This window comes from Rhodococcus sp. IEGM 1406 (assembly GCF_030056745.1).
Lineage (GTDB): Bacteria > Actinomycetota > Actinomycetes > Mycobacteriales > Mycobacteriaceae > Rhodococcus_F > Rhodococcus_F erythropolis.
Genome location: NZ_JASHKO010000008.1, coordinates 1 through 57671 on the forward strand (window position 1 = coordinate 1; position 57671 = coordinate 57671).

The window sequence follows — 57671 nt, forward strand, 5'->3', positions numbered from 1 at the left end:
CAACCTCGTGTCACTCACCCTCGCAGGTGGGAGTCGGTGTCCGTGTCGCTCTGACTTGGAATAATTTACGCGAACCTTCAATCAATTCACAAATCGCCTGGTCACAACACCGATTCACTAACCAAGGCCAGGTCAGACAGTTGAGCCTTTCCGCCAATCGCGAATAGGCCCGAGTGTGACGCCGAGCACCGAACCTATTCGGAGCTCACCCTCTCGATCACTCCCCCGAGTCCACGGAGATTCTCGACGAATCGCGGGTACCCACGGTCGATGTGGAAGATGTCGTGGACTTCGGTGGTTCCGTCCGCGACCAACCCGGCAAGCACGAGTCCGGCGCCTGCCCGAATGTCCGAAGACCACACCGGCGCACTCGACAGCACTGGAACTCCGCGGATCACAGCATGGTGACCGTCGGTACGAGCGTCGGCGCCGAGTCGGATCATTTCCTCGACAAATCGGAAACGCGATTCGAATACGTTCTCGGTGATCATCGACGTGCCCTCGGCAACCGCCGCCAAACCGATTGCCATCGGCTGCAGGTCGGTCGGGAATCCGGGGTAAGGCAATGTCGCGAAATTGACTGCTTTGGGCCGTTCACGCTGGATGACACGGAAACCGTCTACCTCGGGAGTCACCTCCGCGCCGGCTGTCCGAAGCTTGTCGAGGACCAACCCGAGATGCTTGTGGTTCACCCCGCGAACTCGGACGTCACCCCTGGTCATGGAGGCAGCGACACCCCATGTTGCGGCAACGATCCGGTCACCGATGACGCGGTGCGTAGTCGGTTCCAACTTGCGGACGCCTTGAATGGTGAGCGTCGAACTTCCGCCGCCCGATACCTTGGCGCCCATTTCGTTGAGCATGTTGCAGAGATCCACGATCTCGGGCTCACGTGCAGCGTTGTCGATCACCGTTTCACCTCGGGCGAGCACTGCTGCCATCAAGATGTTCTCGGTTGCACCCACAGACGGGAAGACCAGGCGAATGTTCGCGCCGTGAAGGTCGTCTGCCTCGGCAACGACACATCCGTGTTCGATTTCGCTACGCGCGCCCAACAGGCGGAGCCCGGATTGGTGCATGTCGAGTGGCCTCGAACCGATCGCATCGCCGCCAGGAAGTGCGACAACAGCGCGTCGACAACGCGCGACCAGCGGACCAAGCACACACACCGACGCCCGAAACTGCTTGACCGCGTCAAAATCAGCGTGATATTTCGGCTCGGCCGGCGTCGTGATCCGCACTTCGGAGTCTTCGAGTTCGACCTCGCAGCCCAGCCCTCGCAAGACGTCCGCCATCAGCGGCACGTCGAGAATGTCCGGGCAGTTGGTCACCACAGTGGTGCCTTCGGCCAACAGCGCAGCGGCCATCAGCTTCAACACACTGTTCTTGGCCCCTCCCACCAGTACTTCACCTTCGAGGCGGTTACCCCCGGTCACAAGAAAGTGCTCACTCACGGTTCACAGCCTAGAGCCACAACCTCGTCGGCACCGCGCCGGTACCGTAGCCCTATGTCTGTTCACCTGACGAAGATCTACACCCGGACCGGCGACGACGGGACCACCGGCCTCAGTGATTTTTCGCGAGTCTCCAAGAACGATCCGCGTCTGGTCGCCTACGCGGATTGCGACGAGACCAACGCGGCGATCGGTGTGGCCGTTGCCCTCGGCACACCCCCGGAGAATCTGCTCGCGATGCTGCGCCAGATCCAGAACGACCTCTTCGACGCGGGGGCCGACCTGTCCACCCCTGTCGTCGAGAACCCGAAGTACCCACCGCTGCGAGTGACTCAGGCCTATATCGATCGACTCGAAGGATGGTGCGATGAGCTCAATGAGCAACTGGCACCGTTGAATTCGTTCATTCTGCCCGGCGGAACTGCCCTGGGCGCCCTGCTTCACGTAGCAAGAACCGTCTCGCGGCGTGCGGAGCGTGCGGCCTGGTCCGCCATCGATGCGAACCCGGAAGACACCAGCGTCCTCCCCGCGAAATATCTCAACAGATTGTCGGATCTGCTCTTCATCATGGGAAGAGTGGCAAATCCTGAAGGCGATGTGCTCTGGAAGCCCGGCGCCGGGGCTTGAGCGGGACCGGTCAGGCGGTGCGTCGCCTACGGGCGCGCCCGTCCGGCCGTGATTCGACCCAGGACAGGAAAGCTGTCAATGCTCCACTGTCCAAGGCGATTTCGTAGGCCGACGATCCGTCGTTGACCTTGACCACGACGATGTCGTCGCTCATGATGTCGAATTCGGTACCCGAGGGAGAGCGACGGCTCTCGACCTCGATTCCTTGACGATCAATCCTGGAGTCCGGGCCCGGCCGCAGACTCGACAGTTTGAAAAAGACGAAGGTGCTTTCGCCGTAGCGAATGATTCCGTGACGCCACCCGCTGTCCCCCGGGGATGGCAGAACACGAAGCAGTGCAGCGGTACCGCCGCGACGTAGAACCAGCAGACGATACAGAAAAGCCGCGACGAGAACCGCGAGCAGCACAACCAGAATGATCAACACAGTCATTCCGAATGTCACTGTTCGTCGGCTCCCGTCGCGGCTTTACTCGAGTAACTTACGCGCGCTCGACGGCCCGGAGCTGACCCTTGGCGACCGCAATCGCTTCGAGGTCGCCCGAGTTCTCGGCCAAGACAGCCTTGGCTGCCTCGACGTCGATGTCCTGTGCCATGTCCGCGGACTCGGCAAGAATCGTCACCGTCGTCGCAGTGACGGAGAGGAACCCTCCGTGTACTGCAGCAACGATACGCTCGCCGTCGACCGGGGTGATCGACACGGTTCCGCCCTCGATCAGCTGGCCGAGGACCGGCTCATGCCCGGGCATGATGCCGATTTCGCCCTCAGTGGTCTGAGCGCTGACCAGCGTCGCCGAACCAGACCACAAGCGCTGCTCGACGGCAACGAGTTCTACGGTCATCTCAGCCATCGTGGACTACTTCCCGGCCATCTTCTTGGCTGCAGCTTCGACGTCGTCGAGTCCACCGCAGCTGTTGAATGCCTGCTCGGGCAGGTGATCGAACTCGCCCTTGCAGACGCGGTCGAAGGCTTCGATCGTGTCGCGGAGCGGCACGACGGAGCCGGGCTCACCGGTGAACTTCTCGGCAACGATGAAGTTCTGGCCGAGGAACTTCTGGATACGACGGGCGCGGCCGACGAGGACCTTGTCCTCTTCCTGAAGCTCGTCCATACCGAGGATGGCGATGATGTCCTGCAGTTCCTTGTACTTCTGCAGGATGCGCTTGACCTCGTTGGCAACGCGGAAGTGCTCGGCACCGACGATGCCGGGCTCCAGGATGCGGGAGGTCGAGCTCAGCGGATCCACAGCGGGGTAGATACCCATCTGCGAAATCGGGCGCGAGAGCTCGGTGGTGGCATCGAGGTGCGCGAACGTCGTAGCCGGCGCGGGGTCGGTGTAGTCGTCGGCGGGCACGTAAATAGCCTGCAGCGAGGTGATCGAGCGACCGCGGGTCGAGGTGATGCGCTCCTGGAGCTCACCCATCTCGTCCGCCAGCGTGGGCTGGTAGCCCACTGCCGAAGGCATACGGCCGAGGAGGGTGGAAACCTCGGAACCTGCCTGCGTGAAGCGGAAGATGTTGTCGATGAACAGCAGAACGTCCTGGCCCTGAACGTCGCGGAAGTACTCCGCCATCGTCAGTGCGGACAGGGCGACGCGCATACGCGTTCCGGGCGGCTCGTCCATCTGGCCGAAGACAAGGGCGGTGTCCTGGAGGACGCCCATCTCTTCCATTTCCAGGTGGAGGTCGGTGCCCTCACGGGTACGCTCACCGACGCCTGCGAACACCGAGGTGCCCGAGAACTCGCGAGCGATACGCGTGATCATTTCCTGGATCAGAACGGTCTTGCCGACGCCGGCGCCACCGAACAGGCCGATCTTTCCACCCTTGACGTACGGGGTGAGAAGGTCGATGACCTTGATGCCGGTCTCGAGGATCTCGGTCTTACCTTCGAGCTGATCGAAGGCTGGTGGCTTGCGGTGGATGCCCCACTGCTCGCCGTCGCGGCCGAGGCCGGGGGTGTCGAGGCAATCGCCCAGGGCGTTGAACACGTGGCCCTTGACGACGTCACCGACGGGAACCGAGATCGGCTTGCCCGAGTCGGTCACTGCAGTGCCGCGGACGAGGCCGTCGGTGGGCTGCATGGAGACGGTGCGGACCAGGTTGTCACCGAGGTGCTGTGCAACCTCGAGCGTCAGCGTCTTGGCGACCGAGGGAAGCGTGATCTCGGCGTTCAGGGCGTTGAACAGTTCAGGAACAGCGCCACGCGGGAATTCAACGTCCACGACGGGACCGATGACCCGCACGACGCGGCCGGCTACGGCCGAAGCCGAACCTGCCCCGTTGTTTTCGGTTACTGCTGCGGTCATGTGCTAGTCACTTCCTGCGCTCGAGGCGAGCGCGTTGGCGCCGCCGACGATCTCGCTGATTTCCTGGGTGATCTGGGCCTGGCGAGCCTGGTTGGCCTGACGGCTCAACGTGTTCACCAGTTCGTTTGCGTTGTCCGTCGCGGCCTTCATGGCGGTACGACGGGCTGCCGACTCCGATGCCGCAGCATCGAGAAGCGACGAGAAGATACGAGTGCTGACGTACTTCGGGAGAAGAGCACCGAGAAGCTTCTCGGGCTCGGGCTCGAAGCTGAAGTCCGCGACGGGGCCATTGTCATGGTCGTCGTCGTGGCCGTTGGTCAGCATGTCGTCACCGAGTTCGATGCGCTCTTCCGACACGAAGACCTCGAGAGGAGCCATACGGCGAACCTCGGGAGTCTGCGTCAGCATCGACACGAAGCGGGTGTAGACGATATGGAGTTCGTCGACGCCCTCGATCGTGCCTTCACCGTTCGGTGCGGCAACCTGGTTACCCGAACCAGCCATGAACAGCTCCACCAGGTGGCGGCTGGCCTTCGCTGCATCCGAGTAACCCGGATCCTGCGAGAAGCCCGTCCACGCAGCACCGATGTCGCGGCCGCGGAACGTGTAGTAGCCGAGTCCCTTGGAACCGAGCACGTACACGACCGGCTCCTTGCCCTCGCTGCGGAGGAGAGCCATGAGCTCTTCTGCCTGCTTGAGGACATTGGAGTTGTAGCCACCACACATGCCCCGGTCACTGGTGACAACGAGGACCGCAGCCCGCTTGGGCTCCGGGCGCTCGTTGAGCAACGGGTGATCGAGCGAAGCAGACGCACTCGCCAATTCGGTGAGTACCTTCGTGATCTCCTCGGCATACGGCTTGGACGCGGCGACGCGAATCTGAGCCTTGGTGATTCGCGAAGTCGCGATCAGTTCCTGTGCCTTGGTGATCTTCTTGGTCGAGTTGACCGACTTGATACGAGACCGCAATTCGAGAATGCTCGCCATCGATCAATCACTCTCCCTTCGGAATTCGCAGTGTCATGGGCGCGTACGTCACTTGCTGACGGTCTTGCGCTTGACGTTGATCTGCTCGTTCTCGACCTCGTCGGCGCCCAAAGCGTCAGCCTCGGCCTCGTTCACGACCCGGCTTCCGTCGGATGCGATGAAGCCTTCCTTGAACTTGTTCGTTGCAGCGATCAGCGCAGCAGCGTTGTCGGCATCGAGTGCCTTACCGCCGTTGATGCTGGAGTAGACGCCAGCAGCCGAGTGCTTGAGGTCTTCGAGCAGTTCCTTCTCGAAGCGACGGACGTCACCGATCGGAACGCTGTCGAAGATGCCTTCGCCGGCGAGGTAGATCGAGACGATCTGGTCCTCGACAGGGATCGGGCTGTACTGATCCTGCTTGAGCAGCTCGACCAGACGGGCACCGCGCTCGAGCTGAGCCTTGGAGGCAGCGTCGAGGTCGGATGCGAAAGCGGAGAACGCTTCGAGCTCACGGAACTGAGCCAGTTCCAGACGCAGCGAACCGGAAACCTTCTTCATGCCCTTGGTCTGTGCAGCGCCACCGACGCGGGAGACCGAGATACCGACGTTGATCGCGGGGCGAACGCCCTTGTTGAACAGGTCGGACTCGAGGAACACCTGACCGTCGGTGATGGAGATGACGTTGGTCGGGATGTACGCCGAGACGTCATTCGCCTTGGTCTCGATGATCGGCAGAGCCGTCAGCGAGCCGCCGCCGAGTGCGTCGGACAGCTTCGCCGAACGCTCCAGCAGACGGGAGTGCAAGTAGAAGACGTCACCGGGGTATGCCTCGCGTCCCGGCGGGCGACGCAGCAGCAGCGAGATGGCGCGGTACGCCTCTGCCTGCTTGGTCAGGTCGTCGAACACGACCAGAACGTGCTTGCCCTGGTACATCCAGTGCTGGCCGATGGCCGAGCCGGTGTACGGTGCGAGCCACTTGAAGCCTGCGGAATCAGAGGCCGGAGCAGCAACGATGGTGGTGTACTCCATCGCGCCCTTCTCCTCGAGGGCAGCCTTGACGCCCGCGATGGTGGAACCCTTCTGACCGATGGCAACGTAGATGCAGCGCACCTGCTTGTTGACATCGCCGGAATCCCAGTTGGCCTTCTGGTTCAGGATGGCGTCGATGCAGACCGCGGTCTTGCCGGTCTTGCGGTCGCCGATGATGAGCTGGCGCTGGCCGCGGCCGATCGGGGTCATGGCGTCGATAGCCTTGATACCGGTCTGGAGCGGCTCTTCGACCGGCTGGCGCTCGAGCACCGAAGCGGCCTGGAGCTCGAGTGCACGGTTCTCGGTGCTCTCGATCTCGCCGAGGCCGTCGATGGGCGCACCCAGCGGGTCGATGACGCGGCCGAGGAAAGCATCGCCGACGGGAACCGACAGAACGTCGCCCGTGCGCTTTACTTCCTGGCCTTCTTGAATGTTCTGGTAATCGCCAAGGATGACGGCACCGATTTCGGTGGCATCCAGGTTGAGCGCGACGCCGACGATTCCACCGGGGAACTCCAACAGCTCGTTGGACATAGCCGAAGGCAGGCCAGAGACGTGCGCAATGCCGTCACTGGTGTCGGTCACTGTGCCGACCTCCTCACGGGAGGCCTCCGGGGAGTAGCTCGCGGTGTAGTTGTCGATCGCGCTACGGATCTCGTCGGAGGAGATCGTCAGCTCCGCCATGTTTTTCCTGCTCTCGGTGTCTGGTCTTCGAAAAGATCTGGAGTATGTGTTCGGCTGAAGGACTACTTGAGGTTCTTCCGCAGTGCTGCGAGTCGACCCGCTGCGCTGCCGTCGATAACCTCGTCGCCCACCCGGACGACCAAGCCGCTGAGGAGTTCTGGATCAACCTCGACGTGTACTGCTACCGGCTTCCCGTAGGTGCGGGTAAGAGTGCTGGCCAAGCGATCCGACTGCTCCGAGCTCAACGCCGAGGCGCTGCGAACGTGAGCAACGGTGGTATCGCGCTGCGCTGCGGCAAGATTCGACAGCTGATCGAAAGTGTCTGCGGGTGCAGACTTCAACCGGCCGACGGCCTGTCCGGCGAGTGCCTCGGTGACCGCGGTGACCTTGCCGTAGAGCAAGCGGGAGAGGAACTCACGCTTGCGGGCTGCGGGAACCGACAGATCCGAGAGCGTCTGCTCCAGGCTGGGATCCCCTGCCACGATGCGACCGAGACGGAAGAGCTCGTCCTCAACGGTGTCCAACTGGCTCTGATCGGCTGCGGCGCGGAGCAGAGCTTCGCGTCCGAGCAGTTCGAGCGAGTTGACCAAGTCGCGGGCCGCAGACCAGTCCTGGCCTGCAGCTGCCTTCACGGTGGCGAGCGCCTCGGCGCCGACCTTTCCGGAGAACAACTGCTCTGCCAAAGCCTGGCGACCAGCGGCCGGTGCCGAAGCGTCAGCCAGCGCGCTGCGAAGAGCGCGCTGGCCGTCGAGTACCTCGACCACCGAGAAGAGCTCGGACCCAGCCTGAGCAGAAGCAGCAGTTGCCGCTCCTGCAGAGACGGCGCCCAGGGCACTGCTCAGCGCAGAACGAGTCTGCGCCAAGGCTTCACGGCTCGCTGCGTACATGTTGCTCACTTCCTGGCTGAATCAGCGCTGACGGTGTCGAGCTCGTTGAGGAAACGATCAACCGTTCCGGCGCGCTTCACGTCGTCGGCGAGGGACTCCCCGATGACCTTCTCGGCCAGGTCTACAGCGGTCTTGCCGAGATCCGAGCGGAGCTCAGCGACGATCTGCTGACGCTGGGCGACGAGCTGGCTGTGGCCTGCGGCCACGATGCGGTCGCTCTCGTCCTGCGCCTGAACCTTCATGTCAGCGATGATCTGCTGACCCTGGGTACGCGCTTCCTCACGGATCTGCGCTGCCTCGGTACGAGCTTCGGCGAGCTGCGCGCGGTACTGCTTGAGCGCGGCCGCTGCCTCTGCCTGTGCGTCTTCGGCCTTCTTAATGCCGCCCTCGATCTGCTCGGTGCGTTCGGCCAAGACCTTCTGGAACTTCGGAAGAACGAGCTTCCAGAAGACAAAACCGACTACGACGAGCGCAACCGCGGACCACACGATGTCGTATGTCTCGGGCAAGAGAGGATTGTGTGTCTCCTCTGTTGCCGCGAGCACTGCGAAGGTGGCTCCCATGTCTGTCTTAGAAAATGAAACCGGCGACAAGGCCGATCAATGCGAGGGCCTCGGTGAATGCAATACCGAGGAACATGGTGGTACGAACCTGGCCGGCCATCTCGGGCTGGCGGACCATGCCTTCGATTGCCTTGCCCACAACGATGCCCACGCCGATGCCGGGGCCGATTGCTGCGAGGCCGTAGCCGATGGCTCCGTAGCCGCGCGACTTGGTCTCGACAACTTCCTGAGCGAGGTAAGCGATGCTCATGGTGTTCCATTCCCTTTCTGTTGACCTCTGCCGGATTCGGCAAGAGGCTCAGTTCTTGGTGTAGCTGGTGAGGAGGTAAAAGGTCAGTGCTCGTCGGCGTGGAGCGCCAATTCGATGTACACCGCGGTCAGCAACGCGAACACGTAAGCCTGCAGGAAGATGACCAGCAGCTCGAAGAACGTGAATGCGATACCGGCGATGATCGACGGAACGCCGAAGATCGCCTGGAATCCGCCGGACACGAAGAAGAAGTAGTTCGTCGCGCTGAAGAACAGCACCAGCAGGATGTGGCCGGCCAACATGTTGGCCATGAGACGAACCATCAGCGTGAACGGGCGCAGGATGAAGGTCGAGATGAACTCGATGGGCACCAACAAGAAGTGCAGGGGCAGCGGAACGCCGGGAACGACGATGCTGCTCTTGACGTACTTGAAGAAGCCGTACTTCTTGATTCCGACGTAGTTGAACACGATGTAGGCGAGCGCCGCGAGTACCAGGGGCATACCGATTCGTGCGTTCGGCGAGATGTTCAGGAAAGGAATGATGCTGGCCATGTTGCTGGCGACCACGATGAAGAAGATCGTCGTGATGACCGGCAGGAAGCGCTTGCCCTGTTCCTTGCCCAGGATCTCCTCGGCGATGTTGATACGAACGAAGTCGAGCGCAAGCTCAGCGGCGTTCTGCATCCCACGGGGAACCAATCGAGGGCTGCGCATCGCGATCACGAAGAAGGCTGCGACCAGCACCGACATCAGCAGACGAATCAGCATCAGACGGTCGAGCTCGAAGGGGCCCGCGTGAATCAACACGGAGGGCGGGAAAAAATCGTCTAGTGACGGCGCATGGAATTCATCCGCGGCCAGGGTGGTGACGCTCAGCGTTCTCTCCCGTAGTCGGTCCGCAGCCATCATTGACTGCGGTTCGATCGGACATTGACGATCTACAAGTCGACAAGTTCGACTCGCGCATTCGTCAGCAGCTGGAGAACCCTAGAGGGGCCTGGCGTCTGTCGGTGTCGGCGACTCTCGTCGACTCAGTGGTCAGAATTTCGACCACCTGCGAGCACATGGCATCGTCGGCTGAGTGTTACTCGGCCCACCATTGCTCTCGCTTGAACCGAACCTTATCAAGTCATCTACGACATTGTGTAGATGGGGTACCTGGAAGTCCGATTAGTTACCTCTTGTAGTACTACTCGTCGTCGTCGACGTTGCTGCTGGGAGTGGGATCGACGTACGGAGTTTTGGTTCCGAGAACGCCGTATGTCTCCGCACCGAGCACGACGACCAGCGACATGATGATGACCAGGACGAGAGCGGTCTTGTTGTAGAAATCCATGTCCGAGAGGACAAAGAGAACAACCATCGCGAGAATCATCTTCAGCAGCCACGTGCCGAGAAGAACTGCACCGGCCGTGAGCGCAGGCAACTTCGCTGTGAGCAGCACGCCCAGCGCCGTGAACAGGATGAACCCGCCGCCGACGGCTGCGCCGATCAAAGCGCCGTAGACGCCTTCCTTGCCGGCGAAGAGCCCGCCCAGGAGCGCGCCGACCACGGCCAGCGCGATCAGCCCCATCACACCCCACTTCACGGCCGACTTCATGGCGGCGGTCGAATCAGGGATGGGTTGCGAGGCAGGTACAGGCTGCGGCGTGTTCGTCACGATGCCCAAGGGTAATGGATCGGGAAACTTGGCTAGCGACGCTGTTGCTTGCGATCGATCAGGGACGGCACCGCGGTGAAGAACAAGGCGATGACCAACCCGGCCGCAACCAGAACGACAACCAGCTGTCGATTAAGCAGCGAGGATCCGACGGCACCGAAAGCCAGAACGCTGACCCACAGGTAGATGACCAGCACAACCCGTCGGTGCGTGTGTCCGATTTGCAGGAGGCGATGATGCAGGTGCATCTTGTCCGGACTGAACGGACTGACGCCCGCTTTCGTCCGGCGGATCACGGCCAGGAGCATGTCCAGCATCGGGATGAACATCACAGCACCGACCAGCAACAACGGCGCGAGGAGGCCGACCAGGTCGCGGGTTCCGTAAGCAGTGAGCGGAATACGACCGGATGCACTGGTGGAGATCGCGGCAAGCATGAGACCGATCAACATCGACCCGGAATCGCCCATGAAAATGCGCGCTGGATTGAAGTTGTGCGGAAGAAAACCGAGACAAGCGCCTGCCAAGGCCGCCGCGATCATCGCCGGCGGGTAGACACTCGCGTCGCCGCCCTGATCGTGGAGCAGACCGATCGAGAAGATGAGGATCGCCAAGGCCGCGATGAGGCCCAAACCGGCGGCCAATCCGTCGAGACCGTCGACGAAGTTCATCGCGTTGATGGTCGCCACGGCGATAGCCACCGTGAACAGTCCCGATTGAATCTGATCGAGGATGATCGTGGACCCACCGTCACCACCGAACGGGTTGTAGATGATGAACCAACTGACGCCCATCACCACAAGAACTCCGGCAGCAGTCACCTGACCCACGAACTTGGTGAGAGCGTCGAGACCCCACCTGTCGTCGATCACGCCCACGAGGACGATGACGGCGCCCGCGACGAGCGCAGCGTGCACATCCGGACTACCGAAGCCGAAACCTCTTGTGAGCGCCGGTAATTGCTGCGCGAACAGCAGACCGACAACCATGCCGATATACATTCCGACGCCACCGAGGCGCGGAATCGGCTCGACGTGAACGTCCCGATCACGCGGTATGGCGACGGCGCCGAACCGCAGCGCCAACAACCGGACTGCGCCAGTCGCCAGGTATGTCACTACCGCCGCCGTACACAGCACGAGCAAAAGTTCACGGATGGGCACACCCGCTCCCCCGCCACCCTGTGCCAGATATGTGGTCGCCTCGTACGAAGTGATCACTGCGCGAGGTCACCCGTCCGGCGGGGATAGGCAGGTTTTGCCCGTACCAGTTCGCGAACGCCGTCGGCAACGGATGCCAACTCGACCTCCCCTGACGTGGTGGCTGGATCCGCTACGACTGCACGCGCGATCAACTCCCCCACGACGCTCATGTCGGACGTGTTGAATCCCTGTGTCGTCACGGCCGCGGATCCGACGCGGATTCCGGACGTGACGGCCGGCGACTGCGGATCGAACGGAATCGCGTTCTTGTTGAGCGTGATCGAAGCCAGTCCGCACCTACGCTCGGCGTCGACGCCGGTGACACCGCTTGCGCGCAGATCGAGAAGCGCCAGATGCGTGTCGGTTCCACCGGACACGGTGCGCAGGCCGCGAGCTTCCAACGACTGCGCGAGCGCCGACGCATTGGCAACCACTTCCTGTGCATACCAACGATATTCCGGCGTCGACGCTTCTTTGAAGGCAACCGCCTTCGCAGCGATCGCATGCATCATCGGGCCGCCTTGAATGAAGGGGAACACCGCGCGATCGACAGCCGAGGCATGCTCGCTGCGGCACAAGATCATTCCGCCGCGCGGGCCTCTGAGGACCTTGTGCGTCGTCGCGGAGACCACGTCGGCATACGGAACACACGACGGTATCGCCCGGCCTGCCACGAGTCCGATGAAGTGGGCGGCATCGACCCACAGGATCGCACCGACCTCGTCCGCGATCGACCGGAAGGCTGCGAAGTCGATGGTTCGGGAGTACGCGGTCGCGCCGGCGACGATGATTTTCGGCTTGTGCGCCAGAGCCAGGGTGCGAACCTCGTCGTAGTCGATCAATTCGGTGGCCGAATCGACGTGATAGGGAACGGTGGTGAACCACTGCCCCGAAAAGCTGACCCGAGACCCGTGAGTCAGATGCCCACCGTGCGGCAAACTCATCGCCAATACGGTGTCGCCTGGCTTGGCGAATGCGGCGTACACCGCGAGATTCGCGGTGGCCCCCGAATGCGGCTGGACGTTGACGTGCTCGGCGCCGAACAGTGCCTTTGCCCGGTCGATCGCCAGATTCTCGGCTACGTCGACGTACTCGCACCCGCCGTAGTAACGCCGACCCGGATAGCCCTCGGCGTACTTGTTGCTCAGGGTCGAACCCAAGGCAGCCAGTACCGAGGGGCTGGTGAAGTTCTCGCTCGCGATGAGTTGAAGCCCGCCGCGCTGACGCTCGAGTTCGGCCAGCGCGACAGCCGCGATCTCGGGGTCCGCCGTGGCAAGCTCACCGAAATCCGGTCCCCAATACGTGGATTCCCCCGCGCGCTCGCCGCCGGCGCCGACCATCGTTACGAAACTCCCTCTACGAGGCTTTCCGGACTGGTGCCCAATACCTCGGCGATGGATTCTGCCGAGACGGCACCCACTCGCAAGATACGCGGTGAATTGCCGGTCAGGTCGACGATCGTGGAAGCAACGGCGTGTTCGGCCTTGCCCCCGTCGAGGTACACGCTGGCAGATCCGCCGAGCTGATCTCGGGCTTCCTCGACGGTAGTTGCCGGCGGACGCCCCGAAATGTTGGCGCTCGAGACGGCAAGCGGTCCGACATCGCGCAACAGTTCGAGGGCAACCGGGTGCAGCGGCATGCGGAGCATGACGGTTCCGCGGGTATCACCGAGGTCCCAGGCAAGTGAAGGCGCCTGCTCGACGACCAAGCTCAGTCCGCCGGGCCAAAACGCGCGGATCAGATCCCGGGCCTGGGGGCGCACGCTGTAGACGAGCCCGTCGATGGTGTTCCACGATCCGACCAGTACCGGGACGGGCATGTCTCGCCCGCGTCCCTTGGCACGCAACAGACTCGTGACAGCTTCGCTGTCGAACGCGTCCGCGGCGAGTCCGTAAAGGGTGTCGGTAGGGAGAACTACGAGTCGGCCGGCCTTGAGCGCGTTCTTCGCGGCGGCCAAGCCTGCGGTTCGGGAATCTGTCTGACTGCAGTCGTACACGGTGCTCACTCAGCCATCCTTTCACTCTGCACTTCGGGCGTTCGATTCCGCTGCGCTTCGACGTCGGTGGCGACACGTCTGGCGACGACGAAACGCGGACGACCGGCGAGATCGGGATGCTGTGCAACGTCGCCGAATACCCGGCGCGCCGAGAACAGCGCAGCGACGCCGTCGCCGTTGGTGTCGTCGTGCTCGATGCCTGCCGCGCCGCCGATTCGAAGCCATCGCGCGATGTTGCTGATCATGGGTTTGATGACGGACAGACCGTCGGCGCCACCGAACAACGCGGTGTGCGGGTCGTAATCCATGACCTCAGGCTGCAATAGCGCGCCTTCGGGGATGTACGGCGGATTGGACACGACCAGATCGACGCCGCCCTCGAGCCCTGGCAACAGGTTCCGATCGGTGACATCACCCTGATGCAGATGGATCGGTGTATCACCGGCGGCCTCGCGGTCGGCAGCGTTACGACGCGCCCACGCCAACGCGGCGGGCTCCTTCTCCACGGCGTGAACGACGGCGTCTGGACGGGCCTCGGCGATGGACAGCGCGAGTACACCCGATCCCGTGCACAGGTCCAGAACTACCGGCGGCTTGCTTCCGCAACCTTCGAGGAACGAGAGCGCCCAACCCATGAGCAATTCGGTTTCGGGCCGCGGAATGAAGACACCCGGACCGACAGCGACGTCGATGTTGCCCATCGATGCGACTCCGATGATGTGCTGCAACGGAATCCGCTTCACGCGTTGCGCAACCAACTCGTCGAACGCGGCGATGACCTCGGGATCGACCAACGGAATCAGACCGAGACGCGTGCGTTCGACGCCGAGCAGGTGGGATGCCAACAACTCGGCGTCGGTGCGTGGGCTGGGCACACCTGCGGCGTCGAGCTGTTTTGCAGCTTCGATCAGCGCCAAACGAAGTGGAAGTCGACTCACGGGTACAGCCTGCCACGCTCGACCGACACGCGGTTCACCGAGTTCCCGGCGGGATGGAGGTCAGTCATGGTCTGCATCTACTCGGCCGCGAGACGCGCCTCTCGGTCCGCCTTGCCCAATGCGTCGAGAAGTGCGTCGAGCTCACCGTCGAGCACTGCGTCGAGGTTGTGCGACTTGAATCCGATGCGGTGATCGGTGATGCGGTTCTCGGGGAAGTTGTAGGTGCGGATGCGCTCCGAACGGTCCACCGTCCGAACCTGACTCTGGCGACCTGCCGACGCTTCTGCGTCCGCGGCTTCCTCGGCGACTACCTGCAAACGGGCTGCAAGCACCTGCATGGCACGCGCCTTGTTCTGGAGCTGCGAGCGCTCGTTCTGGCAGGTGACGACGATGCCGGTCGGAAGATGCGTGATTCGAACCGCGGAGTCGGTGGTGTTGACGCCCTGACCGCCCTTGCCGGACGAACGGTAGACGTCGATACGCAGGTCACTCTCGTCGATCTGGACCTGCTCGACCTCTTCGGGCTCCGGATAGACCAGAACGCCGGCGGCCGAAGTGTGTACGCGTCCCTGGGATTCGGTGACGGGCACTCGCTGGACGCGGTGAACCCCGCCCTCGAACTTCAGCCTCGCCCACACTCCGTCCGGGGTGTCTGACTTGCTCTTGATCGACAGCGTGGCTTCCTTGTATCCGCCGAGATCGGAGACCGTCGCGTCGAGGATCTCGACGCGCCAGCCGTGCCGTTCCGCGTAGCGGACGTACATGCGGGCCAGGTCCGAGGCGAAGAGCGCGGATTCTTCGCCGCCCTCACCGGACTTCACTTCGAGGACGATGTCGTCGCCGTCATGCGGATCACGCGGCGCCAACTGATCGGTCAGCGTCTGCTCGAGCTGCGCGACCTCGGCTTCGAGATCGGGGATCTCGGCGGCGAAGCTGGAATCGTCGGCGGCGAGTTCGCGCGCAGCTTCCAGATCGTCCTGCGCAGCCGTGAGCTTGTTGTACGTCGACATGATCGGCGAGAGCTCGGAGAACCGCTTACCGACGCGCCTGGCAGCGGCAGGGTCGTTGTGCAGCGCCGGATCGGACATCTGTGCTTCGAGACCGGCGTGCTCCGCCAAGATGTCGTCGATGGCCGAGGGCTGGGTTGCGCCTGCCATGGTTCGCTCCGCTCTGAGTTTCGATTCCTACGGTGCGCGCTTGAAGGTATTTCGACGCCGGGACCCGGGAAACGCGCAAACCGAGTGCAGGCACAAAAAAAGCCGACGCCCGATCTGCGCATGGCAGATCGGGCGTCGGCGGAACAGCTAGGACTCGGTGGCCGGGACCTTGCTGTCTGCGCGCTTGCCGTAGCGAGCCTCGAAGCGAGCGACGCGTCCACCGGTGTCGAGAATCTTCTGCTTGCCCGTGTAGAACGGGTGGCACTGCGAGCAAACCTCGACGTTGATGCGTCCGGACTCCTTGGTGCTGTGGGTCTCGAACGTGTTACCGCAACCACAGACGACGGTGGTCGCTACGTAGGTTGGGTGGATTCCTGCCTTCATGGTGTCCCTTTCAATGGTCGCCGGGTCGACGTCGCCAATCGACATCGTGAACCGGAACCGGACTCGGCCGTTCAGTATGCCAGATGCGGTACCTCACCAGATAATCCGCGTCTCGCACGCCTCGGGGTGGCTGTACGAAGTTGTCAACGCACTGCCCCTCGGTTTTGTTCCGCCCACGCAAAAGGCCCACAACCAGCTGGTTGTGGGCCTTTGACGTCGAGTCGATCAGTCGTCGATCGCACCCGGCGCGGTCTTGGAGACCTGCATCAGGAACTCGAGGTTGTTCTTGCTCTTCTTCAGTCGATCGATCAGCAGATCGATGGCCTGATGCGAGTCCAGACCGGACAGGACGCGGCGGAGCTTGTGCAGCACCGCAGCTTCGTCCGGGCTCAGAAGCAGCTCGTCCTTACGCGTGCTGGACGGGTTGACGTCCACGGCCGGGAACACGCGGCGTTCGGCGATCTTGCGATCGAGCTTGAGCTCGGCGTTGCCGGTGCCCTTGAACTCTTCGAAGATCACGGTGTCGCCGGTGGATCCGGTCTCGACCATCGCGGTGGCGATGATGGTGAGCGATCCGCCGTTCTCGATGTTGCGGGCAGCGCCGAGGAAACGCTTCGGCGGGTAGAGCGCCGTCGAGTCGACACCACCGGAGAGGATGCGTCCGGACGCAGGCGAGGAGTTGTTGTACGCACGACCCAGACGCGTGATGGAGTCGAGCAGTACGACGACGTCCTTACCCATCTCGACCAGGCGCTTCGCACGCTCGATTGCCAGCTCGGCAACTGCGGTGTGATCTCCCGGCGGACGGTCGAAGGTGGAGGAAATGACCTCACCCTTCACGCTGCGCTGCATGTCGGTCACTTCCTCGGGACGCTCGTCCACGAGGATGACCATCAGGTAGCACTCAGGATTGTTGGTGGCGACGGCATTCGCGATCGCCTGCAACACGCTGGTCTTACCGGCCTTGGGCGGGCTCACGATGAGGGCGCGCTGGCCCTTACCGATGGGCATCACCAGGTCGATGACACGCGTGGTGAGAATGTGCTGCTCGGTCTCGAGGCGCAGTCGCTGGTTCGGGTACAGCGGCGTGAGCTTGTTGAACTCGGGGCGCTTCTTCGCGGCCTCGACGTCGCCGCCGTTGACCGTGTCGATGCGGACCAGCGGGTTGAACTTCTGACGCTGGCTGCCCTGCTCACCGTCACGCGAGACGCGGACGGCACCGGTGATGGCGTCACCACGGCGAAGGCCGTTCTTGCGGATCAGATTCATGGAGACGTAGACGTCGTTGGGACCGGCGAGGTACCCGGAAGTACGCACGAATGCGTAATTGTCGAGCACGTCGAGGATGCCGGCGACCGGCTGAAGGACGTCGTCCTCGCGGATTTCGGTCTCACGCGAATCGTTGGGTGCGCCACCCTCACCGCGGTCGCGACCACGGCCACGGCGCTCGCGGAAACGGCGTCCGCGGCGTCCGCGTCCACCCTCTTCGTCGTCGTCCGGTCCGTTGTTGCGGTTGTCCGTACGCGGACCGGCGTTGTTCTGGCCGGCGTTGTTCTGATTGCCGCGATCCTGACGGTCCTGGCGATCCTGGTTGCCCCGGTTGCCCTGGTTCTCGCGCTGGCCCTGGTTGTCGCGCTGGCCCTGATTGTCCCGGTTGCGCTCGCGGCGGGGACGCTCGTTGCCCTGCTCGGCGGGAGCCTGATCAGCGTCGGACTTGCCCTCGGTGCGCGCAGGACGCTCGGCCGGGGCCTCAGCCTTGGCGGTCTCGGCGACCTTCGAGGTATCGGCGGCCTTCGAGGTGTCCGCGTCGGACTTTGCCGAAGGAGTGTCCTGCTCGATGCTCAGTTCACCCTGGTCGGGTGAACCTGCACGACGAGCGGCGCCGCGACGCTGACGTCCACGACGGGGTGCGCTCTGATCGGAATCCTCGGCGGATTCGGTACGCGCAGGCGCTGCCTCGGCAGGAGCGGATTCTGCCGCGGGAGCCGTTTCGGCTGCGGGGGTTTCGGTGCGTGCGGCGCGGGTGCTCTTGGCACGAGTGCGCGCAACGGGTGCGTCGTCGAGAGTGAGTTCGCTCTGTGCGGGTGCAGCCTTTGCGCTGCCGCCCTGGCGCTCCTTGATGGCTGCGATCAGGTCGCCCTTGCGCATGCCGGAAGTGCCTTTGATGCCCAGTTCACCCGCAAGAGTGCGGAGTTCGGTGAGCACCATGCCGGAGAGTCCGGCACCACGGCGCGTCTCGGCACGCTTCGTGGAGGTCGCCACCGCACCGTTCGATGCTGAAGATGACGCCTGAGAATTGTCGCCTGATTCCGACCCGGCGGGTGCAGAAGTGGCGATGAGGTCCGTATCGGTCACGGAGGTCCTTTCCTTCCCTCACTCGCACTGCGCAAAGTCGAGGGTTCGTCCCGCAGTTCGATTGAATACCGAACTCGGTGGTGCCGTACGTGGTTGCTGTCCAGAACTGCCGGCTTGTCCGCCGTCACATGATTGTCGGAAACTCTCGCCTCAAACTTTTCATGCGCTCGCAAACCTGCCCAACGCGCCTTCGTCGACGATTCACTCCCCCGTGTGTTGAACCCCAGAGATATGGAACCTCTGAGTGTTCGATCCGCGGAGGATTCAAACCTTCGGAGAAGGTACAAGCGTGAGAATCATGCCTGCGAGAATCATGCCAAGGACTGTGGACCCCGATTGGGAAGGAGTTTTGCCCCCTGGTGATGCACCGGCGACTGACGCGCACGATGTACGGACATAGCCCAGGATAGCGTCCAAACCTGAGTCCGGCAAGAATTTGGACGACTGGGTGTGTCAGTTCACTACCGATCGGTAGTGGGCGATCACCAGGACCAAGGCAGGGATCAGACCGTCGACGTGGATACTTCGACGCCGTCGGCGATGTCCAATTCGAGCACACGTAGTCCGTCTGCCCGCGCCGCTTCGGCGAGCTCGACGGGGAAAGGTTCTGTGCTGAGCGCCAACACGGTGGGGCCTGCTCCCGAAACGGTCGCAGCAATGCCCGCCTCGCGCAAGATCCCGATCCATCGCGTCGTGAGCGGAAGTGCGGGTGCGCGCTGTGCCTGATGCAGGCGATCCTCGGTGGCTGCCATCAACAGATCGGGCCGAGCAGTGAGCGCAACGACGGCCAGCGCGCTGCGGCTCGCGTTGAACGAGGCATCCTGGTGCGGAACCAATTCGGGCAGGAGGCCGCGAGTGTGTGCGGTGGACGACCGCTCCTCGGGAACCAGTGCCACAGCACGGATGTCGGGATGGACATCGAGTTTCGCCGCGGAGTAGATCGGCTCGTCGCCTTCGACGGCCGGTGGGCAACTCCACGAGACGACTGCGCCACCGAGAACACTGGCAGACGCATTGTCCGGGTGACCTTCGAACTCGGACGAGAGTTGAACCAACTGCTCTTCCGTCAAGCCGATCTCGGCATCGAGTGCGCGCGCCAGACCGTTGGCTGCTGCCAGTCCGCCGACAGCCGCAGAAGCCGAGGATCCCAACCCGCGCGAGTGCGGGATCGCGTTGCGGCACAACACGTCCAGGCCACTGGCCCACACCCCGGCCGCTTCGAGACCGCGCTCGATAGCGCGAACTACGAGATGCGAAGGACCCCAAGGTACGTCGGCAGCGCCTTCACCTTCGACGCGAATCTGAAGGCCCGAATCCGTTGTGGTGACCACGATTTCGTCGTACAACCCCAACGCCAGACCGAGGGTGTCGAACCCCGGCCCCAAGTTTGCACTCGAGGCCGGGACGCGAGCAGTCACCGAAAGGCCGATAGGCAGGGTTATAGTCATGTCAGACACCGGATTCCGCGGAGTGGTCGATGAATCCACGGACACTATGCAAGCTCGAGGGCAGCCGCGACGGCAACGGGATCGACACCGATCGGCTCGACGTTCGGCATACCCTTCAAAGCCGTGTCAGGATCCTTGAGACCGTTACCGGTCACCGTGCACACGACGGTCAGGCCCGGCTCGAGCCAGCCCTCTGCACGTGCGGCGAGCAGGCCGGCGACACTGGCTGCCGACGCCGGTTCGACGAAGACGCCCTCGGTGGCGGCTATCAGACGGTAAGCCTCGAGGATCTTCTCGTCGGTGGCGGCACGGAATGCACCGTTCGACTCTTCCTTCGCGGCGACAGCGCCGTTCCAGGAAGCGGGGGAACCGATTCGGATTGCGGTAGCGATGGTTTCGGGGTCCTTGACGGGTGCGCCGTTGACCAGCGGAGCCGCACCGGCTGCCTGGACGCCGAGCATGCGGGGCTTGACCGTGGTCAGACCATCCGCGTAGTACTCGGAGTATCCGCGCCAGTACGCGGTGATGTTTCCTGCGTTTCCGACCGGGAGAGCGTGCACGTCGGGAGCCTTGCCGAGCACGTCCATGATCTCGAATGCCGCGGTCTTCTGACCCTCGATGCGCACCGGGTTGACGGAGTTGACGAGACCGATGGTGGGGAATTCCGCCGTGGTCTTGCGTGCCAGCTCGAGGCAGTCGTCGAAGTTGCCCTGGACCTGAATGATCTTGGCGCCGTGCATGACTGCCTGCGCAAGCTTGCCCATGGCGATCTTGCCCTGCGGGATGAGCACGGCGCAGGTCATGCCTGCCTTGGCTGCATACGCAGCGGCCGAGGCGGAGGTGTTGCCGGTGGACGCGCACAGAACTGCGCGCTGGCCGCGGGCCAAGGCGTCGGTGACGGCCATCGTCATGCCGCGGTCCTTGAAGGAACCGGTGGGGTTGAGACCCTCGACCTTGAGGTAGACGTCGCAGCCGGTGATCTCGGAGAGGTGGCCGGCCGGCAGGAGCGGGGTGCCGCCTTCGCGCAGGGTGACGGTCTTCCAGTTGTCACCGATCGCGAGACGGTCCCGGTATGCCTCGATGAGACCCGGCCATGCCTTGTGGACGGGGTTGACGATGCCGGTCATTGTTCAGTGCCTTCCAGTCGCAGCACGCTGGTCACAGCGGTGACGAATTCGAGTTCGTTGAGGGCCGCCACGGTCTCGGAGAGAGCCGCGTCGGTTGCTACATGAGTGACGACCACCAGACGCGCGCCGGCGCCGGCGCCCTCCTGGCGGACGACGGAGATGCTCACGCCGTGCTTGGCGAACTCGGCGGCGACTGCGGACAGCACACCTTCCTTGTCCGCGACCTCCATGTTCACGTAGTAGCGCGTGAGGATGTCGCCCATCGGGGCGACCTTGAGCTTGGCGTACTTGGACTCGCGGGGGCCGCGGCCGCCGTGAACCTTGTTGCGCGCCGCCATCACCAGGTCACCCATCACCGCGGAAGCGGTGGGGGCGCCGCCTGCGCCCTGGCCGTAGAACATGAGCCGGCCGGCGTTCTCTGCTTCCACGACAACGGCGTTGAACGCGCCGTTGACCGAGGCCAGCGGATGGCTGAGCGGAACCAGCGCCGGGTACACGCGAGCGGAAATCCGCTCCTTGCCCTTGGGCGTGACGATGCGCTCGCAGATCGAGAGCAACTTGATCGTGCAGTCGAGTGCCTTCGCCGACGCCAGGTCGGCGGAGGTGATCGTGGAGATTCCTTCGCGGTACACGTCCGCGGCAGTGACGCGGGTGTGGAACGCGATCGACGCGAGGATCGCAGCCTTCGCCGCGGCGTCGTAGCCTTCGACGTCCGCGGTCGGGTCGGCTTCCGCGTATCCGAGGCGTCCGGCTTCGGCGAGGGTCTCCTCGTAGTCGGCGCCGGTCTCGTCCATCGCGGAGAGGATGAAGTTGGTGGTGCCGTTCACGATTCCGGCGACCTTGTTGACACGGTCTCCGGCCAACGACTGTGTGAGCGGGCGGATCACGGGGATCGCACCGGCAACAGCGGCCTCGAAGTACAGGTCAACAGAGTTGGCCTCTGCAGCCTCCGCCAATTCACCGGTGTGGTCCGCGAGCAGCGCCTTGTTGGCGGTCACGACCGACTTACCGGAGTTGAGGGAAGAGAGAATCAGCTTGCGAGGGAGCTCGATTCCGCCGATCACCTCGACCACGATGTCGACGTCGTCACGACCGACCAGGGACTCGGCGTCCGTCGTCTGCAGTTCCTCGGGAATTCCGCGGTCCGAGCCGATACGGCGGACGGCAACTCCCCGCAGTTCCAACGGGGCGCCGACGCGAGCTTCGAGTTCCTCGGCCTGCTCACGAATGATCCGGACGACCTCGCTCCCGACGTTGCCGAGGCCGAGAACGGCCACACCGATAGCGCGATGCGCCGATTCGCTCGTCACTGCGATACCTCCAAGCTGAGCAGATCTTCCACTGTTTCCCTCCGCAGAATCACGCGTGAGACTCCGTCACGCACCGCCACCACGGCTGGGCGGGTGAGCAGGTTGTACCTGCTCGACATCGAATAGCAGTATGCACCGGTCGCTGCTACCGCTAGTAAATCACCGGGCCCGACGTCCTCGGGCATCCAGGTGTCCCGAATGACCACGTCACCGGACTCGCAGTGCTTACCGACGATACGTGCAACGACGGGATCAGCCTCGGAAGTTCGCGAAACCAACTTGGCTTCGTACTCCGCACCGTAGAGGGACGTGCGGATGTTGTCGCTCATCCCGCCGTCGACGCTGATGTAGCGGCGTGTCAGCGAGCTACCCACCGTGACGTCCTTGATGGTGCCGACCTCGTAGAGCGTCACCGTGCCAGGTCCGGCGATGGCGCGGCCGGGTTCGACGGCAAGCGTCGGCTCCGGCAATCCGGCCAGTGCGGACTCGTTGCGCACGATGTGGCCGAGCTTTGCTGCCAGTTCGTCGACGGGCGGCGGGTCGTCGGAGGGGATGTACGAGATCCCCATGCCGCCGCCGAGGTCGATGATCGAAATCTGCTTGGTCTTCTCGACTCCGAACTCGGTGACGACGTCGCGGAGCAAACCGATCACGCGGTGCGCTGCCACCTCGAAACCGTCGACGTCGAAGATCTGCGAACCGATGTGGCTGTGCAGGCCGACCAGTCGCAAGTTGTCGGCAGCGAAGACGCGACGGACCGCGTCGATCGCCGCTCCCCCGGCCAGCGAGAAACCGAACTTCTGGTCCTCGTGTGCGGTGGAGATGAATTCGTGGGTATGCGCTTCGACGCCGACGGTCAGTCGGATCAACACGTCCTGAACGACACCGGCCTCACCGGCGACACGATCGAGTCGGTCGATCTCGATCGCCGAGTCGAGCACGACGTGTCCGACGCCCGCGGCGACACCAGCGGCCAGTTCGGCGACTGACTTGTTGTTGCCGTGCATGGCAATTCGCTCGGCCGGGAAGTCCGCGTGCAACGCGATCGCCAGTTCGCCGCCGGAGCAGACGTCGAGCGAGAGGCCTTCGTCGGCGACCCAGCGTGCGATCTCGCCACAGAGGAATGCCTTGGATGCGTAGTGCACCTTGGCATCCGGGCCGAAGGCGCGGGCCATGTCGCGGCAACGCGAGCGGAAGTCGTCCTCGTCGATGACGAACAGCGGGGTGCCGTACTTCTCGGCAAGTTCACCGACCTTGACACCCGCGAGGGTCACTTCACCGTCGTCGCCGCGAGAAGCGTTGCGCGGCCACACCTGCGGTGAGAGTTCACCGAAGGCTTCGGGGCTGGCAGGACGGTCGGGCAAGCCGGGGGCCTGCAACTGCTCGGCATGCTTGGGGCCGGCGGGGTGCGCGTTCACATTTGCTCCGGTGCGGTGACGCCGAGCAGTTCGAGGCCGTTGGCCAGGACCTGTCGGGTGGCGGCGCAGAGAGCCAGACGCGCGCGGTGCACGTCGGTGGCGTCTTCGTCGCCTTGCGGAAGGATGCGGCACGCGCCGTAGAAGCGGTGGTACGCACCCGCGAGTTCTTCGAGGTAGCGGGCAATACGGTGCGGCTCACGCAGATTCGCCGCGCTCGACACGACGCGTGGGTACTCGCCGATCGTGCGGATGAGGTCACCCTCCTGCTCGACGGTGAGCAGGGCGAGGTTGCTCGCGTCGGCGGACAGACCGAGGTCCGCGGCGTTGCGAGCGATCGCCGAGAGGCGTGCATGCGCGTACTGGACGTAGTAGACGGGGTTCTCGCTGCTGGTCTTGGTCCACAGGTCGAGATCGATGTCGATGCTCGAGTCGACCGACGAGCGGATCATGACGTAACGCGAGGCGTCGACGCCGATTGCCTCGACCAGGTCGTCGAGGGTGATGACGGTGCCTGCGCGCTTGCTCATCTTGACGGCAGTGCCGTCCTTGACGAGGTTGACCATCTGGCCGATCAGCACCTCGACGGTGTCCGGATCGTCGCCGAATGCGGCCGCGGCAGCCTTGAGACGGCCGATGTATCCGTGATGGTCGGCGCCGAGCATGTAGATGCAGAGGTCGAACCCGCGGGCGCGCTTGTTCTGGAAGTAGGCGATGTCACCGGCGATGTAGGCGGCGTTGCCGTCGCTCTTGATGACGACGCGGTCCTTGTCGTCGCCGTAGTCGGTGCTCTTGAGCCACCACGCACCGTCTTCGTGGAAGAGGTTGCCCGAACCCTTGAGGGATTCGACGGCCTTCTCGACCGCACCGGATTCGAAGAGCGAGTTCTCGTGGAAGTAGACGTCGAAGTCGACGCCGAAGTCGTGGAGCGTCTGCTTGATGTGCGTGAACATCAATTCGACGCCGATGGCGCGGAAGGTTTCCTGCTGCTCGTCGGCGGGCAGCTCCATGACGTCGGGACGCTGCTTCAGAACCGAGGCGGCGATGTCGGCGATGTATGCACCGGCGTAACCGTCTTCCGGAGCAGGTTCACCCTTCGCTGCAGCGATCAGTGAACGCGAGAAGCGGTCGATCTGGGCACCGTGATCGTTGAAGTAGTACTCACGTGTGACCAATCCACCCTGCGCGGACAGAATGCGTCCGAGCGCGTCTCCGACTGCAGCCCAACGGGTTCCACCGAGGTGAATCGGTCCGGTGGGGTTGGCCGAGACGAACTCGAGGTTGATCTTCTTGCCGGCGAGGGAGTCACCCGAGCCGTACGACGCACCGGCTTCGAGAACCGACACGACGATCGCGCCCTGGGCGTCCTTGTCCAGCCGGATGTTGAGGAAGCCGGGTCCGGCGATCTCGGCGGATTCGATTCCGTCGGCAGCGGTGAGGGCTTCGGCGATCCAGCCCGCCAGCTCGCGGGGATTGGTGCCGACCTTCTTGGCTACCTGCATGGCAATGTTGGTGGCGTAATCGCCGTGCTCGGGGTTGCGTGGTCGCTCGACGGTAAGGGTTTCGGGCAGCACGGATACGTCGAGGCCGCGATCGGCAAGGACGCTCGCTGCGGTTCCGCGGAGCAGTTCGGCAAGGTCAGCTGGAGTCACAGGTATTCATCCTATTGCCTGCACACCGGAAGTGGAGACTCGCCTCACGCCTCGCTCTCCGTGAACGTGCGCGGGGCCGCTGTGGCGTGTCGCACGCCACTCTCAAAGTTTGCCCTCAGACTCGGAAAGTACAGTGGTAATGCCCGAGCTACCACCGCGTACCTTCATGCGCGGGCGCGCCACACCTCAAGCCCACACACCGAAAGAGCCCAATCGATGCCAAGCGGTTCCGATAGTCGCGGTCCCAACAAGAACTCCGGGGCCAAATCAGCCAAGGCCATCAAGGCCGCCAACAAGAACAGTCGGCCGGCCAAGAAGGGCAAGGGCGGCGTCCCCGCTCCCCGCCAGATCCCCTGGCTGTCGATCGGCGCCGGTGTGGCTGTGCTCGCACTCATCGCCGTGCTCGGTATCAATCTGTGGCCCAAGGTCGAGGAGCGGCAGGCCCTCGAGCCGTACAAGTACAGCTCCGAGAACAAGGATCCGTCCGACAAGATCGACGGCGTCCTCAAGATCGAGTACCCGGCCGGCCAGCACGTCGATTCCACTCAGCGCGTGGCGTACGACCAGACCCCGCCGTTCGGTGGCCCGCACGACGCCACCTGGGCGAACTGCACCGGAACCGTGTACGCCGACCCGATTCGCACCGAGAACGCCGTCCACTCGCTCGAGCACGGCGCCATCTGGATCACGTACAACCCCGATCTCGTCGACCAGGACCAGATCGACAGCCTCGCCGGACGCGTCAACGGCAAGTCCTACATGCTGATGTCGCCGTACCCCGGCCAGAGCAGCCCCATTTCTCTGCAGTCGTGGGGCCATCGCCTCGAGATCGACAAGGCCGACGACGATCGCATCGATCAGTTCATCACCGCCCTGAACCAGAACCCGAACGTCTACCCCGAGGTCGGAGCGAGCTGCACCAACCCGCTGTTCACCCCGTCGACGTCGCCGTTCGATCCGACGCCTCCGGGCGCCGACGCCATCCAGATGGACGGCACGGGCGCTACCCCGGCCACCGACGAGCAGATTCCCGCCGGTGGATAGTCCGGTGAATAGTTCAGAGACCACCGATCAGCCTTCGAAGCCGAGTCAGCGCACCGCACTGCTGATCATCGGTCTGATCGGCGCGATCGCCGTCGGTTTTGCCCTCGGCGCACTGACCAACCTCCTCGGACCCGATGCGAAGTCGTCACTGACCGTTCCGGCATCGGATTCGGTGGACGTGGGCTTCGCGCAGGACATGAGCGTGCATCACAGCCAGGCCGTGGACATGGCGTCCATCGCCCTGACGAAGTCCACGGACAACGACGTACGCACGCTGGCGTTCGACATCTTGACCACGCAGCAGAACCAGCTCGGTCAGATGCAGGCGTGGCTGACCATGTGGGATCAGCCGCTGTCCAAGGTGGGTCCGTACATGGAGTGGATGTCGTCGGATTCGGGCTCCGGCCACGGATCGCACGGGACTTCGGCCACGATGGACATGGCTCATTCCGGCCCGGTCGACACGATGCCCGGCATGGCGTCCCCCGAGGACCTCGCGGCTCTCCGCGCGGCGGAAGGCCTGCAACTCGACACCTTGTTCCTGCAGTTGATGCTTCGTCACCACGAAGGTGGGCTTCCGATGATGGAGTACGCAGCTGCCGACGCCACCGAGGGTCCGGTGCGCAGCCTGGCGCAGACCATGGTCAACACGCAGCAGAGCGAGTCCAAGCTGATGACCGACATGTTGGCAGCTCGCGGCGCAGTGCCGCTGCCCATGAACTGAACTGCACTGCACTGCACTGCACTGCACTGCACTGCACTGCACTGAGCTGAACCGAGAATGTTCAGACCCAACTGGGCCTGGTCCTGAATTTCAGGACCAGGCCCAGTTTTCTACCTCCGGCATGTCTTCGAGGTGCTCGACGATGTAACGCGAGTGCTTTTCGAGCTGTGTGCGGCAGAACTCCGCCAACTCGGACGCCCCGGCCGGCCGACGCTTGGAGCGTCGTAGCGCCTCGATCACCAGGTGGTAGCGGCTCATCTTGTTGAGGACAACCATGTCGAACGGTGTTGTGGTTGTTCCCTGTTCACTGAATCCGCGAACGTGGAAGCGTTCGGGACTCGGACGCCCGTGAATCAGTTCGTGCACCGCACGCGAGTATCCGTGGAATGCGAACACGACGTCGGTCTGCGCGGTGAACAAATCGAGGAAGACACGCTCCCCAAATCCGTGGGGATGCTCGGTTGGCGTCAGCAAGGCCATCAGATCGACGACGTTGACGACGCGGGTGATCAGTTCTGGCGTGTGATCGCGCAGCAACTGTGCAGCAGCCAGGATCTCCTGCGTCGGCACATCTCCCGCAGCGGCCAGGACCACGTCCGGTTCCTGTCCGCGTGCTTCGGTTCCGGCCCATTCCCACACCGAAGCGCCCGCCGCGCAGTGCTCGTGCGCTTGCTCGAGCGTGAGGTATTGCAGGTGCGGTTGCTTGTCCACGACTATCAGGTTGACGTGGTCGGTACTACGCAGGCAGTGGTCCGAGATCGAGAGCAAGGTGTTGGAGTCCGGCGGTAGCCACACGCGGATCACACTGGGTGCCAATGGAATAACGGCGTCGATCATGCCGGGGCCCTGATGACTGAATCCGTTGTGGTCGTTGCGCCAGCATGTACTGGTCAGCAGCACGTTGAGCGAAGCGACGGACGCCCGCCACGGCAGGTCGACGGCATGTTGGAGCCACTTGGCGTGCTGGATGAGCATCGAGACACTCACCATCGCAAACGCTTCGTAGCTCGCGAACATCCCGTGTCGACCGGACAACAGATAGCCCTCGAGCCAACCCTCGCAGAGGTGCTCGCTGAGGACCTCCATGACACGACCGTCCGAGGACAGTCCGTCGTCGTAGTCGGTGATCGGCAGTTGCCAGCAGCGGTCGGTTGTCTCGAACACGGCGCCGAGGCGATTGCTCGACGTCTCGTCCGGACAGAAGAGTCGGAAGATCCCGCCGCTGTCCTCGGTTTCCGTGGCGGCGTAGATGTCGCGCAGAAGCTCGCCGAGAACTCGTGTCGTCTCGTGGAAGGTCGAACCCGGGGATTGAATGGGAAGCGCGTACTTTTCGAGCGGCGGCATCGGGAGATCGACGCGAAGTCGCCCACCGTTCGCGTAGGGAGTGCTCCCCATGCGTTTGTCCCCCGCCGGCGAGAGCGCCGCCAGTTCCGCGGCCAGTGATCCGTTGGCGTCGAACAACTCGTCCGGACGGTACGACCGCATCCACTCTTCGAGTTGCCGCAGATGCGATTCGTTGGTTCGCACGCCGGACAACGGCACCTGGTGCGCACGATGTGTGCCCTCGACCAAGATTCCGTCGACGGTGTGCGGACCGGTCCATCCTTTCGGCGTCCGCAAGACTATTGCCGGCCACGAACCCGTCCACTCGTCGCCGCGGCGTGCGGCACCCTGCATCTCGCGGATCTTCTCGTGTGCCTGCGAGATCGCTTGATACAACTGAGGAAACACGACGTCGGGGTCGTCACCGGAGACGACGATCGGCGCCCACCCCTGGCCGCCGAGGTAGGCCTGAATGTCCTCGTCGCTGCTGCGCCCGTACACGGTCGGGCCCGCGATCTTGGCGCCGTTCACGTGCAGGATCGGCAACACCGCGCCGTCGCGTCGTGGATTGAGGAACGCCGGGAGCTTCCACGAGCCGGACAACGGCCCGGTCTCCGCTTCGCCGTCGCCGATCACACAGGCCACCACGAGGTTCGGATGATCGAAGGCAGCGCCGGCCGCATGTGCAAGGGCGTAGCCGAGCTCGCCGCCTTCGTGGATGCTTCCGGGTGTCTGCACACTCACATGGCTGGGCACTCCGCCGGGAGCCGAGAATCGCCGACACATCCGGTGGATACCCTCGGCGTCGTCCGAGACTTCCGGATAGATCTCCGAATACGTTCCCTCGAGATACGTCGACGCGACCAGCGCCGGGCCGCCGTGCCCCGGGCCCGTGACGTACAGCCAGTCAGCATCAGTGGCGACGATGTGCCGATTGAGGAGCGTGTAGATCATCGACAGGCCAGGGCTGGTCCCCCAGTGTCCGAGCAGTCGAGGCTTGATGTGCTCGGCTCGCAACGGTTCCCGCAGAAGCGTGTTGTCTTTCAGATAGATCTGCGCAACGGTCAGGTAGTTGGCCGCTGCCCACCACTTCAGGTCGAGCGCGAGCTGGTCTTCGGAATAGTGGTGATCGGTCATCAACGACTCCCGTACCTCACGAGGGTGCCCGAGCAGTCCGCCCGAGCCTGTGCTCAGAGCCGAGCCTAGGCGTAAAAAGCATCCGAGTCAGTCGGTACAGATGATTCGACGACCATGGTCCCCGGCCGCATCCTCGACTGCCTCCCGCGACGACGCCATGCCGAGACGGGTGCCGGTTTGGTCTTGGCCCCCCGTGATGCGCTACGCTAACGCAGCCCAATCGGCACACCGAAAGTTCGGTGCGCCCCCGTAGCTCAGGGGATAGAGCGTTCGCCTCCGGAGCGAAAGGTCGCAGGTTCGAATCCTGCCGGGGGCACCACGAAGACGCAGGTCAGCGATTGATCGTCGACTTCTCCACGGTGCCGCACCAAAATATTCAGGGCAATCTATCCGACTACTGTCGATCTCATGCCTCGCATCGATCCTGCTCCCACGTACACGATGCGTCAGCTGGCTGCGTTTGTCGCGGTAGCCGAGACCGGGACGATCAGCGCCGCGGCCGAGCGCTTGCACCTCTCCCCCTCCGCCCTGTCCGCGTCGCTCACCGAACTCGAACGCGCGCTCAAAGTTCAACTGTGCGTTCGCCGTCGCTCATTCGGCATTCAACTGACCCGCACCGGTGAATCCGTTCTGGTGCGCGCCCGGGCGCTACTTCAGCAAGCCGGGGAGCTCGAATCCGATGCGCTCGGAACCGGCGGAAGCGTGTCGGGGCCCATCGCGATCGGTTGCTATCCTGCTCTGGGGCCGACGGTATTGCCGTCGATGATCGCCGGGTTCACCCGTGAGAATCCCGACGCGCAGGTGGAGTTCCGCGAGGACACTCAGAATCGGCTCCAGACACATCTCGAGAACGGCGAGTTGGACCTCGCGATCGCTTACGACCTGGACCTGTCTCCACAATTGCGCACAGTTCCGTTGGCCATCCGCGAACCCTTGATCGTCCTGGGTGCAGAACACCCACTCGCGCGGTCCGAGCGACCGATCCATCTTCCGGATCTCGCGGAACACCCGATGGTTCTCCTCGACGCGCCGCCGAGCACCAAACACGCGCTCGACGTCTGCCGCGCAGGCGGATTCATCCCGAAGGTTGCATACAGAACCGCGAACTTCGAGACGGCGCGGGCATTTGTCGGACGCGGACTCGGCTGGACGCTGTTGCTCCAGCGCCCCAAGATGGACGTCACGTACGAGGGGCTCGAGGTAGTCGTCAAGACCATCGCTTCCCCTGTCGTGCCGTCGGTGCACGTAGTTCTCGCGTGGCACCAGAACACTCGCCTCAGCCGCGTCGCACGCGCTTTCATAGAATTCGTTTCACCCTCGGAACCTGCCCAATAGTCCCACTACCAGGCAGCGGAGCTGATTCCACGGATTTTCCGTGCAAGAACCTCCAATTCTTTCGCTTTTCAATTGTTGTGGCGCACGTCATTGTTTCTTCAAGCCACATTCATCTCGAAAGGCACTTCATGACCTCCATCGCCTCACCGACCGCTACGCGCACCGCCGCGACGGTCAAGGCGCGCAAGGCCGCACTCGGCAGCTTTGTCGGCACCGCCATCGAGTGGTACGACTTCTTCATCTACGGCACCGCCGCCGCGCTCGTGCTCGGCAAGCAGTTCTTCCCCGGCACGTCCGATCTGGCCGGCACCCTGGCCGCCTTCGCCACCCTCGCCGTCGGATTCGTCGCGCGTCCCATCGGCGGAATCGTGATGGGCCACTTCGGCGACCGCATCGGACGCAAATCCATGTTGGTCACCTCGTTGATGCTGATGGGCTGCGCAACCGTTGCCATCGGCCTGCTACCCAACTACGCCGCCATCGGCGTCTTCGCCCCCATACTCCTGGTGACCTTGCGATTCGTTCAGGGACTCGGTGTCGGCGGCGAGTGGGGCGGCGCAGTTCTGGTCGCCACCGAAAACGCACCGGAGGGCAAGAAGGGGCTGTACGGCAGCGCACCACAAATCGGTGTTCCCGCAGGCGTACTGGTGGCCAATCTCGTCTATCTCCCCCTCGCCGCCTTCATGGACGACGATGCATTCAACTCCTGGGGATGGCGAATCCCGTTCCTGCTCAGCGCAGTTCTTGTGGGCGTTGCGATGTGGATCCGTCTCGGCCTCGAGGAAAGTGACGAGTTCACCGCTTCGAAGTCCGAAGCACCGGCGGAGTCCATGCCGATTCTCGAGGTTCTCACCAGACACTGGAAGACAGTGCTCCTCGCCGGTGGAACCTTCATCGCCACCAACGGAATTGCGTACGCGTACATGGTTTACGTGCTCAAATACGGCGAGTCCGAACTCGGCTTCAGCAAAACCACGATGCTCTTCCTCCTCATCGCATCCTGCCCGTTCTGGATGGCGGGAATGGCTTTCAGCGCTCACAAGTCGGACACTCTCGGACGCCGGACCGTCTACATCCGCAGTTCGATCGCCCTGGTAGTGGCGGCAGCGGTGTTCTTTCCGCTGATCGACACAGCGATCGTCCCGGTGATGCTCGTATCGATGATCGCCCTCGGCTTCACGCTCGGCTGCTGCGCCGGCCCACAAGCGGCGCTGTTCGCCGAATTGTTCCCCGCACACATCCGCTACAGCGGAGCGTCACTCGGCTACCAGATCGGCGCAATCCTCGGCGGCGGTCTGGCCCCGATGATCGCCACCGCGCTCTACGCCGCCTTCGACACCTCGTTCGCCATCACCGTCTACTTCGTGATCATTGCCGTGATCAGCTTGGTTTCCATCCTGCTACTCCCGGAACCTCAACTGATCCCGAAAAACACTGCCGCACAGAAAGCCTCGTGACCATGTCGACCTACTTTCATCCGAAGAAGTACGCACCCGAGGACTTCGCTTCCCTGGCGCCTTCGGCCGACGCACTTCCCGTCGTGATCGTCGGAGCCGGCCCAGTCGGCATGGGCGTAGCCATGGGCTTGGCGCAGCGCGGCATTGCCGTCACGATTCTCGAAGCGGCCGATCAGGTCTCGTTCGGCAGTCGCGCGATCTGCGTGTCACGGCACAGCCTCGAAGTTGCCGAACGCCTTGGTTTCGGTGCCGAGCTCGAAGACATCGTTCTGCCGTGGGTGGGTGGTCGGAGTTACTACCGCGATCAGGAAGTACTGCAGTTCCGGATGGCATCCGCCGAGCACGACGCGCGCGGACCCATGGTCAACGTCTCGCAATCCGAGTTCGAACAGATCATGACCGACAAATTGCTCGCCCACCCACTGGTGAACTTCCACTGGTCGTCGTCGATCGCCGGCATCTCCGGCGGTGACGACGAGGTAACTCTGACCGTCGACACCGCGTTCGGAACCCGCGAACTGCGTGCGGCGTGGGTCGTGGCTGCCGACGGTGGACGCAGCAAGATGCGCGAACTCAGCGGAATCCGCTTGCAGGGCAACAGCTACGAGGGCAACTACGTCATTGCCGACATTCATTGGGAATCGGAACTCCCGGCCGAGCGTCTGGTGTGGTTCGACGCACCCAGCAACCCGGGCTCCACGATCATCATGCACCGCCAACCACGGGACATCTGGCGCATCGACTACCAGCTCGACGCGTCGGACGATCCGGAGGCGGAGACGCAAGAAGATCGCATCCGTGACCGCATCACGCGTCACCTCGAATGGCTCGAGAGCGATATCCCCTGGACCCTGGAATGGTTCGGCTTCTACCGCGCCCATGCACTCGCCCTGGAAGATTTCACTCACGGCCGTGTGCTCTTTGCCGGCGACGCCGCGCATCTCGTTCCGATCTTCGGTGTTCGTGGCCTCAACTCTGGCATGGAAGATGCCGAGACCCTGGTGTGGCAACTGGCGGCCGTCATCAACGGAGCTGCCGATACCGCCATCCTCGACGCGTATTCGAAGGAACGTCGTAGCGCGTGGCAGCAGAACGTCGACAATGCAGGCAAGTCGACGCTCATCATGTCGCCCGGCAGTCACGGCTACCGAACCACCCGCGACGCCGTACTCGAACTCGCCACCAAGCGAAGCGAATTCGCGCACCTCATCAACCCGCGCCAGTCGAGTGCAACGCACGCCCGTCTCTCGCCGCTGACGTGGCCCACAGCTGCGGGCACCGAGGGCGTACTACCCGGGGATCCGCTGGAGGACAGAGTCGTCCAGGTCTCGGCGGACGGTTCGAAAACCTCCTTGAACAGTCTGCGCGGTACTGGATTCGGCCTGCTGGCTTTCGGACTGTCAGCTGAGCTGGTATCCGAACTCGACACGCAAGCCGAAATCCTTGCTCAGGCCCTTGCACCGGAAACCGTACGGGTGATCACCGCGGGAACTACCGACTCCACGATTCCCGATGCCGAAGGCAATCTCGCATCTGCCCTCGGTGCTCGTGTCGGCGAGATCTTCGTGATTCGGCCCGACGGATTGGCGCTATGCCGCATCAGCGATCCCACGCAATTGAACGACGTGGCCAAGCACCTCACCGCCGGCACTGCGCCGACACACTTCGATACGGCACAGTCGGCGACAACTGCGGTGATCGACGACGAGGGCCACCGCGAGCACATCTGGTTGACACTGTCGAATGCACTGGATCAGGCTGATCCGTCCGACCGCGAAGCCATGTTGGTGCGCCTTGCCTTGATTCTCGGTTCGCAAGCTACGTCGACGAGTTTCGACGCAGCCCTGAAAGACGCAGCCCCGAAAGACGCAGCCCCGAAATCTGCCACCCGATAGTTCAGACACAGCAACTCGGCCGCGCAGGATTGTCTCCTACGCGGCCGAGCGCATTCGCGGATGAAGCAAGTATTCAGTTGACCTCGGCCAATTCCTTTTCTTCCTCAGCGCGCCTGTCACTCGCCGAGTTTCCCCTCAGCGACCTTCCACGTACCAGCGGCGAGACGGTGATCGCCAAGCCCACCAGCGCGACTCCGGTAACCAGGATCAGTCCGGGATGGAACTGTTCGAATCCGGCGGTACCGGCACCGGATGCGGTGTGCGATCCGGCGGTCACGAGGGCGGTAGTCAGAGCGAGTACGAGCGCCGCACCGACCTGAGCGGACGTGTTCACCAGCCCGGACGCCAAACCCTGCTCCGAATCGTCGACGCCGGAGGTGGCCTGGGCCATGATCGAGGTGTACCCCAACGCGAATCCGAGTCCGAGCAGGATGACGCTCGGCAGAATCGCCACGACGTACGACGGTGAATCGCTGCCCGCGAAGAGGAACCAGAGGTACCCGACGCTGAGCGAGGTCAGTGCCGCGATGATGAGCTTGGCACTGCCGTACAAGTCGACCAGCCGTCCGACGAACGGCGATCCGAAGGCGACGATGATGCCCGCGGGGAGCAGTGCCATCGCCATCTTCAGGGGCGACCAGCCGAGGGCCGACTGCAGGAAGATCGTCATCATGAACTGGAAGCTCAGGTAGGAACCGAAGAGCGCGATGATGGCCAGATTCGCACGAACGATGGTGCCGACGCGCAGAAGCCCAAGTCGCACAAGTGGATGAGCCACCTTCTTCTCGACGAAAAAGAACGTCGCCAGAAGCACGGCTGCGACGGCGAACGAACCCAGCGTCATCGGGTGTGCCCACCCACGGGTCGGAGCCGAGACCATCGTGTAGACCGTGAGAAGCATTCCCGTCACCAGGGTGACGGCGCCGACGAGGTCGTGTCCCCCGGTATCTGCGGGACGGTCCCGCGGAATGAGGAAGTACCCACCGATCAGCGCGATGACGGCAAACGGGACCGGCATCAGGAACGTGAACCGCCAACCGGCACTGGTCAACAGCCCACCCAGGATCAGGCCCGACGAGTAACCACTGGCGCCGAACACGGAGAACACGGACAGCGCACGGTTACGGGCCGGGCCCTCCTTGAACGTCGTGGTGAGAATGGACATTGCGGTCGGAGCGGTGAAGGCGGCAGCCAGTCCCTTCACGAATCGTGATGCAATCAGCAGTGTTCCGTTGTCGACGAGGCCACCGACCAGCGAAGCGATTGCGAACACGGTCAGCGCGATCAGGAAGACCTTCCTGCGCCCGAGAAGATCGGCGGTACGTCCACCGAGTAGCAACAAGCCGCCGAATCCGAGGACATAGCCGTTGATGATCCACTGCAGCGAAGTAGTGGACAGGCCCAGTTCGTTGCCGATGGACGGTAGAGCGACGCCCACCATCGACACATCGAGACCGTCGAGGAACAACACGAGGCAGAGCACCGCGAGGATGCCCCACAGCTTGAGGGACCAGCCCTCTCCTGTGGCCGGATCCGTGGATTCCGTAGAACCCGGGGATTCCGGCGAATCGAATGGTTTGAGTGTCGAGTCTGTGCAAGTCACGTCAGCGAGAATAGATGCACATGCACTTAATGCACAAGCATTTAATGCAATTGCACGTAATCGAGTCTTCAACTAGAATGCGGTCGTGACGTCGGAATCGGAATTGCGCAACACCTGGCGCTCGTTGTCGACCAGCTACAACGACATCGCGTGCGAACTCGATCGCCAGATGCAGTCGGCGCACGGCCTGAGTATGAGCGACTTCGAGGCCCTCGACCGACTCATGGACACCTCGTGTGAGCGTCCACGGATGCAGGATCTGGCTTCGGAGATGTACCTGAGTCCCAGTGCGCTCTCCCGCAGCGTCGCCCGCCTCGAGAAGGCCGGACTGGTTCAGCGAGCACTGTGCGAGGCTGACCGGCGCGGAGTCTTCATCGACGTCACCGACAAAGGTCGTCAAGTACACACGGATGCCAGCAAAATTCAACTGGCCGTGCTGGATTCACGCCTGCGCGAGCAGTAGCCCTACGTCGGAGCAGCACCGCACCTCGCCCGGCCGCCGGGCGAGGACCGTTCAGGACTAGACTGAGCACATACCGGCGCGCCTTTCTGTTGCCGTCGGCGATCGACAGCAGCGCAGCCGGCACGCCTTCACGCGATCCTGGCCGAGGCAATCTGCCAGCGTTCCTGCGGCTTCTGCTAGTCCCTCAGGCGCCTGCCTGACATCTCTACCTGCTCCTATCGAGAGATACACAATTGAACAACGCACGCACCCTTGGAGTCATCGGACAGTCGAGCAAACCGGCAGAACGCCGGTTGCCGATCCATCCTGCGCATTTCGATCGCATCGATGCCGAACTACGTTCTCGGATCTACCTCGAAGAGGGTTACGGCCACCCCTTCGGCTACTCCGACGACTACCTCTCACGTCTGGTGGCCGGAATCCGCACGCGCAAGCAGATTTTGGCGGAAACCGATGTGGTTCTGCTACCGAAGCCGTTGGTGCGTGACCTCGCCGAACTTCGGTCGGGTCAGGTTCTCTGGGGCTGGCCGCACTGTGTCCAGGACACCGAGCTGACACAGATCGCGATCGACAAGAAACTGACTCTCATCGCCTTCGAAGCGATGAACTTCTGGCACAGCGACGGATCGTTCAATCTGCACGTGTTCCACAAGAACAACGAGTTGGCCGGCTATTGCTCGGTACTACACGCCCTGCAGTTGATCGGTTCCACCGGAGACTACGGCCGCCGTCTCACTGCCGCCGTGATCGGTTTCGGTGCCACTGCACGCGGCGCCGTCACTGCACTCAAGGCGCACGGTATCCACGAAGTGGACGTACTGACTCAGCGCGGCGTCACCGCCGTCAGCTCCCCTATCCACTCGGCGCGAATGGTCTCGTTCGACAACAACAACGGCGATGTCCGCGGCAGCCACGTCATGCTCGACAACCACAGCGTGCCGGTACCGGGCTTCCTGGCCGAGCACGACATCGTCGTCAACTGCGTACTGCAGAACACGGATGCCCCGCTGACGTTCCTGACCGAGGAAGATCTCATGGACTTCCAACCGGGAAGCCTCATCGTCGACGTCTCGTGCGACGAAGGCATGGGGTTCAGCTGGGCTCGTCCCACCTCGTTCGCGGATCCGACCTTCATCGTCGGCGACAACATCACTTACTACGGCGTCGATCACAGCCCGTCGTACCTGTGGAACTCCGCGTCGTGGGAGATCAGCGAATCACTTCTTCCCTACCTGCCCACTGTGATGGCAGGAGAGACGGCCTGGAAGGCAGACGAGACCGTCGACCGCGCCATCGAAATCCGTGACGGCGTCATCGTGAATCCCGCCATTACGCGTTTCCAGCACCGTTCGGCGGACTACCCGCACGCTGTCATCGCGGAATAGGCGCCCCGATCAGGCCTGGCCGGCTGCCGCGTTGATCGGTGCCATGTCGAAATAGTCGCGCCAGGCTTTGATCTTTCCGTCCTCGACTTCGAATACCCCCATGACCGGGAGCGCTACCTCGGCGCCGTTGATGGTGAAGACGTCGACGCGCTCGTTCATGACGGTGTTGCCGTCCGCGACCTGACGCTTGATCTGAAAGTCGATGTTGCCGAAGGCACCGACAAACTGCTCGATGAACGCCCGGACGGCCTCGCGACCGACCACGGGCTCCATCGGAATGTTGTGATAAACGACGTCATCGGTGAAGTAGTCGACGATCTTTGCAACATCGGCGTCCGCCCACAGCGCACAGAAATCGGTGATCAGCTTATCCGATGTCATTGTGTTCCAGCCTCTTTCGAATCGTTTTCGTAGGGTTCGATGATTGCCAGGATGCTTTCGATCTCGCCTGCCGGTATCCCGAAGTACTCGGTGACGAAAACTGTGACGGCCGGTGCCTGGCCAGGTGTTCCGAGGTCGAGCAGATACCGCGCGACGACGCTCTCGCCCCACTCACGCAGCGCGAGTTCACGTATCGCCACGATTCCGCGATATTGCTGCCCCTGTTCGAGCTCGTTGCTGATGAAAGCGCCGGTGTCACCGGTTCGCTGACCGTTCTCGACTCGCCAGGCGTCAGCGGCGAATCGGACCTTCGTTGCGTCGTGAGTGAGCAATGCGTTCACGTATTCACGCGCCATAGCGACGCGCCCACTGACCGCAGACTCCGTGGAGTGCTTGGCAATTGCACCCAGGATCGACTCAGCCAACTCCGGTCGGCAGATCACGAGATCCGGAAGGTAGGGATGAGATTCGTTGTAGAGCAGCGGTGAACCGTCGATGCGGCTGCAATGCAGCCCGGCCGCCTGTGCGACGCCGACGGGTGCAGCCGAATCCCATTCCCACTGCCCACCGGCGTGCAGGTAGGCGTCGACCTCGCCTCGCACCACCGCCATCGCCTTGGCGCCGGCCGATCCCATGTGCACCACGTCGGCGCCGAGTTCGGCTGCCACCGCTTCGGTGAATGCGGGTGGTCGCGATCCGCTGACTACTACGCGGAGCGGCGAATTCGCGGGAACCGAATCGGCCTCGTCGCCACTGGAGTACACCGCTCCGAGCGCCGGCTGAGCAACCGCGGCTGCGGTAATTCCGCTACCGCGCTCCCAAAGCGCCACGTGCACTGCCCAATCCGCGTGATCCGGCAAGCCGTATTCCTTGGAGCCGTCCAGCGGATCGATGATCCAAACCCGGGATGCGTCCAGACGATTGCGATCATCGGCAGACTCCTCCGAGAGCACGGAATCCTCCGGCCGCTCGGCGGCCAACCGGTCGAGGATGTAGGAATCGGCGGCCTTGTCGCCCCGGCGACCTAGCTCACGACCGTCGTCGACACCCAGGCCCTCGGCTCGGATCCCCAGGAGGATCGCACCAGCGGCCTGCGCCAATTCCGCCGCGAGTGCCTCGTCGGCGATTCTGCTGTGTGTGGATTCGCTCACCGGTCCAACACTTCCATAATTCGCAGCGCAAGTTCGGTAGGCGTTCCGTCTTCGGGTCTGATCACCAGCTCGGCACTGGCTGGAGCCTCGTACGGATCGTCGACTCCGGTGAAACCCTTGATTTCCCCGGCCCTGGCCTTGGCGTACATCCCCTTGGGGTCTCGGGCTTCACATTGCTCGATCGGGGTGTCGACGTAAACCTCGACGAACTTCAGCCCGGCGGCCTCGTGCGCCGCCCGCACTCGATCACGATCTTCGCGGTACGGGCTGATCAGGCAGGCCACTGCCACTGCACCTGAATCAGCGAACAGCTGCGCCACCGAGCCGACTCGGCGGACGTTCTCGGCTCGGTCCTCGGCACTGAATCCCAGATCCGCGTTCAATCCGTGCCGGAGGTTGTCGCCGTCGAGGCGGTACGCGGGGATACCCGCGGCCACCAAGCGGCGTTCGAGTTCCACGGCGATCGTCGACTTGCCCGAGGCCGAGAGACCGGTGAGCCAGACGGTGGCGCCGGCAGTCGCACGTTCCTCGCGAGAAACCTCCGCACTGTGCCAGACGACGCGCGATTCCTTGAGTGTCGGACCGTTGATCATTCCGGCCGCGACGGTATTACCCGTGGTCTCGTCCACGAGAATGAAGCTGCCTGTCACCCGATTGCGGCGGTAGGGATCGAACATCAACGGCTGCTGCGTCTTGATCGAGATGCGACCGATCTCGTTGAGGGACAGAGATTCTGCCTTCTCGTCGCGGTGCAGAGAATTCACGTCCAGGCGATAGTCGAGCTTGACGATCTGCGCTTTCGTGGAGCGCGTGGTGTGCAGCAACGAGTAGCGGTTGTTCTCCGACAGGGTGGTCTGTTCAGTCAACCAACAGACCATCGCATCGATTTCCTGCCCGACCTGCGGCCGGTTGTTGAGCCGACACAATTGGTCCCCTCGGCTGACGTCGAGATCGTCGGCCAGCTCGATGCAGACGGCCGAGGGCGCAAACGCCTCGTCGATCACGTCACCGCCCGGCCCGTGGACTGCCTTCACCGTCGAGGTGAATCCTGAAGGTAATGCCACAATTTCATCGCCGGGCTTGAAGACGCCACTGGCAACCGTTCCGGCGTATCCCCGGAAATCGTGGAGGTCGGCATCCGTTTGCTTCTGCGGACGGATCACGTACTGCACCGGGAAACGCGCGTCGATCAAGTTGCGATCCGAAGCGATGTGCACCTGCTCGAGATGGTGCAGCAGAGAAGGCCCGTCGTACCAGGACATGTTCTCGGTCCGGGCAACGATGTTGTCCCCCAACAGCGCCGACACCGGAATGAACGTCAGATCGTGGACGTCCAGTTTGATCGCGAATTGCCGGAATTCTTCCTTGATCTCCTCGAACCGTTCCTGAGACCAGCCCACGAGGTCCATTTTGTTCACACACAGCACGAGGTGGGGTATCCCCAGGAGAGTCGACAAGAAAGCGTGCCGCCGCGTCTGTTCGAGCACACCCTTGCGTGCGTCCACCAGGATCAGGGCAAGGTCGGCCGTGGAAGCGCCGGTCACCATGTTGCGGGTGTACTGCTCGTGCCCGGGTGTGTCCGCGATGATGAACTTCCGGTGAGGCGTCGCGAAGTACCGGTGGGCGACGTCGATCGTAATGCCCTGTTCACGCTCGGCGCGCAATCCGTCGGTCAGTAGCGCGAGGTTGGCGTACTCGTCGCCGCGTTCTCGACTGCTCCGCTCCACGGCCTCGAGTTGGTCCTCGAAGATCGACTTGGAGTCGTAGAGCAACCGGCCGATGAGTGTTGATTTCCCGTCGTCGACACTGCCCGCTGTAGCGACTCTCAGCAGTTGCGGCATCAGAAGTACCCCTCTTTCTTACGATCTTCCATGCCAGCTTCGGAAATCCGGTCATCAGCTCTGGTTGCGCCACGCTCCGTGATACGGCTCGCCGCAACTTCTTCCACGACAGCGGCCGGTGTTTCGGCCGACGATTCGACGCATCCGGTACACGTTGCGTCGCCGACCGTACGGAAGCGCACCAACGCCTCGTAGGACTCCTCGCCGGCGCGAAGCTCGAGGAAGCGGGTGCGTGCCAACAACATTCCGTCGCGCGGAACGACTTCGCGACGATGGGCGTAGTAGATGCCGGGAAGGTCGATCCGTTCCTTCTCGATGTACTGCCAGATATCGAGCTCTGTCCAGTTGGAAAGCGGGAAGATCCGAATGTGTTCACCCTTACGGTGTTTGCCGTTGTACAGGTTCCACAGTTCAGGTCGCTGCACCTTGGGATCCCACTGCCCGAACTCGTCCCGGAAGCTGAACACCCTTTCTTTGGCGCGCGCCTTCTCCTCGTCTCGGCGAGCACCACCGAACACGGCGTCGAACTTGTTGTCGCGAATTCCGCGCAGCAACGCGTGCGTCTGCAGGCGATTGCGACTCGAACCGACTCCGGTGTCCTCGATGACGCGTCCGGCGTCGATGTCGTCCTGCACGCTGGAGACGACAAGACGCAGGTTGAAGCGATCGACCGTGCGGTCGCGGAACTCGATCACCTCGTCGAAATTGTGACCGGTGTCGACGTGCATCACGGCGAACGGCAATGGAGCAGGCCAGAATGCCTTGGCCGCTACGTGCAGCATCACGACGGAATCCTTACCTCCGGAGAACAGGAGGACCGGCTTTTCGAAAGTCGCTGCGACTTCGCGGAAAATATGGACCGCCTCCGCTTCGAGTGCCCGCAAATGCGACAACTCGTAGGCGGGCGGGGTCTGGAGTGTTGCCATGTCTTTCGCTCCTGAGCATCACGTACTCCGTGCGGAACACCATTTCCGCATCGGTACATTTATGTACCGGACTGGTTCTAAATTGAACGCAATCACAGAATAGAACTCGTTCTACCCAAAGGTCAATGACCGGCAATCAGACGTCACAAACCGCGAACCGGACTCCGGCCACCAACTTCCGCCGTCACCGCATCCGCCGCCGCAACCAGCGCCGCAGCCCTTCGCTCGATCTCGGCGCCCGTAATCGCCCCGCCCACATAAAGTGTCAGCACAAGGGCCTGATGCCCTTCGGCGTCGTAGGTCGGGGCCGCGATGAGACTGACGGGATGCTCGTCGTCAGAGCTGATGTCGCGCCCGAGGTACACCCTCTCGCCCAGGCTCGACACCATCTCCCCGAGCAGTTCACGCACCTCCGGCGGAAGATCGTGCGTCGCAACGCCCGCCATCAACGTGTGCAGTCGCTGCCCGACTGGATCCAGACTCTCGACCAGATACCCCGCAGCGCGACACTCGCGGACCACGTTCCACAGACGCTCGCGATCCAAGCGCACCGGCAGGCTCGGCTCTTTGCCCAGCCAACTGTCCATGTCGTGATCCGAACCCCAGAGGACGTACATCAGTCCGACCGGTGGTGCGAACGGGTACACCTGACCGACCTTGGCAGCGCGACGCGCTCCGATCGGTCCGGTCACTTCGAGAACGCTGATCTGATCACCGATCACACCGGACGCCGTGCACGTCGTTCCGAACTCCGTGCTCACTTTCTCCAGATGGGTGCGGGCAATGGGTCCGACGGCAAATCCTCGCTGAGCTGCACGTCCGGCCGCGATCAAGGCCGGACCGAGCCCATAGGTCTTCGACACCTCGTCCCGAGTCAGGTATCCACGATCAGCCAGCGCCGTGAGGATTCCCAGGCAGGTGGGCTTGCTGATCTCGAGCGCGCGGGCCAGTTCCGACAGCCCGAACCGCTGATCAGGGCGGCCGACGAGGTAGTCGAGCACCTGAACCACCCGTTCGGTGGGAGGCGATTGTCTCCCCCTCGGGCGTCCCTCTTCAGGCGCCTTCTCCGGTCCACCCATTGACCACTCCCTAGAACGCGTTCTATTGTCGAAATACCCAACATCTACCAAATAGGTACATATTTGTACCACGACGCTCTGGACCGGCGACATAGTCGGAACTGTGAGGAGCCAGCGTGCTGACGGACCCGTTTGCCGAGGCGATCGCCGAAGCCGAGAAATTGATCGAGACTGCGCCGCACATCAGATCCGAACAGGATCTACTGGAGGGATACCAATACCTGGCCGGCGGAATCATCGCGACGACGCATGCCGCCTGGGCCAGCGAAAAGACCCATCCGAGTTTCATCCAGGGCACCGGACCATTCACCAAGATGGGTCTCGACAACCCGGACACCCTCTACTTCGGCGCCCGTATCAACGACGACAAGGAATACAAGGTCACCGGAAAGCGCGGCACCACAGCCGATCTCAGCTTCCAGGTGTTGAGTGGGAACTACACCAACTCCAACGTTCCCGGAAGCGAAATCGCCTTCGACGACCGCGAGCTGGAGATAGACGACGACGGCAACTTCGTCGCTTGGTTCGGCCCTGGCCCCGCCGACGGCCGAGCCAACTACTACACCCTGGCCCCCGGATCCTCGCAGCTGGTCGTTCGCGAGGTCTACAGCGACTGGAGTCAGCAGCGCGGCGTGATCCGCATCGAGCGCACCGATTCGATCGGGATCGCGCCGCCACCTCTCACCGCCGAAGAGACCGAGAAGCGTTACGCCCGGGCTGGGAAGGCACTGGTCACGCGGGTCAAGACGTGGCTCCAGTTCCCGGAGTGGTTCTACCTCAAGCTCACGGTCAACACCATGACCGAACCACGCCTGACACCGGGCGGGCTGGCAACGCAGTACTCGTCGGTGGGACATTACGAACTCACCGACGAGCAGGCGATGATCATCACCGTTCCCGCCTCCGACGCACCGTATCTCGGCTTCCAACTGGGGAGCCTCTGGTACATCTCACTGGACTACGTCAATCATCAGACCTCCCTCAACAACGGCCAGGCACAGGTCGATCCGGACGGGATGGTCCGAATGGTGGTCAGCGAGAAGAACCCCGGTGTCACCAACTGGATCGAAACCGTCGGACATCCGCGCGGCATTCTGCAGTTCCGTTGGCAGCGCGTGTCCCGCGAGCTGACGCCGCAGGACGGTCCCACCGTCGAAATCGTCGCCGTCGCAGATATTGCGAAGCACCTGCCGCATTTCGACACCAACACCATCACCGCCGAGGACTGGGCAGCGCGCATTGCCCAGCGCCAGGCCGCCATCGACAACCGAATGCTGGGGTAATCATGACCGCCTTGCTCGAAGACCGTGTAGTAGTCATCTCCGGAGTCGGCCCGGCACTCGGCCGCGCTCTGGCCCTTCGATGTGCGTCGGCCGGCGCGAGTCTTGTTCTCGCAGCACGTACGCAATCGCGACTCGACGACGTTGCGAAAGAAATAGTCGATGCCGGTGGGCGCGCCGTCACCGTTGCCACCGACATCACCGACCAGGCTTCCGCCGAGAATCTGGTGGCCGAGTCCATTGCCGCCTACGGCAAAGTCGACACTCTGATCAACAACGCATTCTCGATTCCGTCGATGAAACCGTTGGCTCGCACCGATTACCAGCACATCCGCGACAGCATCGAACTGACCGTACTGGGTGCGTTGCGCCTGACTCAGCTGTTCACGCCGGCACTTGCCGAGTCGGACGGCTCCGTGGTGAACATCAATTCGATGGTGTTGCGGCATTCGCAAGAGCGTTACGGCAGCTACAAGATGGCGAAGTCGGCCCTGCTCGCCATGTCGCAGTCCCTGGCCACCGAACTCGGCCCGCAGGGAATTCGTGTCAATTCGATTGCACCCGGCTATATCTGGGGCGACACCCTCAAGGGATACTTCGCGCACCAGGCGGAGAAGTTCGGCATGACTGTCGAGCAGATCTACGAGCACACTGCGTCGAACACCGACCTCAAGCGCCTGCCGACGACGGATGAAGTATCCGATGCGGCGATCTTCCTGGCGTCCCCGATGGCCAGCGCGATCACCGGCCAATGCATCGACGTCAACTGCGGCGAATTCCATCACTAGGAGCACCATGACTGAACGCACTCACGTCGGCACCGTCGAGGATCTCCATGCCTCGGCGACGCGGATGACCGGCCTGACGGACTTCGGCGTCGACGATTACACCGAGGCTCTGTCGGTCCTCCTCGAGTCTTACGACCGCGACGAGGATCTGACGCCCTTCGGCAGCAAGATCTCTCGGGTATTCCTTCGCGGCGCCCTGGTGGCCCGTCTCCTCAGCGAATCGGCGTGGAAGGAGCATCCGGAACACGCCGACGTCAAGATCGAGCGGCCGATCTTCGTCACCGGATTGCCACGCACGGGCACCACTGCCTTGCACCGCCTCCTCACGGTCGACCCGGCTCACCAGGGCCTCGAGATGTGGCTGACCGAGTTCCCTCAGCCTCGCCCGCCTCGCGATACGTGGGAATCGAACCCGGTCTTCGCCAAGATCGAGGAGACATTCGGTCAACACCACGTCGAGCATCCCGAATTCATGGGCGTGCACTACATGTCGGCCAGTGAAGTCGAAGAATGTTGGCAACTCTTGCGTCAGACGTTCAAGTCCGTGTCGTACGAGTGCCTGGCGAATCTACCCACGTACTCCGCATGGCTGAAGGACCAGGAGTGGTCGAACGCCTATGCACGACACAAGAAGAACCTGCAGCTGATCGGTCTGCCCGATCAGGATCGACGGTGGGTCCTCAAGAACCCGAGCCACCTGTTTGCGCTCGACGAATTGATGGAGGCGTACCCCGACGCTCTCGTCATCCAGACTCACCGCTCCCCTACGACGATCATTCCGTCGGTATGCAGCCTGGCCGCCCAGGCGACAGAGGGTTGGTCGAACACGTTCACCGACAAGGTGATCGGCGAAAGTCAGCTCGAATTGTGGGCCAGGGGGCTCGAGCAGTTCGACAGTGCACGCGCACACCACAATCCCGCGCAGTTCATCGACGTCGACTATCAGGACTTCGTCACAGATCCACTGGGAACCGTCGAGAACATCTACACGCACTTCGACATCCCGTTGACATCTACCGCCCAACAGTCGATGGAGGCCATGCACGAGGAAAGCCGCTCGGGTGCTCGCAAACCGTCGCACAAGTACACGCTCGAGGAGTTCGGCCTGACGAAGGAACAGGTGGAGGAGCGATTCGGAACTCGCTGACCACCGTTGGTCGACGACCTTGCTGACGACCTTGCTGACGACTGAAGCCCCCGCCGGACGGCGGGGGCTTCAGTACGCAACTCGGTCAGCTGCTGAAATGCTCGCCGAGCAACCGGTCCAACTCCGTCGGCGCCTCGTCGGGAATCCAGTGGCTCACACCCCGGAGAACTTCGAACCGATACGGACCGTCGACAAACGCGGGAGTGAGGGCAGAACCCTTGGGCCCGATAGCGGCGTCGCCGTCACTCCAGACGTGCAGGGTCGGCACGGTGACCCGGGCAGCTGCCGGGTTCGGCTTGGTCATCCACATCGCGCGGTACCAGTTCAGACCGCCGCGCAGTCTGCCGGGAGCGAGCATGGCGTTCAGATCGCGCCGCGCATTCTCCGGCGTCTGCCCACTCGAAACCAGGAACTTCTCGCCCAGCGATGACGAGGCCAGAATCTTCTCAGGAACGAAGGGTAATTGGAACGCCCCCATGTACCACGATTTCAGTCCCTGAGTGCTGGTCACCATCGCCTTGATGAAGGCCAGCGGGTGCGGAACCGACACCGTGGTAACGGTATCGAGCAAATCCGGCCGTTCGGCAGCCACCTGCCACGCGACCGCGGCACCCCAGTCGTGGCCGACCAGGTGCACCTTCCCCACACCGAGTGTGTCGATCAGCGCGACAGTGTCGGCGGCGAGTTCGGACCCGCGGTAGGCCCAGCGCGCTTTCGGCCGGGCACCGGGTGAGTACCCTCGCTGGTCCGGCGCCACGGTGCGGAAGCCGCGGGCGTGCAGTAACGGCGCAAGATGATCCCATGAGCGGGAATCCTGCGGAAATCCGTGCAGGAGGACCACGACCGGACCGTCTGCCGGTCCTTCGTCGCGTACGTCGAAGGTCAGCCCGGACCGGGAGTACGAGGTGAGGCGATCCGCCGGCGTAGTCATAGCGCCACGCTAGTCTTCGCGGCCCGTGTAATCGGAGCCTTTTCACCTGCGCGCAGGAACTGGCCTGTCTTTTCGATGCCGAATCCCGGGGCGAATTCACCTTCGCGGTAGACGAGTCGGCCGTTGATCACTGTCGCGACGGCCGCATCGTCGCTGCGGTTGACCATTCGACTGATCCCGCCGTACTCGGGAACGGTTGCCTCGAACAAGCCGTCGACCGACTCGTCGAGCCCGGCTGGATCGATGACAACGAAGTCCGCGCGGTCGCCCTGGCGTAGATGTCCGGCGTCGATGCCGTACCAGTCCGCCAGTTCACCGGTCAGGCGGTGGATTGCGCGCTCGATGGTGAGGAACGGCTTGCGGTCACTCTGAGCGTCCTTGACGCGCTTGAGGAGTCGCACCGGGTAGTTGTAGAACGCCATGTTGCGCAGATGTGCGCCGGCATCGCCGAAGCCCATCTGCACACCGGAACTCGCGGCGAGTTTCTTCGCGAACTTGGGCCGGTGATTGGCAATGGTGGTGCGCCAGCGAAGATCTCGCCCGTACTTCACCACCAGGTCGAGGTACGCGTCCACCGGGTGCACTCCGCGGATGTCACCGACCTGACCGAAGTTCTTGCCGATCAACGTCTCGTCCGGGCATCCCACGATGACCGCATCGTAGAAATTGCGATGCCAGATGCGGGGTGAGAACTTGTTGTCGTAGTCCTTACGGAATGCGCGACGGTACGACTCGTCCTGGAGCAGTTCGTTGCGCTCCACCTGGTCCTTGAGATGCAAAGCGGCGGCGCCGGCACCGAACTCCTCGAACACGACGAGGTCAATTCCATCCGCGTAGACGGTGAAGGGAACCGGAAGGTGCTGCCACTTGAAATCGGTCTTCGCGAAGCGATTGAGCAGTGGGGCCGCAGCGAGCATGAAGTACACGATCACCGGGTAGGCCTTCGAATCCGCACCGGAGAGCAGCGACGTCTTGAGCGGCTTCTTGCGTCCGATGGCGGAGCTTTCGGCGAAGAACGCCGCGACGTTCGGATGCAGGTTGATGGTCGGAGCGCTCTGCAAGATCTTTCCGCGATCACGAAGGATGCGGTTGAGGAATCGGAACTCTTTCCACCGTGCATACGTCGACGGCAAAGAGCGAGAACGGTATTCGTCGCCGTCGATCTTGTCGAGGGCATTGGTCATCGACGACAGGCCTAGCATCCCCGCATCGATGGCGTCCTCGAGCATCGAGCCCATCCGGCCGAGTTCCGAGCGGGTCGGCTTGACCTTCTTGTCGGTGCCGCGCCCCAATCCGAGTACGTGCGTGCGGATGTCGGAGTGGCCGATGAATGCCGCGACATTGGGTCCGAGGGGAAGGGCTTCGAGTGCGGCGGTGTAGGCCGCGGGACCGGTCCAGGTCTTGTTCGCTTCGAGGATGCGCAGCACCGCGTCGTGGGGAACTGCTTCGACCCGGCTGAACAGGTCAGCTATCTCACGCGGGGTCGAATACACCGTCGACAGCGAGCAATTGCCGAGCACGACCGTAGTGACGCCGTGGCGAACCGATTCCGGAAGGCCTGGACTGACCAAGGCTTCGGCGTCGTAGTGCGTGTGGACGTCGACAAAGCCCGGGAGAACCCACTTGCCGGCCGCGTCGATCACCTCGGTGTCCGGCCCGATCTCCAGGCGCGTCGTGGACACCTCCGCGACCACGCCGTCTCGAATTCCGAGATTTCGACGCAGACCAGGAGCCCCCGTCCCGTCGAACCACAACCCGTCGTTGACCACGATGTCGAAAGCAGACACTGTCGGACTCCTCGCCTCACGTATGTGTTACCTCACGTTATAGACAGCGTTGAGTAAAAGTCAATGAACCTTCCGAACCAATACATAAGATGTCGGAATGGCCGCAGTCCCCCGCTCCCCCGAAGACCGTCAGAGGCAAATCCTCGAGGTAGCAGTACATATGTTGCGGACCGAGCCTTTCGACCAACTGTCGATGGATCGCGTCGCAGCCGAGGCCGGTGTCTCGCCGCCACTGCTGTTTCACTACTTCAAGAACAAGAAGGGTTTCCAGAACGCCATCCTCGAGGCTGCCTCGGCCGATCTCGAAGATCGAATGCGACCGGATCCCGAACTACCGATCACGTCCCAGCTGCGTTCAGGTATCGAAACTTTCGTCGATGCCGTTATCGAGCACCCCACCATTTACCTCGCCGTGATGCGGATGGCCGGCAGTGGCGACGTCCGGATGCGCACGATCTATCGCGGGATGCGCCGAACGTTCACCACATGGATCGTCGCCGCGCTCACAAATCTGGGCATCGAATCGAATGCGACCGTCGAGGCGACCATCGCCGGGTGGCAGGCATTCATGGAGGAAATAGTCGTCAACTGGATCGACGAGCCGACCCTCGAACGAGGCGAGATGGTCGACCTCTGCGAACGAATTTTCTACCACTGCCTACCGGCGGCGGGCATCAGCGTGGAACAAATAGTGGCGGCCACCATGGCTGCGACGGCCAGTGAGTCCGGCGCAACAAAACTGTGATCTTCGCGCCGGGGTTTCACAGGTGGTCACGATTGGGTATCTTGCTTGCAGTGGCGCTGGACCACGACCCCAACACATGAAGGATCCAACATGGAGTCTGTCGAAAACGTATTGCCCGAGGGTGTCAAGCTCGAAGACGTCTTGAGTGTCCTCAAGGTCGCAGTTGCGGGCATCGGCCTCATCAGCGCACTTTCGGCATTCAGCTGATCGCAAAGCGTCATCGACAGGCCGGACTTCGGGGAGTCCGGCCTGTTTTTTGTTTCCGCTCCTGAACAATCCGTGAACTTTTCAGCAACTTCAGCGCAAAGTGGTCATTTCGACCAAAACAAGCGTCCAGTTTGCTAACTTGTGTCTGCGACACAAGGTCGTACAGAAACACCACGCAGACACAACCTTGTACATACAAACCTGTACATACGACACGGAGGACCGAAACATGGGTTCCATCAACACCCTCAGCGCCGTCATCGACATCATCAAGGTCGTCCAGCCGTTGATCGCCAAGCTCAACCTCAGCTGATTCGCTTGCACCACACCCCTGCCAGGGCGTAACTCGAAATGGGGCCGACATTGTCGGCCCCATTTTCCGTAGGTGCTCTATCTCAGCCGAGTGCCTTCTTGATCTCTCCTGCCAGTACCGACGCCAGCTGCGGCGGCACCGCATTGCCGATCATCGTGCGCACCGCTCCCCACTTACCCTCGAAGACGTAGTCGTCGGGAAAGGTCTGGAGGCGAGCAGCTTCTCGAACGGTCAACGATCGCGTGTGTTTCGGATGCACGTTGCGTGAAGCCGAGATCATCCCGAAAGTGGTTCCGACCGTGGACGCCGGCTCGTCCCACCGGAGGCGCTTGTACGTCGTGTTGTACCCGGACGACGGTCGCATGGCCGGATCTTCGTTGTCGTGCGCCGACATTCCTTCTGGTACATCACGCAGCCACCGCAAGACGTGCTCGGGATGCTCGACGGCCCAGTGCAGCGGGTCCGTCTCGCAAGCCTGCCCGGATTCCAGCGGGGCCAGGTCGACGGTGGCATCGCGAAAAGTCCTCAGCGGCGCAACACCATTCACGCCGTGAGTCTTCGGCGGAAAACGCAGCGGCCCGATACTACTGTCGCGGCGGGTCGCCACGATGAACACTCGTTCCCGGAACTGCGGGACGCCGTAATCCTGCGCATTGACCGTGTTGACCGACGCGTCGTAACCGCATGCAGCCATCTCGCCGAGAATCCGGTCGACGACCATCCCACCGTCCGGGTCCTTCATGCTGAGCAGCAGTCGCACGTTTTCCATCACCAAGACCTTCGGCTTCACCAATTCGGCGAGCTGCAGCAGGTTCCGGAAGAGATGGTTGCGCGGATCGTCGCGGTCTCGCCGGCCGGCGAGGCTGAACCCCTGACACGGCGGTCCCCCAGCCAACACATCGATGTCCACTTGTGCCAGAAGATCTTTCACCCGGGCTTCGTCGATCGCCCGAAGGTCCTCGCCGAGGCACCTCGCGCCGGGGAAGTTCCGATCGAAGGTCGCACGCGCCTCCGGCACGACTTCGATGTATCCCTCCACCGAAAACCCCGCCATCCGAAAGCCTTCGGCCATACCGCCACAACCCGAGAACGCTGTCAATACGGTGGGGCCGCCGCTTCCTGCCCCCGCGACGGCACGCCTGGCCACCGAGGCGGGGTCGTTGACCGGTGTCACTCGACGCGCACGGGTACTGCCGCTCGATCGCTTCCGGGGTGCCGCGTACGTACCCTCACGCTTGGCCGCTTCCAGCGCGGAGAGGGCCGTGAGAACTGCTCGTTCCGCCGGTGGCTTCGGATACGCCTTGTCGAGTTCCCACGCGGAGACGACGGCTGACGAGACTCCCGCTTGACGGGCGAACTGGAACTGACTGATCCCCACGTCCAAGCGCCGTGATCGCAGGTCCTGTCCCGAAATCAATTCAGTGCCTCACTCATATGGTCCGCTCGCTCCGGCAGCCCAGACTATCGCAGCCGACCCCGTGAACCGGGACCTCACAAGGAAGACCGGCAGGCGGTATGCCTTCCGGTCTCCGACACGAGCGGATGACGGGACTCGAACCCGTGTGAACGGCTTTGCAGGCCGGTGCCTAGCCACTCAGCCACACCCGCGTCAGTGAGTAACTCTGCCCTGAGTCACGGCGTCGAACCACAGTTCCGCTCAGCATGATTCGAGTGCGATCCCACCCGCCGTTCCAGTCTCTGGGAAAACTGCGAGCCCTTCGGGAACAAATCGGTCAGTCTCGATGCTGACTCCCTCGGCGGGCGCAGATCATACGAATTTCGCCCGAACGACCGAGCAGTTCGCCAGACCCAGACAACCCAGAAGGTTTCATGAGTGCCGAGAACACCGCCGTTGCCCCGCCCGTGAAGGCAGCCCCGCCCATAGAGGCAGCCCCGCTGGAAATGAGCAGTGTCGACCGTAAGCCCAGCGTCGGGAAGATTCTTGCCCTCGGTTCCATGACTGCGCTCGGGCCCTTCACCATCGACATGTACCTGCCCGCGCTGCCGGATATCGGCGCCGATCTCGGGGTCTCGTCGTCAACGGTTCAGCTGACGATCACCGGAACTCTCATCGGCCTCGCACTCGGACAGCTGTTGGTCGGGCCGCTCTCGGACACTCTCGGCCGCAAGAAGCCGCTGCTCGCCGGGATCGGTGTGCACATCCTGGCTTCGCTGCTGGCGGTCTTCGCACCGAGCATCGCGGTCCTCGGCATCCTGCGGGTTTTCCAGGGCATGGGCGCGGCGGCCGCGGCAGTGGTCACCATGGCGATCGTCCGCGACCTCTACAGCGGTAACACCGTTGCCGTCGTGATGAGCCGGCTGATGCTCGTGCTCGGCGTTGCGCCGATCCTGGCGCCCAGCATCGGTGGCGCCCTCCTCGTCGCCCTCGACTGGCGCGGGATCTTCGTCGTCCTGGCACTGATCGGCGTCGGCACGGCGATGATCGGTGCTTTCGGACTGTCCGAAACACTGCCGAAGGAAAAGCGTCGCCCGAGCGGATTGAAGTCGGTTCTCCGCACCTACGGTTCGCTGCTCGGCGACCGCACGTTCATGGTCCTGACGCTCGTCTCCAGCGTCGGTATGGCGTCGTTGTTCGCGTATGTCTCAGGCGCGTCGTTTGTCTATCAAGATCAGTACGGCCTCAATCAGCAGGAGTTCGCACTGCTCTTCAGTGCGGGCGCGATTGCGTTGATCGGTGCTTCGCAGGTCAACGTCCGACTGCTCGATCGCTGGACTCCTCAGCAGATCACCAAGTGGGCCCTCGTGGCTGCAGTTGTCTCCGGGGCCGTCGTCATTGCCGTCGCGGTCCTGGAACTGGGCGGGCTCGCCGGATTCGTGATCGCACTGTGGGTCATGGCCGGTGCCATCGGGTTCGTTCTTCCCAACGCCCCGGCACTGGCGCTCGCTCGTCACGGCGAAGCGGCCGGTACTGCCGCGGCAATGCTCGGTGCATTCCAGTTCGGTGTCGGTGCGGCCATCGCGCCGGCCGTCGGCCTGCTGGGAAACACGAGCACAGCCCTGGCCGTCACGATGACGGCGTGTGTGTCGCTCGGTCTGGTCGCTCTTCTGGCTACGACCCGAAAGAGTGATACGACCCGAAAGAGTGAATCGGTCTAACCGGCAGCGGAGAACCACTCGCTGTAGAAGGTGGCAAGTCCCAGGACGCACGAGATCGCGACGAAGATCCAGAATCTTGCGATCACGACGGTTTCCGGCCAGCCGAGTAACTCGAAGTGATGATGGATCGGGGCCATCTTGAATACGCGTCGGCCGGACGATCGGAAGACCAGAACCTGGATGATCACCGACAGGATCTCAGCCACGAACAGGGCGCCGATGATGACCATCAGCAGCTCGGTGTGCGTCGTGACGGACAGGCCGACCACCAGGCCGCCCAGCGCCAAGGAGCCGGTGTCACCCATGAAGATCTGAGCCGGGGCGGCATTCCACCAGAGGAAGCCGAGGCACGCCCCGCCTGCCGCGGCAGCGACGATAGCGAGATCCAGGGGGTCACGAACGTCGTAGCAACCGGCGGCAGGCTCGAGGACACACGAGTTCCGGTACTGCCAACCGGCGATGACGACGTAGGTCCCCAGGATCATGCCCATCGAACCGGCCGCGAGACCATCGAGACCGTCGGTGAAATTGACGGCGTTGGACCAGGCGAACACCAGAATGCAGAAGAAGACCACAAAGCCGATGGCACCCATGGAGAACACCGAGATATCTCGCACATGGGACAGGTACTGGCTTCCGGGGGTGACTCCGTTGTTGTTGGAGAACTGCAGGAACAGAATGCCGAAGATGATGGCGCTCGCCAGCTGACCGACGGTCTTTGCCGTCTTGTTCAGCCCGAGATTGCGCTTCTTGCGGATCTTGATGAAGTCGTCGAGAAAGCCGACGATTCCCAGTGACGTGGCGAGCGCGAGAACCAGCCAACCGGATGCAGACAACCGCGGTAGCCGCGAGCCGAAACCGATGATGTGTGCCGCCAGGTAGCCCGCCCACATGCCGGCGATGATCGCGATGCCGCCCATCGACGGGGTGCCACGCTTGCCCTGATGACTCTGTGGACCCTCGATCCGAATCTCGTGCCCGAGCCCCTGCCGCGAAAGCACACGAATGAGAAACGGAGTCAGGAAGAGCGCGACGAACAACGAGACGCCACCCGCTACGAGGATTGAAATCACCCGTGGGACTCTACAGACGTAAGCGGCTGCGACACACAATCAGACAAGGCACCCGACCGCTTGCCAGCATGGGATGATCGAACTTATGTCTCCCCCCGCGCCGCTCCCCCTCGACCCCATCGAAGAGGCGCATCGTCAGTGGACGAAGCACGGTTGGAGCGATGTCGCCGACGGTATGGCTGCGGTCACGTCGGTGATGCGTGCGCAACAGATCATGATGGCGCGGGTCGAAGAGGTACTCAAGCCTCTCGGGCTGACCTTCGCCCGCTACGAACTGCTGACGCTTCTCACCTTCACCAGGTCGGGCGCCCTCCCGATGGCCAAGGCAAGCGCCCGACTCCAGGTTCACCCCACCAGCGTCACCAATGCCGTCGACCGTTTGGAGAAAGCGGAGCTGGTCAGACGGGTCCCGCATCCCAGCGATCGACGTGCGACGCTCATCGAGATCTCCGACGCGGGTCGCGCGCTGGCCCTCGAAGCCACTGAAATGCTCAACAGCAAAGTGTTCGCACACCCCGGACTCCAGCAGGACAAGCTCGAGCAATTGGTGACGATCCTCACTGAACTTCGCAAGACTGCGGGTGACTTCGACACCGGCGGCGCGCCCACCAAGTGGTGAACCGACGACCCGTACACACAAAGAAACTGCCCTCACACTCTCGACGAGTGTGAGGGCAGTTTCAGCTGTTCGAAAGTTCAGCGCTAACGAATTTCAGCGGTGCTTGAACTCGGCGGACCGCTTCTCCACGAACGCGGTCATGCCTTCCTTCTGATCCTCCGTCGCGAAGGTCGAGTGGAACACCCGACGCTCGAAGCGGACGCCCTCGGCGAGTGTGGTCTCGAAGGAACGGTTGACCGCTTCCTTGGCCATCATCGCGATGGGCAGCGACATCTCGGCGATGGTGGTTGCGGTCTTCAATGCGTCGTCGAGCAGATCGGCGGCCGGAACGATCCGGGCAACCAGGCCTGCGCGCTCGGCCTCTTCTGCGTCCATGTTGCGGCCGGTCAGGCACAGCTCCATGGCCTTGGCCTTACCCACGGCGCGCGTAAGGCGCTGTGAGCCACCGATACCCGGAATGACACCGAGCTTGATCTCGGGCTGGCCGAACTTCGCGGTATCCGAAGCGATGATGAAATCGCAGAGCATCGCCAGTTCGCAGCCACCACCGAGCGCGTACCCGGAGACGGCGGCGATCAGCGGCTTACGAGCGGCTGCGACGCGGTCCCACGGGGTGAAGAAATCTTCGACGTATGCGTCCATGTACGTCTTGGACTGCATTTCCTTGATGTCGGCGCCGGCGGCGAAGGCGCGCTCGGAACCGGTGATCAGGATGGCTCCGATGCCGTTGTCCGCTTCGAGGTCGGCAACCGCGGCGACGACCTCGTTCATCAGCTCGGAGTTCAGGGCGTTGAGAGCCTTCGGGCGGTTGAGCGTGATGACGCCGACGCGACCCTTACGCTCGAGGATGATGGTGTTGAAGTCGGTCACTACTGTCCTTCGGTCGAACGGTCACGGATGTCGTTGATGATGGCAGAGAAGTCCTGACCGCCACCGCCCGCGGCGTGGAAGCGACTGTAGAGTTCCGCGGCCTTGAGCCCGATCTCCGCATCGACGCCGTTGTTGCGCAGCGCATTTGCAGCCAGACCGAGGTCCTTGTCCATCAGCGCGACAGCAAAGCCGGGCTGGTAGTCGTTGTTGGCCGGGCTGGTGGGCACCGGTCCCGGTACCGGGCAGTTGGTGGTCAGTGCCCAGCACTGCCCCGAGGCGTTGGACGCCACGTCGAAGAGCGCCTGGTTGCTCAGGCCGAGCTTCTCGCCCAGCACGAATGCCTCGCTGATCGCGATCATCGAAATGCCGAGGATCATGTTGTTGCAGATCTTGGCAGCCTGGCCGACACCGGCGTCGCCGCAGTGAACGACCTTGCGGCCCATCACGTCCAGCAACGGTGACGCGGCCTGGAAGTCAGCTTCGGATCCGCCGACCATGAATGCCAGCGTGCCTGCGGTAGCCCCGACGACTCCACCGGAGACCGGTGCGTCGACGCTGCGGTGACCGGCCGCTTCGGCCTCGTCGTGTGCCTCGCGGGCGTCTGCGACGTCGATGGTGGAACAGTCGATGAACAGCGTGCCCGGTGTTGCCACCGGCAGCAGCTCTTCGTACAGACCCAGAACATGCTTACCGCTCGGCAGCATCGTGATCACGACGTCGGCACCGCGAACGGCGTCGACCGCCGAATCCGCTACCGATGCACCGTCTTTGACTGCCTGCTCCAGCGCCGCGGGTGCCAGATCGAAACCGACGACCTTGTGTCCGGCCTTGACGAGATTGGCCGCCATCGGGCCACCCATGTGACCGAGTCCGATAAATCCAATGGTGCTCATTAGTGATGCTCCTTCGGCGGTGATCAGTTGCCTTGCGGTTGAGGGGTGAGTCCGAGCTCGTTGTCGCCCAGCGGGGCGAAGTAGGCATCGACGGATTCAGCAGTGACATCTTCGAGGGTTGCCGGCAACCACTTCGGGTTTCGGTCCTTCTCGACTACCTGGGCGCGAATACCCTCGACCAGGTCGTGTGAGGCGAGCGCTGCCGTCGAGACCCGGAACTCCTCGTTGAGGACTTCTTCCAAGCTTGCTGCTTCCTTGGCATGTCGCAGGGATCGCAGGGTCACCGACAGTGCAATCGGGGACTTGCCGAGAATCTGCTCCGCTGCCTTCTCCGCCTCGGGGATTCCACTCGCTCGAAGACGCTCGACGATGGTGGAGACGTCGTCGGCAGAGTACGCGGCGTCGATCCAGCTCTGCTGGGCCAACAGTTCCGACACCGGAGCCGGCTCCGCGTACTGCGCCACGGCGTCGGCAACCGAAGACGACGCGAGTGCGGCGATGAACGTCTCGATGTTCTCCGACGGGATGAAGTGATCCGCGAAGCCTGCTGCGATGGCATCGCCGGCGCTCAGCCGCGCCGTGGTGAGCGCGATGTGCGTTCCGAGTTCACCGGGAGCACGCGAGAGCAGGTAAGTTCCGCCCACGTCAGGGATGAAACCGATTCCGGTCTCGGGCATTCCGATCATCGAGCGCTCGGTCACGATGCGAATGTCGCCGTGTGCGGACACTCCGACGCCGCCGC

The 57671-nt window shown here is 62.9% G+C and carries 52 protein-coding genes and 2 tRNA genes (1 of these 54 running past the window's edge); 16 read left to right on the forward strand and 38 right to left on the reverse strand.

Annotated features, from left to right (window positions below):
- Positions 1-194: 194 nt before the first annotated feature.
- Complete coding sequence (murA, locus tag QM596_RS28075) at positions 195-1454, reverse strand: UDP-N-acetylglucosamine 1-carboxyvinyltransferase (RefSeq protein WP_020970048.1); 1260 nt, start codon at positions 1452-1454, stop codon at positions 195-197.
- A 54-nt stretch (positions 1455-1508) separates the two neighbouring features.
- On the opposite strand from murA, the gene QM596_RS28080 reads away from it, so the two are divergent.
- Positions 1509-2081, forward strand: coding sequence for a cob(I)yrinic acid a,c-diamide adenosyltransferase (locus tag QM596_RS28080; protein ID WP_020908291.1), 573 nt, complete (start codon positions 1509-1511; stop codon positions 2079-2081).
- 10 nt (positions 2082-2091) lie between these two features.
- On the opposite strand, the gene QM596_RS28085 is transcribed toward QM596_RS28080, so the two are convergent.
- The 22 genes from QM596_RS28085 to argS form a co-directional block, all read right to left on the reverse strand.
- Positions 2092-2514, reverse strand: a complete 423-nt coding sequence (locus QM596_RS28085; RefSeq protein WP_029255703.1) for a DUF2550 domain-containing protein — start codon at positions 2512-2514, stop codon at positions 2092-2094.
- Positions 2515-2563: 49 nt separating this feature from the next.
- Entirely contained in the window at positions 2564-2932 is a 369-nt protein-coding gene (locus QM596_RS28090; protein WP_019749170.1) for a F0F1 ATP synthase subunit epsilon, read from the reverse strand.
- Between the two features lie 6 nt (positions 2933-2938).
- Entirely contained in the window at positions 2939-4390 is a 1452-nt protein-coding gene (gene atpD / locus QM596_RS28095; protein ID WP_003941349.1) for a F0F1 ATP synthase subunit beta, read from the reverse strand.
- A 3-nt stretch (positions 4391-4393) separates the two neighbouring features.
- Positions 4394-5377, reverse strand: coding sequence for a F0F1 ATP synthase subunit gamma (locus QM596_RS28100; RefSeq protein WP_003941320.1), 984 nt, complete (start codon positions 5375-5377; stop codon positions 4394-4396).
- A 48-nt stretch (positions 5378-5425) separates the two neighbouring features.
- On the reverse strand, positions 5426-7069 hold the full coding sequence (gene atpA, locus QM596_RS28105; protein WP_019749171.1) for a F0F1 ATP synthase subunit alpha: 1644 nt from the start codon (positions 7067-7069) through the stop codon (positions 5426-5428).
- 62 nt (positions 7070-7131) lie between these two features.
- A complete protein-coding gene (locus tag QM596_RS28110) occupies positions 7132-7956 on the reverse strand; it encodes a F0F1 ATP synthase subunit delta (RefSeq protein ID WP_003941304.1) in 825 nt (274 codons plus the stop codon).
- Positions 7957-7961: 5 nt separating this feature from the next.
- The gene (locus tag QM596_RS28115; protein WP_283310448.1) at positions 7962-8519 is read right to left on the reverse strand and encodes a F0F1 ATP synthase subunit B; all 558 of its coding nucleotides are present in this window, start codon (positions 8517-8519) and stop codon (positions 7962-7964) included.
- Between the two features lie 7 nt (positions 8520-8526).
- Entirely contained in the window at positions 8527-8769 is a 243-nt protein-coding gene (locus QM596_RS28120) for an ATP synthase F0 subunit C (protein ID WP_003941327.1), read from the reverse strand.
- An 83-nt stretch (positions 8770-8852) separates the two neighbouring features.
- On the reverse strand, positions 8853-9680 hold the full coding sequence (gene atpB, locus QM596_RS28125; RefSeq protein WP_019749174.1) for a F0F1 ATP synthase subunit A: 828 nt from the start codon (positions 9678-9680) through the stop codon (positions 8853-8855).
- A gap of 280 nt (positions 9681-9960) precedes the next feature.
- On the reverse strand, positions 9961-10431 hold the full coding sequence (locus QM596_RS28130) for a Cg1360 family ATP-synthase-associated protein (RefSeq protein ID WP_019749175.1): 471 nt from the start codon (positions 10429-10431) through the stop codon (positions 9961-9963).
- Positions 10432-10463: 32 nt separating this feature from the next.
- On the reverse strand, positions 10464-11651 hold the full coding sequence (locus QM596_RS28135) for a glycosyltransferase family 4 protein (protein ID WP_019749176.1): 1188 nt from the start codon (positions 11649-11651) through the stop codon (positions 10464-10466).
- Complete coding sequence (glyA, locus tag QM596_RS28140; protein ID WP_283310450.1) at positions 11648-12973, reverse strand: serine hydroxymethyltransferase; 1326 nt, start codon at positions 12971-12973, stop codon at positions 11648-11650. Before glyA ends, QM596_RS28135 begins: the two co-directional genes overlap by 4 nt.
- Positions 12974-12975: 2 nt before the next feature.
- Complete coding sequence (locus QM596_RS28145; RefSeq protein WP_003941345.1) at positions 12976-13638, reverse strand: L-threonylcarbamoyladenylate synthase; 663 nt, start codon at positions 13636-13638, stop codon at positions 12976-12978.
- Positions 13635-14567, reverse strand: a complete 933-nt coding sequence (prmC, locus tag QM596_RS28150) for a peptide chain release factor N(5)-glutamine methyltransferase (protein ID WP_279164001.1) — start codon at positions 14565-14567, stop codon at positions 13635-13637. The genes QM596_RS28145 and prmC overlap by 4 nt, the downstream gene beginning before the upstream one ends.
- Before the next feature lie 77 nt (positions 14568-14644).
- A complete protein-coding gene (prfA, locus tag QM596_RS28155) occupies positions 14645-15724 on the reverse strand; it encodes a peptide chain release factor 1 (protein WP_003941341.1) in 1080 nt (359 codons plus the stop codon).
- 147 nt (positions 15725-15871) lie between these two features.
- Positions 15872-16108, reverse strand: a complete 237-nt coding sequence (gene rpmE / locus QM596_RS28160) for a 50S ribosomal protein L31 (RefSeq protein WP_003941310.1) — start codon at positions 16106-16108, stop codon at positions 15872-15874.
- Positions 16109-16333: 225 nt separating this feature from the next.
- On the reverse strand, positions 16334-18463 hold the full coding sequence (rho, locus tag QM596_RS28165) for a transcription termination factor Rho (RefSeq protein WP_020970052.1): 2130 nt from the start codon (positions 18461-18463) through the stop codon (positions 16334-16336).
- 503 nt (positions 18464-18966) lie between these two features.
- The gene (thrB, locus tag QM596_RS28170; protein WP_069147258.1) at positions 18967-19911 is read right to left on the reverse strand and encodes a homoserine kinase; all 945 of its coding nucleotides are present in this window, start codon (positions 19909-19911) and stop codon (positions 18967-18969) included.
- A 44-nt stretch (positions 19912-19955) separates the two neighbouring features.
- Entirely contained in the window at positions 19956-21038 is a 1083-nt protein-coding gene (thrC, locus tag QM596_RS28175; RefSeq protein WP_003941280.1) for a threonine synthase, read from the reverse strand.
- The gene (locus QM596_RS28180; RefSeq protein ID WP_007726192.1) at positions 21035-22348 is read right to left on the reverse strand and encodes a homoserine dehydrogenase; all 1314 of its coding nucleotides are present in this window, start codon (positions 22346-22348) and stop codon (positions 21035-21037) included. The genes thrC and QM596_RS28180 overlap by 4 nt, the downstream gene beginning before the upstream one ends.
- Positions 22345-23766 (reverse strand): diaminopimelate decarboxylase, encoded by a 1422-nt coding sequence (gene lysA, locus QM596_RS28185; RefSeq protein WP_019749182.1) that lies wholly within the window; start codon positions 23764-23766, stop codon positions 22345-22347. Before lysA ends, QM596_RS28180 begins: the two co-directional genes overlap by 4 nt.
- Entirely contained in the window at positions 23763-25415 is a 1653-nt protein-coding gene (argS, locus tag QM596_RS28190) for an arginine--tRNA ligase (RefSeq protein ID WP_019749183.1), read from the reverse strand. The genes lysA and argS overlap by 4 nt, the downstream gene beginning before the upstream one ends.
- A 216-nt stretch (positions 25416-25631) precedes the next feature.
- Here argS and QM596_RS28195 point away from each other — a divergent pair, with 216 nt between their 5' ends.
- Together QM596_RS28195 and QM596_RS28200 are read left to right on the forward strand one after the other, a co-directional pair.
- Positions 25632-26459, forward strand: coding sequence for a thioredoxin-like domain-containing protein (locus QM596_RS28195; protein ID WP_003941378.1), 828 nt, complete (start codon positions 25632-25634; stop codon positions 26457-26459).
- A 4-nt stretch (positions 26460-26463) separates the two neighbouring features.
- Entirely contained in the window at positions 26464-27183 is a 720-nt protein-coding gene (locus tag QM596_RS28200) for a DUF305 domain-containing protein (protein ID WP_019749185.1), read from the forward strand.
- A 90-nt stretch (positions 27184-27273) separates the two neighbouring features.
- Here the strand turns inward: QM596_RS28200 and QM596_RS28205 are convergent, their stop codons facing one another.
- Positions 27274-29643, reverse strand: a complete 2370-nt coding sequence (locus tag QM596_RS28205) for a phosphoketolase family protein (protein ID WP_283310452.1) — start codon at positions 29641-29643, stop codon at positions 27274-27276.
- Positions 29644-29886: 243 nt separating this feature from the next.
- On the opposite strand from QM596_RS28205, the gene QM596_RS28210 reads away from it, so the two are divergent.
- The 4 genes from QM596_RS28210 to QM596_RS28225 all read left to right on the forward strand — a co-directional run bounded on the left by QM596_RS28210 (position 29887) and on the right by QM596_RS28225 (position 34330).
- Positions 29887-29962 (forward strand) — tRNA-Arg (locus QM596_RS28210).
- A gap of 89 nt (positions 29963-30051) precedes the next feature.
- Positions 30052-30978 (forward strand): LysR substrate-binding domain-containing protein, encoded by a 927-nt coding sequence (locus QM596_RS28215; protein WP_020908299.1) that lies wholly within the window; start codon positions 30052-30054, stop codon positions 30976-30978.
- 128 nt (positions 30979-31106) lie between these two features.
- Positions 31107-32435, forward strand: a complete 1329-nt coding sequence (locus QM596_RS28220; RefSeq protein WP_020908300.1) for an MFS transporter — start codon at positions 31107-31109, stop codon at positions 32433-32435.
- A 2-nt stretch (positions 32436-32437) separates the two neighbouring features.
- Positions 32438-34330 (forward strand): FAD-dependent monooxygenase, encoded by a 1893-nt coding sequence (locus tag QM596_RS28225; RefSeq protein ID WP_283310544.1) that lies wholly within the window; start codon positions 32438-32440, stop codon positions 34328-34330.
- A gap of 73 nt (positions 34331-34403) precedes the next feature.
- On the opposite strand, the gene QM596_RS28230 is transcribed toward QM596_RS28225, so the two are convergent.
- Positions 34404-35933, reverse strand: a complete 1530-nt coding sequence (locus tag QM596_RS28230) for an MFS transporter (RefSeq protein WP_070385730.1) — start codon at positions 35931-35933, stop codon at positions 34404-34406.
- A gap of 85 nt (positions 35934-36018) precedes the next feature.
- On the opposite strand from QM596_RS28230, the gene QM596_RS28235 reads away from it, so the two are divergent.
- Both QM596_RS28235 and QM596_RS28240 read left to right on the forward strand, forming a co-directional pair.
- Positions 36019-36396 (forward strand): MarR family winged helix-turn-helix transcriptional regulator, encoded by a 378-nt coding sequence (locus tag QM596_RS28235; RefSeq protein ID WP_019749191.1) that lies wholly within the window; start codon positions 36019-36021, stop codon positions 36394-36396.
- A gap of 233 nt (positions 36397-36629) precedes the next feature.
- Positions 36630-37781 carry a N(5)-(carboxyethyl)ornithine synthase gene (locus tag QM596_RS28240; RefSeq protein WP_019749192.1) on the forward strand — a complete coding sequence of 384 codons (1152 nt, stop codon included), beginning with the start codon at positions 36630-36632 and terminating at the stop codon, positions 37779-37781.
- A gap of 9 nt (positions 37782-37790) precedes the next feature.
- On the opposite strand, the gene QM596_RS28245 is transcribed toward QM596_RS28240, so the two are convergent.
- The 5 genes from QM596_RS28245 to QM596_RS28265 form a co-directional block, all read right to left on the reverse strand.
- Complete coding sequence (locus QM596_RS28245) at positions 37791-38162, reverse strand: nuclear transport factor 2 family protein (protein ID WP_007726173.1); 372 nt, start codon at positions 38160-38162, stop codon at positions 37791-37793.
- Entirely contained in the window at positions 38159-39313 is a 1155-nt protein-coding gene (locus tag QM596_RS28250) for a 3'(2'),5'-bisphosphate nucleotidase CysQ (protein ID WP_019749193.1), read from the reverse strand. The genes QM596_RS28245 and QM596_RS28250 overlap by 4 nt, the downstream gene beginning before the upstream one ends.
- Positions 39310-41154, reverse strand: a complete 1845-nt coding sequence (gene cysC / locus QM596_RS28255) for an adenylyl-sulfate kinase (protein WP_019749194.1) — start codon at positions 41152-41154, stop codon at positions 39310-39312. The genes QM596_RS28250 and cysC overlap by 4 nt, the downstream gene beginning before the upstream one ends.
- Positions 41154-42080, reverse strand: coding sequence for a sulfate adenylyltransferase subunit CysD (gene cysD / locus QM596_RS28260; RefSeq protein WP_019749195.1), 927 nt, complete (start codon positions 42078-42080; stop codon positions 41154-41156). The genes cysC and cysD overlap by 1 nt, the downstream gene beginning before the upstream one ends.
- 143 nt (positions 42081-42223) lie before the next feature.
- On the reverse strand, positions 42224-43159 hold the full coding sequence (locus QM596_RS28265) for a helix-turn-helix domain-containing protein (protein ID WP_283310457.1): 936 nt from the start codon (positions 43157-43159) through the stop codon (positions 42224-42226).
- 116 nt (positions 43160-43275) lie between these two features.
- Between QM596_RS28265 and QM596_RS28270 the strand changes: the two genes are divergently transcribed.
- From QM596_RS28270 to QM596_RS28280, 3 genes are read left to right on the forward strand one after another with little or no spacing between them, the layout of a single operon-like run.
- Positions 43276-44442, forward strand: a complete 1167-nt coding sequence (locus QM596_RS28270; RefSeq protein WP_021334277.1) for a hypothetical protein — start codon at positions 43276-43278, stop codon at positions 44440-44442.
- 2 nt (positions 44443-44444) lie between these two features.
- On the forward strand, positions 44445-45227 hold the full coding sequence (locus tag QM596_RS28275; RefSeq protein ID WP_007726165.1) for an SDR family oxidoreductase: 783 nt from the start codon (positions 44445-44447) through the stop codon (positions 45225-45227).
- Positions 45228-45234: 7 nt separating this feature from the next.
- A complete protein-coding gene (locus QM596_RS28280; protein ID WP_020908307.1) occupies positions 45235-46374 on the forward strand; it encodes a sulfotransferase family protein in 1140 nt (379 codons plus the stop codon).
- Between the two features lie 85 nt (positions 46375-46459).
- Here the strand turns inward: QM596_RS28280 and QM596_RS28285 are convergent, their stop codons facing one another.
- Complete coding sequence (locus tag QM596_RS28285) at positions 46460-47305, reverse strand: alpha/beta fold hydrolase (protein WP_019749200.1); 846 nt, start codon at positions 47303-47305, stop codon at positions 46460-46462.
- Complete coding sequence (locus QM596_RS28290; protein WP_020970060.1) at positions 47302-49092, reverse strand: N-acyl-D-amino-acid deacylase family protein; 1791 nt, start codon at positions 49090-49092, stop codon at positions 47302-47304. Before QM596_RS28290 ends, QM596_RS28285 begins: the two co-directional genes overlap by 4 nt.
- Before the next feature lie 97 nt (positions 49093-49189).
- On the opposite strand from QM596_RS28290, the gene QM596_RS28295 reads away from it, so the two are divergent.
- Both QM596_RS28295 and QM596_RS28300 read left to right on the forward strand, forming a co-directional pair.
- Positions 49190-49837, forward strand: a complete 648-nt coding sequence (locus tag QM596_RS28295; RefSeq protein WP_019749202.1) for a TetR/AcrR family transcriptional regulator — start codon at positions 49190-49192, stop codon at positions 49835-49837.
- Positions 49838-50231: 394 nt separating this feature from the next.
- Positions 50232-50357 carry a hypothetical protein gene (locus QM596_RS28300; protein ID WP_255246884.1) on the forward strand — a complete coding sequence of 42 codons (126 nt, stop codon included), beginning with the start codon at positions 50232-50234 and terminating at the stop codon, positions 50355-50357.
- 82 nt (positions 50358-50439) lie between these two features.
- On the opposite strand, the gene QM596_RS28305 is transcribed toward QM596_RS28300, so the two are convergent.
- Together QM596_RS28305 and QM596_RS28310 are read right to left on the reverse strand one after the other, a co-directional pair.
- Complete coding sequence (locus QM596_RS28305) at positions 50440-51735, reverse strand: DNA cytosine methyltransferase (protein ID WP_060939008.1); 1296 nt, start codon at positions 51733-51735, stop codon at positions 50440-50442.
- 159 nt (positions 51736-51894) lie between these two features.
- Positions 51895-51965 (reverse strand) — tRNA-Cys (locus QM596_RS28310).
- 222 nt (positions 51966-52187) lie between these two features.
- On the opposite strand from QM596_RS28310, the gene QM596_RS28315 reads away from it, so the two are divergent.
- Positions 52188-53474: a multidrug effflux MFS transporter gene (locus QM596_RS28315; RefSeq protein WP_378669909.1), complete on the forward strand. Its 1287-nt coding sequence runs from the start codon at positions 52188-52190 to the stop codon at positions 53472-53474.
- Here QM596_RS28315 and mraY read toward each other — a convergent pair.
- Positions 53471-54547: a phospho-N-acetylmuramoyl-pentapeptide-transferase gene (mraY, locus tag QM596_RS28320; RefSeq protein WP_003941316.1), complete on the reverse strand. Its 1077-nt coding sequence runs from the start codon at positions 54545-54547 to the stop codon at positions 53471-53473. The two genes, QM596_RS28315 and mraY, sit on opposite strands and share 4 nt — an antisense overlap.
- Positions 54548-54632: 85 nt before the next feature.
- Here mraY and QM596_RS28325 point away from each other — a divergent pair, with 85 nt between their 5' ends.
- Positions 54633-55166, forward strand: coding sequence for a MarR family winged helix-turn-helix transcriptional regulator (locus tag QM596_RS28325; RefSeq protein ID WP_020970065.1), 534 nt, complete (start codon positions 54633-54635; stop codon positions 55164-55166).
- A 93-nt stretch (positions 55167-55259) separates the two neighbouring features.
- Here QM596_RS28325 and QM596_RS28330 read toward each other — a convergent pair whose 3' ends face one another.
- The 3 genes in view from QM596_RS28330 to QM596_RS28340 are tightly spaced (at most 23 nt apart) and all read right to left on the reverse strand, a layout consistent with a single transcriptional unit that may run on beyond the window.
- Positions 55260-56036, reverse strand: coding sequence for an enoyl-CoA hydratase (locus QM596_RS28330; RefSeq protein ID WP_003941374.1), 777 nt, complete (start codon positions 56034-56036; stop codon positions 55260-55262).
- A complete protein-coding gene (gene mmsB / locus QM596_RS28335) occupies positions 56036-56929 on the reverse strand; it encodes a 3-hydroxyisobutyrate dehydrogenase (protein WP_283310458.1) in 894 nt (297 codons plus the stop codon). The genes QM596_RS28330 and mmsB overlap by 1 nt, the downstream gene beginning before the upstream one ends.
- A gap of 23 nt (positions 56930-56952) precedes the next feature.
- Positions 56953-57671, reverse strand: partial view of an enoyl-CoA hydratase/isomerase family protein gene (locus QM596_RS28340; RefSeq protein WP_283310459.1) — the 3' portion only. The gene runs 340 nt beyond the window's last position; the window shows 719 of its 1059 coding nt (coding positions 341-1059); the start codon falls outside the window, past its right edge; it ends in the stop codon at positions 56953-56955.

Coding starts and splice junctions, on each gene's coding strand:
- QM596_RS28080 (WP_020908291.1), top strand. CDS start 1,509: ATGTCTGTTCACCTGACGAAGATCTACACCCGGACCGGCGACGACGGG.
- QM596_RS28085 (WP_029255703.1), bottom strand. CDS start 2,514: ATGACTGTGTTGATCATTCTGGTTGTGCTGCTCGCGGTTCTCGTCGCG.
- QM596_RS28090 (WP_019749170.1), bottom strand. CDS start 2,932: ATGGCTGAGATGACCGTAGAACTCGTTGCCGTCGAGCAGCGCTTGTGG.
- atpD (WP_003941349.1), bottom strand. CDS start 4,390: ATGACCGCAGCAGTAACCGAAAACAACGGGGCAGGTTCGGCTTCGGCC.
- QM596_RS28100 (WP_003941320.1), bottom strand. CDS start 5,377: ATGGCGAGCATTCTCGAATTGCGGTCTCGTATCAAGTCGGTCAACTCG.
- atpA (WP_019749171.1), bottom strand. CDS start 7,069: ATGGCGGAGCTGACGATCTCCTCCGACGAGATCCGTAGCGCGATCGAC.
- QM596_RS28110 (WP_003941304.1), bottom strand. CDS start 7,956: ATGTACGCAGCGAGCCGTGAAGCCTTGGCGCAGACTCGTTCTGCGCTG.
- QM596_RS28115 (WP_283310448.1), bottom strand. CDS start 8,519: ATGGGAGCCACCTTCGCAGTGCTCGCGGCAACAGAGGAGACACACAAT.
- QM596_RS28120 (WP_003941327.1), bottom strand. CDS start 8,769: ATGAGCATCGCTTACCTCGCTCAGGAAGTTGTCGAGACCAAGTCGCGC.
- atpB (WP_019749174.1), bottom strand. CDS start 9,680: ATGATGGCTGCGGACCGACTACGGGAGAGAACGCTGAGCGTCACCACC.
- glyA (WP_283310450.1), bottom strand. CDS start 12,973: ATGGTCGGCGCCGGCGGCGAGCGCGCGGGGGAATCCACGTATTGGGGA.
- prfA (WP_003941341.1), bottom strand. CDS start 15,724: ATGGCAGGCGCAACCCAGCCCTCGGCCATCGACGACATCTTGGCGGAG.
- rpmE (WP_003941310.1), bottom strand. CDS start 16,108: ATGAAGGCAGGAATCCACCCAACCTACGTAGCGACCACCGTCGTCTGT.
- thrB (WP_069147258.1), bottom strand. CDS start 19,911: ATGACTATAACCCTGCCTATCGGCCTTTCGGTGACTGCTCGCGTCCCG.
- thrC (WP_003941280.1), bottom strand. CDS start 21,038: ATGACCGGCATCGTCAACCCCGTCCACAAGGCATGGCCGGGTCTCATC.
- QM596_RS28195 (WP_003941378.1), top strand. CDS start 25,632: ATGCCAAGCGGTTCCGATAGTCGCGGTCCCAACAAGAACTCCGGGGCC.
- QM596_RS28205 (WP_283310452.1), bottom strand. CDS start 29,643: ATGACCGATCACCACTATTCCGAAGACCAGCTCGCGCTCGACCTGAAG.
- QM596_RS28215 (WP_020908299.1), top strand. CDS start 30,052: ATGCCTCGCATCGATCCTGCTCCCACGTACACGATGCGTCAGCTGGCT.
- QM596_RS28220 (WP_020908300.1), top strand. CDS start 31,107: ATGACCTCCATCGCCTCACCGACCGCTACGCGCACCGCCGCGACGGTC.
- QM596_RS28225 (WP_283310544.1), top strand. CDS start 32,438: ATGTCGACCTACTTTCATCCGAAGAAGTACGCACCCGAGGACTTCGCT.
- QM596_RS28245 (WP_007726173.1), bottom strand. CDS start 38,162: ATGACATCGGATAAGCTGATCACCGATTTCTGTGCGCTGTGGGCGGAC.
- cysC (WP_019749194.1), bottom strand. CDS start 41,154: ATGCCGCAACTGCTGAGAGTCGCTACAGCGGGCAGTGTCGACGACGGG.
- cysD (WP_019749195.1), bottom strand. CDS start 42,080: ATGGCAACACTCCAGACCCCGCCCGCCTACGAGTTGTCGCATTTGCGG.
- QM596_RS28265 (WP_283310457.1), bottom strand. CDS start 43,159: ATGGGTGGACCGGAGAAGGCGCCTGAAGAGGGACGCCCGAGGGGGAGA.
- QM596_RS28275 (WP_007726165.1), top strand. CDS start 44,445: ATGACCGCCTTGCTCGAAGACCGTGTAGTAGTCATCTCCGGAGTCGGC.
- QM596_RS28280 (WP_020908307.1), top strand. CDS start 45,235: ATGACTGAACGCACTCACGTCGGCACCGTCGAGGATCTCCATGCCTCG.
- QM596_RS28285 (WP_019749200.1), bottom strand. CDS start 47,305: ATGACTACGCCGGCGGATCGCCTCACCTCGTACTCCCGGTCCGGGCTG.
- QM596_RS28295 (WP_019749202.1), top strand. CDS start 49,190: ATGGCCGCAGTCCCCCGCTCCCCCGAAGACCGTCAGAGGCAAATCCTC.
- QM596_RS28315 (WP_378669909.1), top strand. CDS start 52,188: ATGAGTGCCGAGAACACCGCCGTTGCCCCGCCCGTGAAGGCAGCCCCG.
- QM596_RS28325 (WP_020970065.1), top strand. CDS start 54,633: ATGTCTCCCCCCGCGCCGCTCCCCCTCGACCCCATCGAAGAGGCGCAT.
- mmsB (WP_283310458.1), bottom strand. CDS start 56,929: ATGAGCACCATTGGATTTATCGGACTCGGTCACATGGGTGGCCCGATG.